Source organism: Longispora fulva (assembly GCF_015751905.1).
GTDB lineage: Bacteria > Actinomycetota > Actinomycetes > Mycobacteriales > Micromonosporaceae > Longispora > Longispora fulva.
On the sequence record NZ_JADOUF010000001.1, the window covers coordinates 4,345,827 to 4,403,497 of the forward strand.

The 57,671-nt window shown below is 72.8% G+C and carries 48 protein-coding genes and 1 riboswitch (2 of these 49 cut by a window edge); of the genes, 28 read left to right on the forward strand and 20 right to left on the reverse strand.

The features are described from left to right. On the forward strand, window positions 1-811 hold the 3' portion of the coding sequence (locus IW245_RS19315) for a glycosyltransferase family 2 protein (protein ID WP_231398860.1). Its footprint begins 44 nt before the window's first position; the window shows 811 of its 855 coding nt (coding positions 45-855); its start codon lies beyond the left edge, outside the window; the stop codon is at window positions 809-811. Window positions 812-822: 11 nt separating this feature from the next. After that, window positions 823-3,408: a non-ribosomal peptide synthetase gene (locus IW245_RS19320; RefSeq protein ID WP_197004571.1), complete on the forward strand. Its 2,586-nt coding sequence runs from the start codon at window positions 823-825 to the stop codon at window positions 3,406-3,408. On the opposite strand, the gene IW245_RS19325 is transcribed toward IW245_RS19320, so the two are convergent. Both IW245_RS19325 and IW245_RS19330 read right to left on the reverse strand, forming a co-directional pair. Beyond that, a complete protein-coding gene (locus tag IW245_RS19325; RefSeq protein ID WP_197008588.1) occupies window positions 3,405-4,718 on the reverse strand; it encodes a sugar transferase in 1,314 nt (437 codons plus the stop codon). The genes IW245_RS19320 and IW245_RS19325 overlap by 4 nt on opposite strands. A 434-nt stretch (window positions 4,719-5,152) precedes the next feature. Next, the gene (locus IW245_RS19330) at window positions 5,153-6,658 is read right to left on the reverse strand and encodes an aminotransferase-like domain-containing protein (protein ID WP_233473133.1); all 1,506 of its coding nucleotides are present in this window, start codon (window positions 6,656-6,658) and stop codon (window positions 5,153-5,155) included. Window positions 6,659-6,711: 53 nt separating this feature from the next. Between IW245_RS19330 and IW245_RS19335 the strand changes: the two genes are divergently transcribed. Both IW245_RS19335 and IW245_RS19340 read left to right on the forward strand, forming a co-directional pair. Further along, a complete protein-coding gene (locus IW245_RS19335) occupies window positions 6,712-8,217 on the forward strand; it encodes a DUF885 family protein (protein ID WP_197004573.1) in 1,506 nt (501 codons plus the stop codon). 75 nt (window positions 8,218-8,292) lie between these two features. Then, window positions 8,293-11,187: an AfsR/SARP family transcriptional regulator gene (locus IW245_RS19340; protein WP_197004574.1), complete on the forward strand. Its 2,895-nt coding sequence runs from the start codon at window positions 8,293-8,295 to the stop codon at window positions 11,185-11,187. Here the strand turns inward: IW245_RS19340 and IW245_RS19345 are convergent. Next, complete coding sequence (locus tag IW245_RS19345; protein ID WP_197004575.1) at window positions 11,168-11,614, reverse strand: hypothetical protein; 447 nt, start codon at window positions 11,612-11,614, stop codon at window positions 11,168-11,170. The two genes, IW245_RS19340 and IW245_RS19345, sit on opposite strands and share 20 nt — an antisense overlap. A gap of 183 nt (window positions 11,615-11,797) precedes the next feature. Between IW245_RS19345 and IW245_RS19350 the strand changes: the two genes are divergently transcribed. The 3 genes from IW245_RS19350 (at window position 11,798) to IW245_RS19360 (ending at window position 14,269) form a co-directional block, all read left to right on the forward strand. Continuing rightward, window positions 11,798-12,397, forward strand: coding sequence for a sporulation delaying protein family toxin (locus tag IW245_RS19350; RefSeq protein ID WP_197004576.1), 600 nt, complete (start codon window positions 11,798-11,800; stop codon window positions 12,395-12,397). A gap of 67 nt (window positions 12,398-12,464) precedes the next feature. After that, the gene (locus IW245_RS19355; protein ID WP_197004577.1) at window positions 12,465-12,974 is read left to right on the forward strand and encodes an SdpA family antimicrobial peptide system protein; all 510 of its coding nucleotides are present in this window, start codon (window positions 12,465-12,467) and stop codon (window positions 12,972-12,974) included. After that, on the forward strand, window positions 12,968-14,269 hold the full coding sequence (locus IW245_RS19360) for a sporulation-delaying protein SdpB family protein (protein WP_197004578.1): 1,302 nt from the start codon (window positions 12,968-12,970) through the stop codon (window positions 14,267-14,269). Before IW245_RS19355 ends, IW245_RS19360 begins: the two co-directional genes overlap by 7 nt. A gap of 95 nt (window positions 14,270-14,364) precedes the next feature. Here the strand turns inward: IW245_RS19360 and IW245_RS19365 are convergent, their stop codons facing one another. Then, the gene (locus IW245_RS19365; protein WP_197004579.1) at window positions 14,365-15,057 is read right to left on the reverse strand and encodes an NUDIX hydrolase; all 693 of its coding nucleotides are present in this window, start codon (window positions 15,055-15,057) and stop codon (window positions 14,365-14,367) included. A 123-nt stretch (window positions 15,058-15,180) separates the two neighbouring features. Between IW245_RS19365 and IW245_RS19370 the strand changes: the two genes are divergently transcribed. The 4 genes from IW245_RS19370 (at window position 15,181) to fxsT (ending at window position 21,383) form a co-directional block, all read left to right on the forward strand. Next, complete coding sequence (locus tag IW245_RS19370; protein WP_197004580.1) at window positions 15,181-16,014, forward strand: hypothetical protein; 834 nt, start codon at window positions 15,181-15,183, stop codon at window positions 16,012-16,014. A gap of 15 nt (window positions 16,015-16,029) precedes the next feature. Then, on the forward strand, window positions 16,030-16,563 hold the full coding sequence (locus tag IW245_RS19375) for a hypothetical protein (protein WP_197004581.1): 534 nt from the start codon (window positions 16,030-16,032) through the stop codon (window positions 16,561-16,563). Next, window positions 16,560-17,813, forward strand: coding sequence for a phosphorylase family protein (locus IW245_RS19380; RefSeq protein WP_197004582.1), 1,254 nt, complete (start codon window positions 16,560-16,562; stop codon window positions 17,811-17,813). Before IW245_RS19375 ends, IW245_RS19380 begins: the two co-directional genes overlap by 4 nt. Before the next feature lie 282 nt (window positions 17,814-18,095). Next, window positions 18,096-21,383, forward strand: a complete 3,288-nt coding sequence (gene fxsT / locus IW245_RS19385; protein WP_197004583.1) for an FxSxx-COOH system tetratricopeptide repeat protein — start codon at window positions 18,096-18,098, stop codon at window positions 21,381-21,383. 5 nt (window positions 21,384-21,388) lie between these two features. On the opposite strand, the gene IW245_RS42265 is transcribed toward fxsT, so the two are convergent. The 3 genes from IW245_RS42265 to fxsA form a co-directional block, all read right to left on the reverse strand. Further along, entirely contained in the window at window positions 21,389-22,708 is a 1,320-nt protein-coding gene (locus tag IW245_RS42265) for an HEXXH motif domain-containing protein (protein WP_197004584.1), read from the reverse strand. Then, entirely contained in the window at window positions 22,705-23,805 is a 1,101-nt protein-coding gene (locus IW245_RS19395) for an FxsB family cyclophane-forming radical SAM/SPASM peptide maturase (RefSeq protein ID WP_233473132.1), read from the reverse strand. Before IW245_RS19395 ends, IW245_RS42265 begins: the two co-directional genes overlap by 4 nt. Before the next feature lie 71 nt (window positions 23,806-23,876). After that, window positions 23,877-24,068, reverse strand: a complete 192-nt coding sequence (gene fxsA / locus IW245_RS19400) for an FxSxx-COOH cyclophane-containing RiPP peptide (RefSeq protein ID WP_197004586.1) — start codon at window positions 24,066-24,068, stop codon at window positions 23,877-23,879. Between the two features lie 353 nt (window positions 24,069-24,421). Here fxsA and IW245_RS41710 point away from each other — a divergent pair, with 353 nt between their 5' ends. Continuing rightward, the gene (locus IW245_RS41710; protein ID WP_197004587.1) at window positions 24,422-27,574 is read left to right on the forward strand and encodes an AfsR/SARP family transcriptional regulator; all 3,153 of its coding nucleotides are present in this window, start codon (window positions 24,422-24,424) and stop codon (window positions 27,572-27,574) included. Between the two features lie 37 nt (window positions 27,575-27,611). Here the strand turns inward: IW245_RS41710 and IW245_RS19410 are convergent, their stop codons facing one another. From IW245_RS19410 to metH, 3 genes are all read right to left on the reverse strand, one after another. Beyond that, the gene (locus IW245_RS19410) at window positions 27,612-28,508 is read right to left on the reverse strand and encodes a hypothetical protein (RefSeq protein ID WP_197004588.1); all 897 of its coding nucleotides are present in this window, start codon (window positions 28,506-28,508) and stop codon (window positions 27,612-27,614) included. Between the two features lie 11 nt (window positions 28,509-28,519). Beyond that, window positions 28,520-29,011 (reverse strand): SigE family RNA polymerase sigma factor, encoded by a 492-nt coding sequence (locus IW245_RS19415; protein ID WP_197004589.1) that lies wholly within the window; start codon window positions 29,009-29,011, stop codon window positions 28,520-28,522. 105 nt (window positions 29,012-29,116) lie between these two features. Continuing rightward, window positions 29,117-32,650, reverse strand: coding sequence for a methionine synthase (gene metH, locus IW245_RS19420; protein WP_197004590.1), 3,534 nt, complete (start codon window positions 32,648-32,650; stop codon window positions 29,117-29,119). Window positions 32,651-32,735: 85 nt separating this feature from the next. Here metH and IW245_RS19425 point away from each other — a divergent pair, with 85 nt between their 5' ends. Further along, window positions 32,736-33,593 carry a PAC2 family protein gene (locus tag IW245_RS19425; RefSeq protein WP_197004591.1) on the forward strand — a complete coding sequence of 286 codons (858 nt, stop codon included), beginning with the start codon at window positions 32,736-32,738 and terminating at the stop codon, window positions 33,591-33,593. A gap of 94 nt (window positions 33,594-33,687) precedes the next feature. Here IW245_RS19425 and IW245_RS19430 read toward each other — a convergent pair whose 3' ends face one another. After that, complete coding sequence (locus tag IW245_RS19430; RefSeq protein ID WP_197004592.1) at window positions 33,688-34,635, reverse strand: glutaminase; 948 nt, start codon at window positions 34,633-34,635, stop codon at window positions 33,688-33,690. A gap of 458 nt (window positions 34,636-35,093) precedes the next feature. Between IW245_RS19430 and IW245_RS19435 the strand changes: the two genes are divergently transcribed. From IW245_RS19435 to IW245_RS19450, 4 genes are all read left to right on the forward strand, one after another. After that, window positions 35,094-35,885, forward strand: coding sequence for a GntR family transcriptional regulator (locus tag IW245_RS19435; RefSeq protein WP_197004593.1), 792 nt, complete (start codon window positions 35,094-35,096; stop codon window positions 35,883-35,885). A gap of 285 nt (window positions 35,886-36,170) precedes the next feature. After that, window positions 36,171-37,397: an MFS transporter gene (locus tag IW245_RS19440; protein ID WP_197004594.1), complete on the forward strand. Its 1,227-nt coding sequence runs from the start codon at window positions 36,171-36,173 to the stop codon at window positions 37,395-37,397. Window positions 37,398-37,514: 117 nt separating this feature from the next. After that, window positions 37,515-37,684, forward strand: a riboswitch (cobalamin riboswitch). A 39-nt stretch (window positions 37,685-37,723) separates the two neighbouring features. Further along, window positions 37,724-37,951: a CbtB domain-containing protein gene (locus IW245_RS19445; protein ID WP_231398862.1), complete on the forward strand. Its 228-nt coding sequence runs from the start codon at window positions 37,724-37,726 to the stop codon at window positions 37,949-37,951. After that, the gene (locus tag IW245_RS19450; RefSeq protein WP_197004596.1) at window positions 37,951-38,700 is read left to right on the forward strand and encodes a CbtA family protein; all 750 of its coding nucleotides are present in this window, start codon (window positions 37,951-37,953) and stop codon (window positions 38,698-38,700) included. The genes IW245_RS19445 and IW245_RS19450 overlap by 1 nt, the downstream gene beginning before the upstream one ends. Before the next feature lie 112 nt (window positions 38,701-38,812). Here IW245_RS19450 and IW245_RS19455 read toward each other — a convergent pair whose 3' ends face one another. Together IW245_RS19455 and IW245_RS19460 are read right to left on the reverse strand one after the other, a co-directional pair. Next, the gene (locus IW245_RS19455; protein WP_231398864.1) at window positions 38,813-40,078 is read right to left on the reverse strand and encodes a TDT family transporter; all 1,266 of its coding nucleotides are present in this window, start codon (window positions 40,076-40,078) and stop codon (window positions 38,813-38,815) included. Between the two features lie 169 nt (window positions 40,079-40,247). Then, complete coding sequence (locus tag IW245_RS19460; RefSeq protein WP_231398866.1) at window positions 40,248-40,859, reverse strand: GbsR/MarR family transcriptional regulator; 612 nt, start codon at window positions 40,857-40,859, stop codon at window positions 40,248-40,250. A gap of 65 nt (window positions 40,860-40,924) precedes the next feature. On the opposite strand from IW245_RS19460, the gene IW245_RS19465 reads away from it, so the two are divergent. From IW245_RS19465 to valS, 3 genes are all read left to right on the forward strand, one after another. Then, window positions 40,925-41,827, forward strand: a complete 903-nt coding sequence (locus IW245_RS19465; RefSeq protein WP_197004598.1) for an ABC transporter ATP-binding protein — start codon at window positions 40,925-40,927, stop codon at window positions 41,825-41,827. After that, window positions 41,817-42,608: an ABC transporter permease subunit gene (locus IW245_RS19470; protein ID WP_197004599.1), complete on the forward strand. Its 792-nt coding sequence runs from the start codon at window positions 41,817-41,819 to the stop codon at window positions 42,606-42,608. The genes IW245_RS19465 and IW245_RS19470 overlap by 11 nt, the downstream gene beginning before the upstream one ends. A gap of 200 nt (window positions 42,609-42,808) precedes the next feature. After that, window positions 42,809-45,301, forward strand: coding sequence for a valine--tRNA ligase (valS, locus tag IW245_RS19475; RefSeq protein ID WP_231398867.1), 2,493 nt, complete (start codon window positions 42,809-42,811; stop codon window positions 45,299-45,301). A 194-nt stretch (window positions 45,302-45,495) separates the two neighbouring features. Here the strand turns inward: valS and IW245_RS19480 are convergent, their stop codons facing one another. Further along, window positions 45,496-45,924, reverse strand: coding sequence for a MarR family winged helix-turn-helix transcriptional regulator (locus IW245_RS19480; protein ID WP_197004601.1), 429 nt, complete (start codon window positions 45,922-45,924; stop codon window positions 45,496-45,498). A 54-nt stretch (window positions 45,925-45,978) separates the two neighbouring features. Here IW245_RS19480 and IW245_RS19485 point away from each other — a divergent pair, with 54 nt between their 5' ends. Then, window positions 45,979-46,977, forward strand: coding sequence for an NADP-dependent oxidoreductase (locus tag IW245_RS19485; protein ID WP_197004602.1), 999 nt, complete (start codon window positions 45,979-45,981; stop codon window positions 46,975-46,977). Window positions 46,978-47,079: 102 nt separating this feature from the next. On the opposite strand, the gene IW245_RS19490 is transcribed toward IW245_RS19485, so the two are convergent. Beyond that, window positions 47,080-47,628 (reverse strand): DUF11 domain-containing protein, encoded by a 549-nt coding sequence (locus IW245_RS19490; protein WP_197004603.1) that lies wholly within the window; start codon window positions 47,626-47,628, stop codon window positions 47,080-47,082. 217 nt (window positions 47,629-47,845) lie between these two features. Between IW245_RS19490 and IW245_RS19495 the strand changes: the two genes are divergently transcribed. From IW245_RS19495 to IW245_RS19515, 5 genes are read left to right on the forward strand one after another with little or no spacing between them, the layout of a single operon-like run. After that, window positions 47,846-48,037 carry a hypothetical protein gene (locus IW245_RS19495; protein WP_197004604.1) on the forward strand — a complete coding sequence of 64 codons (192 nt, stop codon included), beginning with the start codon at window positions 47,846-47,848 and terminating at the stop codon, window positions 48,035-48,037. Continuing rightward, window positions 48,034-48,360, forward strand: coding sequence for a hypothetical protein (locus IW245_RS19500; protein WP_197004605.1), 327 nt, complete (start codon window positions 48,034-48,036; stop codon window positions 48,358-48,360). The genes IW245_RS19495 and IW245_RS19500 overlap by 4 nt, the downstream gene beginning before the upstream one ends. A 27-nt stretch (window positions 48,361-48,387) precedes the next feature. Then, a complete protein-coding gene (locus IW245_RS19505) occupies window positions 48,388-49,296 on the forward strand; it encodes an ATP-binding cassette domain-containing protein (RefSeq protein WP_197008590.1) in 909 nt (302 codons plus the stop codon). Beyond that, the gene (locus IW245_RS19510) at window positions 49,293-50,021 is read left to right on the forward strand and encodes an ABC transporter permease (RefSeq protein WP_197004606.1); all 729 of its coding nucleotides are present in this window, start codon (window positions 49,293-49,295) and stop codon (window positions 50,019-50,021) included. The genes IW245_RS19505 and IW245_RS19510 overlap by 4 nt, the downstream gene beginning before the upstream one ends. 17 nt (window positions 50,022-50,038) lie before the next feature. After that, a complete protein-coding gene (locus IW245_RS19515; protein ID WP_231398869.1) occupies window positions 50,039-51,346 on the forward strand; it encodes a cryptochrome/photolyase family protein in 1,308 nt (435 codons plus the stop codon). A 37-nt stretch (window positions 51,347-51,383) separates the two neighbouring features. On the opposite strand, the gene IW245_RS19520 is transcribed toward IW245_RS19515, so the two are convergent. Genes IW245_RS19520 through IW245_RS19540 form a run of 5 tightly spaced genes read right to left on the reverse strand, consistent with a single transcriptional unit; the run spans window position 51,384 to window position 56,502 of the window. Continuing rightward, window positions 51,384-52,112 carry a DUF1295 domain-containing protein gene (locus tag IW245_RS19520; protein WP_197004607.1) on the reverse strand — a complete coding sequence of 243 codons (729 nt, stop codon included), beginning with the start codon at window positions 52,110-52,112 and terminating at the stop codon, window positions 51,384-51,386. Beyond that, window positions 52,105-53,370 (reverse strand): SAM-dependent methyltransferase, encoded by a 1,266-nt coding sequence (locus IW245_RS19525; RefSeq protein WP_197004608.1) that lies wholly within the window; start codon window positions 53,368-53,370, stop codon window positions 52,105-52,107. Before IW245_RS19525 ends, IW245_RS19520 begins: the two co-directional genes overlap by 8 nt. Next, the gene (locus tag IW245_RS19530; protein ID WP_197004609.1) at window positions 53,367-54,572 is read right to left on the reverse strand and encodes an SAM-dependent methyltransferase; all 1,206 of its coding nucleotides are present in this window, start codon (window positions 54,570-54,572) and stop codon (window positions 53,367-53,369) included. Before IW245_RS19530 ends, IW245_RS19525 begins: the two co-directional genes overlap by 4 nt. Then, window positions 54,569-55,276: a DUF1365 domain-containing protein gene (locus IW245_RS19535; RefSeq protein ID WP_197004610.1), complete on the reverse strand. Its 708-nt coding sequence runs from the start codon at window positions 55,274-55,276 to the stop codon at window positions 54,569-54,571. Before IW245_RS19535 ends, IW245_RS19530 begins: the two co-directional genes overlap by 4 nt. Beyond that, window positions 55,273-56,502: an NAD(P)/FAD-dependent oxidoreductase gene (locus IW245_RS19540; protein ID WP_197004611.1), complete on the reverse strand. Its 1,230-nt coding sequence runs from the start codon at window positions 56,500-56,502 to the stop codon at window positions 55,273-55,275. The genes IW245_RS19535 and IW245_RS19540 overlap by 4 nt, the downstream gene beginning before the upstream one ends. A 181-nt stretch (window positions 56,503-56,683) precedes the next feature. Between IW245_RS19540 and IW245_RS19545 the strand changes: the two genes are divergently transcribed. Then, a complete protein-coding gene (locus IW245_RS19545) occupies window positions 56,684-57,262 on the forward strand; it encodes an alpha/beta hydrolase (protein WP_197004612.1) in 579 nt (192 codons plus the stop codon). Window positions 57,263-57,294: 32 nt separating this feature from the next. Beyond that, window positions 57,295-57,671 carry the 5' end (the start) of a helix-turn-helix transcriptional regulator gene (locus tag IW245_RS19550; protein ID WP_197004613.1) on the forward strand. Its footprint extends 595 nt past the window's final position, so the window shows 377 of its 972 coding nt (coding positions 1-377); its start codon is at window positions 57,295-57,297; the stop codon falls past the right edge of the window.

Sequence of the window (57,671 nt, forward strand, 5' to 3'; positions counted from 1 at the left end):
CGTCAGCTACAACTCGGCGGAGACGCTGCGCCGCTGCTGGGACGGGTCCGCGCCGAAGCCGTACCGGTGGATCGTCGTGGACAACGCCTCCTCCGACGACTCCGTCGCGGTCGCCGAGGAGCTCGGCGCCACGGTGATCCGGCTGCCGGCCAATGTCGGGTTCTCCCGCGCCAACAACGCCGGGTTGCGCCACGTGGCGACGCCGTACGTGATGTTCGCCAATCCGGACCTCGTGGTCGACCCCTCGGGCTTCGGCCGGCTCCGGGCGCACCTGGACACGCACGGCGGCCTGGTCGCGCCCCAGCTGCTCGGCACCGACGGCCAGCTGCAGCCCAACGGCCGGGGCTTCCCGTACGTGACGGCGAAGTTGGGCAACCGGAAGCTGTGGCCCTTCTCGTCCCTGCACGCCGGGTACCGGATCGTCCCCGGGCCGGGCGAGGCGCGCTGGGTCGCCTGGGTGATCGGCGCGGCGGTCGGCGCGCGCACCGCGGACTTCACCCGGATGGGTGGCTGGAACGAGCGGTTCTTCCTCTACTACGAGGACGCCGAGGTATGCCTGCGGGCGTGGGCGAACGACATGCCGGTCGCGGTGCTGGGCGACGTGCGCTGGACCCACCACTGGGGGCGTGCCACGAACACCTTCCGCTGGTCGCGGGCCCACAGTCTGGAGCTGAAGGCCGCGAGGACGTTCTACGGCATGTACCCGGAATTCGTCCTCGGTGTCCCGGGTGCCCGACGCCGGCACCGGCTCGCCGCCGCCCATCAGGGGACCCGGATCTCCCTCTCCCCGAAGGGGCCCGTGTCCCCCTAGGATCTCCGACTGTGTCGACACCAGTGCCCGGTCAGCGGTTCGTCCCCTTCGCGCGCCAGCTGTCCGATCACGGGAACCGGCCGGCTCTCCTCACCGCCGACGAGGTGGTCACGTACGCGGACCTCGCCGGGCGGGTGGCGGAGTTCTCCGAGGTGCTGGGTCGGCAGCGGCGGCTGCTCCTGCTCGGGGCCGCCAACACGGTGGGCACCGTGGTCGCGTACCTGGCGGCGCTGAGTTCCGGTAGTCCCGTCCTGCTCACCGCCGCCGGGGGTGTCGACGCCATGACCTCGGCGTACGACCCGGACGTCGTGATCGACGGGTCGGGTGACCGCCCGCTGGTCGAGGAGCGGCGGGCGGTCGGCCGGCACGAGCTGCACCGCGATCTCGCCCTGTTGCTGAGCACGTCCGGTTCGACGGGTTCGGCCAAGCTGGTCCGCCTCTCGCACGACAATCTGCGGTCCAACGCCGCGTCGATCGCCGAGTACCTCGCCCTCCGCGACGACGACCGGGCCGCGACCACCCTGTCCCTGCACTACTGCTACGGCCTGTCGGTGCTCAACAGCCACCTGTCGCGGGGCGCCGCCGTCGTCCTGACCGGGCTCTCGGTCTCCGACGAGGGCTTCTGGGAGCTGTTCCGGACCCGTCGCGCCACCTCGTTCGCCGGCGTGCCCTACACGTTCGAACTGCTCGACCGGGTGGGGTTCGACGCCATGGCCCTGCCCGACCTGCGATACGTGACCCAGGCCGGCGGCCGGCTCGCCCCCGCGGACGTGCGCCGCTACGCCGAACTGGGCCGGCGCGCCGGCTGGGAGCTGTTCGTCATGTACGGGCAGACCGAGGCGACAGCGCGGATGGCCTACCTGCCCCCGGCCCTGGCCCCACAACACCCGGAGTGCGTCGGCGTGCCGGTGCCGGGTGGCCGGTTCCGGCTGGATCCTGTGCCGGACTGGCCCGGGGACGACACCGGTGAACTCGTCTACCACGGCGCGAACGTGATGCTGGGCTACGCCCACGGGCCGGCGGACCTCGCCCGCGGCCGGACCCAGGAGGAACTCCGCACGGGGGACATCGCCCGACTCGGGCCGCACGGCCTGTACCAGATCGTGGGTCGTCGCAGCCGGTTCCTCAAACTGTTCGGGCTGCGGGTCGACCCGCACGGGATCGAGGAACTGCTCGCCGACCACGGCACCGGGGCGATCTGCGTCGGCGACGACGAGGAACTCGTGGTCGCGATCGCCGGGGCTGGCGGGGCGGCGACGATCGACGCCGACCGGGTCCGGCAGCTGATCGCGCGGGAGGTCGGCCTGCCCGCCCGGGTGATCCGGGTTCTCCCCGTCGCCGAACTGCCCCGGCTCGGCAACGGCAAGCCCGACTATCCGGCGGTGGAGAGACTGGCCGCCGAGTCGCGGCCGGCGACCTGGGAGGACCAGCCCGCGCGGGAGAGCGTCGATCTGAAGGCGCTCTACAGCCGGGCCCTGGGCGTCTCCGACGTCGGGGACGACGACTCCTTCGTCAGCCTCGGCGGCGACTCGCTCTCCTACGTCACGACGTCGGTCAGGCTCGAGCGGGCCCTCGGCCACCTGCCCACCGCGTGGCACACCCTGTCGATCGGGGAGCTCCGACAGGTCAGCCGGGCGCCACGGTCGCGGGTGCGGTGGTTGGAGACCAGTACGGCGCTGCGGGCGGTCTCGATCGTGCTCGTGGTCGGCACGCACATCACCCTGTTCTGGCTGGCCGGAGGCGCGCACATCCTGCTCGGCGTCGCGGGGTACAACTTCGCCCGGTTCCCGTTGACGGCCGGGAACCGGGGCGAGCGGGTCCGCCGCGCGCTGTGGAGCACCGGCCGGATCGTGGGCGTCGTGGGGATCTGGCTGGCGATCGTCGCCTGCGGGTACCGGGCGTGGCCGAGCACGTTCGCGAGTGGCGGCGAGTACTGGTTCGTCGAGGCGCTGGTGCCGATCACGCTGGGCGCGACGGCGCTGATGTCCCTGCCGGTGGTGGACCGCTGGGAGCGCCGGTGGCCCTTCGCCGTGCCCCTCGCGCTGGCCCTGGCCGGTCTCCTGGTGCGGTACGACCTCGTCCCCGCGCCGCCGAGCCCGTTCGCCATCCCCCGGCTCGTCGAGCCCGAGGGGTTCGACCGGTGGGCCAATCCCGCGGTGATCTTCTGGCTGTTCGCGGTCGGGTGGGCCGCGGCGCGGGCCACCCGGCACTGGCAGCGGGCCGTTCTCACCGCGATCGTGGTGCTGGCGGTCCCCGGGTTCTTCACCCACCCCCGCGAGGACGTCCTGGTGGCCGCCGGCGTCCTGCTCCTGGTGTGGGTACCGGCCGTGCCCAGCGTGGGCCTCCTGAACCGGCTGGCGGGTGTGGTCGCGGCCAGCTCGCTGTGCGTCTATCTCACGCACTGGCAGATCTACCCGCGCATCGGCGACGCGCTGGCCGGCGTACCCGGTGGGCCGCTGGTCGTCACGGCGGGCACGATCGCCGTCGGCGCCCTCTACCAGCTGGCGACCGACAGGGCCTCCGTGCTGCTGGCCGCGGCCCGGGAGGCGTTCCAACGGCGGGGAGCGACCGCCCCGCCGACCCTGTCGGACGTCTAGCGCCCGCCGCCCCGGAACACCTCGGCGATGGTGCGCAACACCACCTTCACGTCGAGCCACAGCGACCAGTTCTCGATGTAGAAGTTGTCGAACCGGGCCCGGTCGCTGATCGGGGTGTCGCCCCGCAGGCCACTGACCTGGGCGAGGCCGGTGAGTCCGACGGGTACCCGGTGGCGCATGGCGTAACCCGGGTACTCGGCGGCGAACTTCTCCACGAAGTACGGGCGCTCCGGGCGCGGGCCGACGATGGTCATGTCGCCCCGGAGGATGTTCCACAACTGCGGCAGCTCGTCGATCGAGGTCCGGCGGATGAGCCGGCCGAAGACGCTGACCCGCTTGTCGTGGGCGATCGACCAGTTCGTCTGCGACTCCGCCTCGTTGACCGGTCGCATGGAACGGAACTTGATGACCTGGAACGGCTTGCCGTCCCGGCCGATCCGCTCCTGGTGGAACAGGATGCCCGGGCCGCCGTCGAGCAGGGTGAGCAGCGCGACCACCAGCAGGATCGGGCTGAGGATCAGCAACAGGAGCGAGGAGAGGACGATGTCCGTCAGGCGCTTGAGTATCCAGCGGGGCCCGGACAGGGCCGAGTCGCGGATGTGCACGACCGGGATGGCCCCGATGTGGTCGGGCAGCCTGCTGCCGGAGCGCGAGCCCCACAGCCGCGGCACCACCCAGATGTCGCAGTGCGCCCCGGCGTCCCCGGCCGCCCGGATGGTCTCCATCAGCGCGGCCTCGGGGTACTGGTGGTCGGCGATGATGACCACGTCGCTCTCGGTCAGCTCGATCGCGCGCCTGAGGTTGGCGATGGTGTCCACCACCGGTGGCCGCGCGCCGGTGTCCGTGGCCGGCGGGTCGTCGACGTGGCCGACGAACCGCAGGCCGTAGGCCGGATACCGGCGCAGCACCCGGGCGAGGTCGACGGCGATCGGACCGGTCCCGATGACGAGCGCGTTGTGTTCGACCCATCGGCGCTTGCGGGCGAGGACGACCGCCGAGCGGGTCACCGCGCGACCCAACAGCACCAGCACCGAGGACAGGGCGACCCCGCGCATGAAGGCGGCCACGTGCTCGACCTCCTCGTGCCGCAGCGCCGCGATCATGGCCACGATCGCCGCCGACGCGAGCAGCCGGCCGCACAGGGTCGGCAGCTCGTCGAGGATGCTCATGTGACGCCGGCCGCTGTACAGGCCGCCCAGGCCGAGGATCACGACGGCCAGTCCGGCCTCGAAGATCGTGCCCTTCCAGAACTTGTCCGTCAGGAGCAGCGGCGTCAGCAACGCCGCGACGTCCACCGGAGCCGCCATCATCCAGCCCCGGAGCCCGCGGGTGCTCTTCGAGGCGCGGGAGGCGATGTAGGGCAGCACCACCGTGGTGTCCGACGTCCTGGGCGGGCCGGATCGTCCCGAGTCCCCGGAAGGGGCGCGGGGCGCGGGGGCCACGGCCGCCGGAGGCTGGGGCGCCGGTGCCCTGTGGGCGGGCGGCGCGGCGTTCCGGTCAGACGTCACCTGGACGGGGAACGCACTGGCGATTTCCCCGATAGGTGGTAAATGTGATTTTTTCAAGTAGAGCTCCCCGTTACGGCCGCAGCAGGGATACGGCCAGACGACAGCATAAAGCCAGCTGGAAACCACTGCCATAGCCATTCGGGCTGGTGTGACTGTCTTGAGATCCTTCTTCGCTGAAAATTCACCTCGACCTCCACGGACCACCCTGGCCCGGCCCGGAGATCAAAGGCAATGGCTCAGAGGTCGGCCCAGGCGCGGGCGAGCCGGGCCGCCAGCTCCGTGAGGACGTCCGGGTCGAGGGTGAACGGGATCCTGATCCGCGAACCGTGCCCGCCGTCGGGATCCGTGGCGGCACCGGGCACCACCTCCACCCCGTGCCGGAGCGCGACCTGGGCGAACACCCGGGCGTCGGTGTCGGGGAGCAGCACCCACAGCGCGGAGCCGCCGTCCGGGGGCGTCCACCGCCAGGCCGGCAGCCGGTCGCGGAGCAGGCCCTCCAGGTGCGCCAGCCGCAGCCGGGCCCTGGCGGCGCCGGCGGCGGCCAGGTCGGGCAGCCGGGGCAGGAGCCGCGCGGCGAGGGCCTGGTCGAGGACGGGGCTGCCCAGGTCGGTGCGGGCCTTGAGCCGGGCCAGTCGGCCGGCGGTCTCCGTCGGGGCCCGGACCCAGCCGACCCGCAGGCCGGCCCAGACGGACTTGGTCAGCGAGCCGACGGTGAGCACGGCGGCGTCGGCGGGCGCGTACGCGGCGAGGGGCGCGGGTGGCGGGGCGTCGTCCAGGGGCGCGGAGTAGGCGTTGTCCTCCAGCACCGGCACCCCGTGCCGCGCGGCGAGTTCACCGATCCGCCGGCGCCGGGCCGCCGACATCAGGGTGCCGGTCGGATTGTGGAAGGTCGGCATCAGGTACGCCAGCGCCGGCCGGTCGCCGAACGCCGCCGCGAGCCGGTCGACCCGCGCGCCCTCCCCGTCCAGCGGCACCGGGACCAGCCGGGCCCGCGCGGCACGGAACGTGTCGAGGCAGTCCGGCCAGCTCGGGGACTCCACGACCACCGGGGAACCGCGGCGCAGGTACAGGGCCGTGGCGAGGCTGATCGCCTGGGTGGCGCCGGTGGTGACCACGATCTGGTCCGGGCTGGTCGGCAGGCCGGCCGCGCGGTAGTGCCCGGCGAGCGCCTCGCGGAGCCGGGGCAGGCCGTGCGGGTGGTACCCGGCGTCGGCGAGCAGCCCGGGCAGGTCCTCGCGTGCGACGGCGGCGAGTTCCTCCGCGACGGCCGGCGCACCGGGGTCCACGGCGCTGGCCAGCGAGAGGATGCCGGAGGACCCGGAGACGAGGCGCTGGACGAGCGCGGTGGCGGTGCCGCCCTCGACCCGGCCGGCGTGAGCTTCACCCCAGCCGGTGCCGCCCTCGCCCCAGGCGGTGCCGCCGCCCTCGGCCCGGCCGGAACGCCCGAGGTCGTCAGCCCCGGCCCCGCCGTGCCGTCCGGCGCTGATTCGGCTGCCACTGCCCCGGCGGCTGTCCAGGACGCCCGCGCCCCGCAACGCGTCGTAGGCGGCGGCGACGGTGGCTCGGCTCACCCGCAGCGCCCGGGCCAGCTCGCGCTCGGCGGGCAGCCGGTCCCCGGCGACGAGGTCCCCGACGAGCACCGCCCGGCGGACGGCGCCGGCCAGCGCCCGGTACAGCGGGCCGGGGCCGGCCCAGTCGCCGAGGATCTCGATCAGGTCCGCGGTACCCCGGGACCGGTCCACTTCAGGCTCCATTGGCTCGGGTGCCCGCCACGCTCCGTGACGAGACTGGGGAGATGATCACAGAGTATGCCGGGCGGCTGCGCGCCGTCGCGGACCTGAACCTGCCGGCGGTCCGGACGGACGCCGGACGGCACGAGTACGACGGGCGGGTCCAGGACCTGTCCCCCGCCGGCGTGCGCGGCGCGCTGGCGGCGTTGGGCGGGCCGCCGCTCGCGGATCCGCACGACGAGGCGCACCTGGCGGCGTTCGAGGAGTCGGCCCGGGTCCGGTTCGGGGAGTACGAGCTGCACCGGGTCAACCCGGCCCCGCACCTGGACAACCTGGACCTGTCCTGTTACGACCGCGACTACGCGCCGGCCGGCGAACGCGCCGAGGCCCGCCGGGCGCACCTGAAGGCGTGGCCGGACGCCGTGGACGCCGCGATCGAGGCCCTCGACCGGGTGCCGGCGGCGCTGGCCGGGAACGCGCTCGGGGCGGCCCGGCGACTGGGAGGCCAGGTGGCGGAGGGGGACGAGTACCCGAAAAGGGCCCTGGATCTGCTCGTGGCGCACCTGGAACGGGCGGCGCGGACCGGCGGGCCCGGCGTGGCCGGCGGCGGGGAACGGCTCGCGCGGCTGGCGTCGGCGGCCGAGGCGGTGCCGGTGGACCTGGCCAGGCTCGCGGCCCGCGCCGACGCCGAACGCGACGCGTGGCGGACCCGCCTGACGGAGGCGTGCCGGCGGATCGACCCGCGGTCCCCCGCCCGGCACACGATGGCCACGATCCTCGACGACCACCCGGACGCCGCCGGCGTGCTGGACCTGGCGACCGGACTCGTCGCCGAGGTGACGGCGTGGACCGCCGAACGCGGCCTCGTGCCGCACCTGGACGGCGAGTGCCGGGTCGGTCCGACGGCGCCGGAGCAGTCCTGGCAGGTGGCCACCATGACCGGCGCCGCGCCCTACGAGCCGGACGGGCCGTCGTGGTTCCGGATCACCCCGCCGGATCCGGCCTGGCCGGCCGACCAGCGGGCCCAGTGGCTGCAGATGTACAACCGTTCCGGGCTGGCCAACATCGCCGTGCACGAGGCCGGTCCCGGGCACTTCGCGCACGGCCGGTCCCTGCGCCGCGCCGCCGGGGACGTGCGCAGGACCCTGCACTCCGAGCCGTTCACCGAGGGCTGGGCGCACTACTGCGAACAGCTCGCCGTCGAGGAGGGCTTCCGCGCGCACGACCCCCGGTTCGCCGCCAGCGTCGCCCGGGACGCGCTGCTGCGGATCACCCGGCTGGCGTGCGCGATCGGCGTGCAGACCGCCACCATGACCCTCGACGAGGTGGTCCGCCGGTACGAGGCCGACACGTTCATGGCCGGCCCCGCCGCCCGGGCCGCCGCCGACCGGCTGCTGCGCGATCCGTTCGCGATCTCCTACACGTGGGGCAAGTGGGCGATCCTGGACGCGCGCGAGGAGGCCAGGGCGCGGTGGGGGGCCGGCTTCAGCCTGGCCAGGTTCCACCGGGCCCTCCTCGACCTGGGCGCGCCGCCGATCGGCCTGCTCGGCACGGCGGTCGCCCGGGGGTGACGTCGCGCTGACGGTTGCGACGGTCGTGCCGGGGGCTGCACCATGCTGCATACGCCGCAGAATGGAGGGACGACCGTGGGCTCCGATGCCGAGGTCCGGGTGCTCGGGCCGGTGGAGGTCCTGGGACCCGGGGGCCAGGTACCGCTCGCCGGCACCCGGCAACGCGCACTGGTGGCCATGCTCGCCCTCGACGCCGGCGTACCCGTCGGCCAGGCCCGGCTCGTCGACGCGCTGTGGGGGGAGGATCCACCCAGGACGGCCGTCAAGACCCTGCACAGCCACGTGGCCAGGGTCCGCCAGGCTCTCGCCGACAGCGGCTTGCCGGACCTGCTGGTGACCCGCGGGGCCGGCTACGCCCTCGCCCTGCCCAGGACCGGCGTGGACGCCCACCGGTTCGACGACCGGGTCGCCGCGGCCAGGCACCGCCTCGCCGCCGGGGACCACGCCGCGGCGACGGCCGGGTTCCGGGCGGCCCTGGCGCTGTGGCGGGGCGACCCGCTCGCCGACGCCGCCCCGGCCGGCTGGGCCGCCGATGAGGCCGCCCGGTTGCTGGAGGCGCGCCTGGCCGCCACGGAGGACCTGTGGGAGACGGAGCTGGCCCTCGGCCGGCACGCCGCGGCCGTCGGCGACCTCGACCGGCTGCTGGTCGGCCGGCCCGGGCGGGAACGGCTGGTCGGCCTGTACATGCTCGCCCTGTACCGGTCCGGCCGGCACGCCGACGCACTCGGGGCCTACCAGCGGCTGCGCGCCCACCTCGCCGACGAGCTCGGCGTCGACCCGGGGCCGGACCTGCAGGGTCGGTACACGGCGATCCTGCGCCGCGACCCGGCACTGGACCCGGCGCGACCCGTTCCGACCGGTCCGGCCCAGTTGCCGGCGGCGGTCGGCCACTTCACCGGCCGGGCAGAGGCGCTGGCCGCCCTGGACGGGCTCGTGGCCGGCCCGGAGCGGCGGATCGCGGTGCTGTCGGGGCCGGCCGGGGTCGGCAAGACGGCCCTCGCGGTGGACTGGGCGCACCGGGTCGCGGCCCGGTTCGACGCCGGACAGCTGTTCCTCGACCTGCGCGGACACGACCCGGACACGGCGTTGGCCCCCGGCGAGGCGCTGGGGCACCTGCTGCGCGGGCTCGGGGTGGCCGGGGAGCGGATCCCGACGGACCTGTCGGACCTGACCGGGCTGTACCGCTCCCTCACCCACGCCCGGCCGATCCTGGTGGTGGTGGACAACGCCGCCGACGTGGACCAGGTGCTGCCACTCGTGCCGGCGACCGCGGCCGGGTTCCTGCTGGTCACCAGCCGGCAGCGGTTGGTGGCGCTCGGCACGCACCACGCGGCGGCGTTCGTCGGCCTCGACGTGCTGTCGGCGGCCGAGGGGCTCGCGCTGCTGCGCCGGGTGCTCGGGCCGGACCGGGTGGGGGCGGAACCCGGTGCCGCCGCCGAGCTGGTGCGGCTGTGCGACGGGCTGCCGCTGGCGCTGCGGATCGCCGGGGCGAAGCTCGCCGCTGACCCCGGCCAGTCGATCGGCCGGCTCGCCGCGGACCTCGGCACCGGCGACCGGCTCGACGAGCTGTCGGTGCCCGGGGACTCCCGCAGCGTGCGGACGGTGTTCGCCAGCGCCTACCGGGCACTGTCCCCCGGAGCCGCCCGGCTGTTGCGGCACCTCGGCACGCATCCGGGGCCCACCTTCGACGCGCACCTGGCCTCGGCGCTCACAGGCCCGGACGCGCGCCCCTGTCTCGCCGAGCTGGCCGCGGCGCACCTGATCGTGCCGGTGGGCGACCGGTACCGCTTCCACGACCTGATCCGGCTGTACGCCGCCGAGTGCGCCCGCCGCGACGAGCCGGACATCGACCCGGCCCGCCTCCTGGACTGGTACCTGGCCGTCGCGCACGCCGCGAACCAGGTGATCGGCCGGGCCCGCGACCGGGTCACCCCGACCCTGCGGCACCCGCCGGCGACGCTGCCGTTCGGCGACGGGCACGCGGAGATCCTCGGCTACCTCGACGGCGAACACGCGAACATGACCCCGGTGGTGCGCCACGCCGTCGAGCACGGGCACGACACCGCGGCGTGGCAGCTGACCTACCTGTTGACCGGGTTCTTCGAGTACCGGGGACAGTGGAGCGACCGGGTCGAGCTGTGCCGGCTGGGCCTGGCCGCCGCCGAACGGCTGGGCGACGCGTCCGCCGCCGGCCTGATGTACAGCACCCTCGGCGTCGCCTGTGTCGAACTGCGCCGGTTCGACGACGCGCTGGGCCACCTGCGCGAGACCCTGGTCCGGATGCGCGCGGTCGGCGACCACCGGGGCCAGGGGGTGGCGCTGAACAACATGGCCGTCGCGTACCTGGGCCTGCGCCGGTTCGCCGAGGCCGCCGAGGTCGCCGGCGAGGCCCTCGCCGGCCACCGGGCCCACGGGCACACGGTCGGGGTGGCCCTGGCGCTCAACAACCTCGGCTACGCCCACGCCGAACTGGGCGACACCGACCGGGCGCTGGCGCACCTGGCCGAGGCGCTGGAGATCGGCCGGGAGCTGGGCAACGCCCGGCTGGAGGCCGGGGTGCTCAACAGCATCGGCCAGGCCCACCTCTACGCCGACGACCTGCCGGCGGCCCTCGACCGGTTCGGCGAGGCGCTCGCCGCCCGCCGACGGATCGGGGACCGGCGCAACGAGGCCGAGACCCTCAACCTCCTCGCGTTGACCCACCTGCGGCTCGACCAGCCGGACGCGGCGCTGGTCCACCTGCACGCCGCCGAGGAGATCAGCTGCGATGTCGGGGACGAGCACTTCGAGGCCGTGATCCGCAACAACCTGGGCGCGGCCCGGCTGCGGACCGGCGACCTGGCCGGGGCGGAGCGCGACCTGCACCGGGCCCTGGCGCTGCGGACCCGGATCCCCGACCCGCACGAGGAGGCCGCCATCCGGGCGAACCTGGCGGAGCTCGCCGCCCGGGTCAGCAGTCCGCGTCCGTGATCACCCGGGAGGTCCGCACGACACTGCGCCCGAGGACGCCGCCGGACAGGACGAGCGTGAACGTCTCCGGCTGCTCGCAGACGCCGTCGTTGACGATCTCCACGGCGATGAAGCTCCGGCTGGCGGTCGGCGCGACGGAGACCCGCGCGTAGTTCAGCGGGATGAAGTCCTGCTGCGGGGTGGCGCTGCCCGCCCGGGTGCTCACCTCGAAGTAGGCGCCCTGGATCCGGACCGGGGTGTAGGTGACCACGAAGCCGCACCTGCTGACCGTGGGCAACGGGTCGGTGCCGTCCTCGCAGATCCCGCTGAGCAGCACCTGCGGCGGCCACTGGGCCTGGGCCGGTCCGGCCTGGACGGTGAGCTGTGCCGCGGCCAGCCCCGTCGCCATGACCAGTACCAGTCCGAGCCGGCGCAACAGTTTCGTCATCGTGTCTCCCAGACTTCCGCGGCCTCGTCGCCGTCGCCCATGGATACCAGATCACGGTTGCAGCCCGGTTGTGACGTGCTCCGACCAGGCGCACAACCGGACCGCAACCCGGCTGCCACCGGACCGACCGAGGCTGTGCGCGGCACCCGTCACAGGACGGGTCCGATGTGGAGAAGAGGTCTCATGAGGAAGCTACGCACATGGGTCGCGGTCGGACTGACCGCCGCCGTCGGCCTGACGCTCGCCGCGGCGCAGGCCGGCACCGCGTCCGCAGCACCGTCCACCCGGTGGACCGCCGCCCAGATCGCCGACGGGCTGCTGTTCAACGACGGCCCCGCCGCCAGGGCGCTCGCCGGCCTGCACCGGGCCCCGACGGCGTGGACGGCCGAGCTGCGCGACGCCCGGGTCCGGATCGACCGGGCCGTGTCCGCCGACCCGGCCTGGTCGGCCACGTTCGTCCGGGAGATGCGGTCGGGTGACCCCCGCCAGGTCGCCCAGGGTCTCGCCGACCTCGGTGACGTGGCGCGCCAGGTGCTCGACGCGAGGTCCGGGTCCGCGGGCGTGTCGGCCGCCGTGAGCTACACGAACCAGTCCTGGGCGAACAACCAGATGGCGCGGATGGGCGACTTCAGCCTCACCTCCCACTTCGGCGCCCAGCTCGGCACGATCTACGGCGGCCTCGACCTCGGCGGCGTGTACACGCCGACCGTCCCCGGTCAGGTCGGTCTCCGGCGCGAGATGCTGGTCGCGGACATCGCCCGCGGCCTGCGGGCCGGGCAGTAGCGTGCCGGCCGGCGGCGCGGTGGCGTCCACCGCACCGAGGGATCCCGACACCGCCACGGGGCGGCGGGTGGCGTCCGTGGCCGCGGGCGCGGTCCTGCTCGTGGCCTATGTGCTGCACGCCGCGCTGCCGGCCAGCCCGTTGCACCTGCCCGGGCCGGACACCACGACCGTCCGCGATCTCGTGCCGCAGGGCTGGGCGTTCTTCACCAAGAGCCCCCGCGGCAAGGACGCCCTGGTGTACCGGCACGACGACGACGGCACGTGGCACGACCTCGGCCCGGGCCCCCTGGCCCAGCCGAAGCACCTGATGGGCCTGGACCGGGCGCCCCGCGCCCAGGGCACCGAGGTGGCCCTCCTGCTGGCCCGCGTGTCCCCCGACGCCTGGCGGGACTGCGACCGGGCCCCGTCCGCGTGCCTGTCGGAGGCGACCGCCGCGACGACCGTCGCCAACGGGTCGAATCTGCGCACCGTGTGCGGGGACGTCGGTCTGGTGACGCAGGCGGCCGTGCCCTGGGCCTGGCGCGACCTGGCCACGACCATGCCGTCGCGGGTGGCCCGGGTGAGGGTGACATGCTGAGCCGGCTCGGCCGGTGGGCCCGGCCCCGGCTGGCGGTCCCGGTGTGGTCGTCCGGGGTGGGACTGGCCCGCACCCTGATCGCGCTGGGCACCCTCGGCACCCTGGTCACCACCGACCCGCGGGCGCTGATGTCCCCACTGGCCGACGGCGTGATCCCGCCGGTGTGCGGGGGTCCGGCCCAGTTCGGCCTGTGGTGCGTCGCCCCGGACCTGGCGGTCGGCCGGTGGCTGTCGGTCGCGGTCCTGGTGCTGGCGGCCGGCGGCTGGCGTCCCCGGTGGACGGCGGTCCCGCACTGGTACGTGGCGTGGAGCGTCGTCGTCAACGTGCCCCTGATCGACGGCGGCGACCAGATCAGCGCGGTCCTCACCCTGCTCCTCCTCCCGATCTGCCTGACCGACCCGCGGCGGTGGCACTGGTCGTCCTACGACCGGCCGGCTCCGGCGGCACCCGGAACGGGGCAGGTCCTGGCCCGGGTCAGCCTGTTGCTGATCCAGATCCAGATGGCGGGCCTGTATCTCCAGGCGTCCGTGGCCAAGCTCGGCGTCCGCGAGTGGGCGGACGGCACCGCGATGTACTACTGGTCGCGCCACCCCACCTTCGGTTCCCCGCCCTGGCTGCGCCCCGCGATGGACGTGCTGACCTCCTCACCGGCCGGGGTCGCGGCGCTCACCTGGGGCTCGATGGCGCTCGAGTTCGCCCTGGCGGTCGCGATCCTGCTGGGGCCCGGGCCTCGGCGGGCGTTGTTGTGCTGCGGGTTGGTGTTCCACTGCTTCATCGCGCTGCACATGGGACTCGTGAGTTTCTACGCGGCGATGGCGGGCGGGTTGCTGTTGGCGCTGCTGCCGGTGGGGCACCACCTGCGGTGGCCGGCCGCGGTCGTGGCGGCGCTGCGACGGGTCACGGCGTCACCCGCGGGACCGGCCGTGGTCCTCTACGACGGCGACTGCGGGTTCTGCGCGCGGTCGATCGGGTTCGTCCGGGACCGCCTGCGGCCCGAAGCGGCCGGGGAGATCGACTTCGCGCCGTGGCAGTCGTGCGACCTTCCGGTGTACGGGCTCACCCCCGACCGGGTCCGGCACGCGGTCCACCTGCTCCGGCCGGACGGCGGGGTGCTGTCGGGCGCGGCGGTGTTCGCCCAGCTCGCCGGGCGCTGCCGGTCCGGTTGGCCGGTGGTCGGGCGAGTGATGGCCGGGCCGCCCGGGAGCTGGGCGGCGGGCGCCGGCTACCGGCTGGTCGCGACCCACCGGCACCGGTTGCCGGGCGGCACCGCGGCGTGCGCGGTCAGCGACAGCTGAGCCCGGTCGGCACGCGCCGCGACCGGCGTCCCGGGGCGTGACGTGCGTCCCGGGGCGGCCGGTCGTCACCGGGGCGTCGACGCCGACGCCGGCGGTCAGGGGCGCAGCATCGGCGGGTACAGCCCCCGCACCTCCCCCGCCCGGCGGTACAGGCTCGCCGGGCGGCCGGTCTCCAGCGCCCGCCGCTCACCGGTCGCCTCCACGAAGCCCTCCGCGCCGAGGACCTTGCGGTGGAAGTTGCGCGGGTCGATCCGGTCGGTGTTCCAGACCGTCTCGTAGACCCCGCGGAGTTCGGCGATCGTGAACTCCGCGGGGCAGAACACCGTGGCGAGGGTGGTCTGCTCCAGTTTCGTCCGGGCGAGCTCGACCGCGTCGGCCAGGATGTCGGCGTGGTCGAAGGCGAGCCGGATTCGCCCGTCGAGGGCCTCGGCGGCCGGCGTCCAGGCCGCCCCGCTGGCGTCGCTGCCGGCCAGCGGCTCGGGCAGGTCGGGCATGATCGCCAGGTACGCGACCGTGACGATCCGCTGGCGGGGGTCGCGGTCCGGGGCGCCGTACGCGCCGATCTGCTCCAGGTGCAGCCCCCGCAGCCCGGTCTCCTCCTCGAGTTCGCGCGCGGCGGCGGCGTCGAGGTCCTCTTCGGGCCGCAGGAAGCCGCCGGGCAGCGCCGGCTCGCCCCGGAAGGGCTCGTTTCCCCGTTCGATCAGCAGGACGCGCAGTCCCCCGTCCCGGATGGTCAGTACGACCAGATCCACGGTGACGGCCACAGTGGCCGGCGGTCGTCTACTCATGCCCACATGTTAGCCGACTAATCGTCTCCTTGACGAGAACTCGGCCATCCTTTATCGTCAGGCTGACGCAATCATTCATGTCAATCTGACGAAAGGTGGGAGGCGAGGGCGATGGGATGGTGGGTGCCCGCAACCGTGACCCTGGCGCTGGCGCTGATCCTCGGCGGCGTGCTGCGCCGTCGCCGCCGGGCCCGCAAGGCCCTGCTGGCCAGCGTGCGGACGGTTCTCGCGTCGACGCGGCCGTCGGCGTGCTCCGCGCTGCGGGCCGGCGCGCGCGACGTCGTCGACGCCGTGGTCCGGATCGACCGGGCGGCGTCCGGGGTGCGCCGGTCCATCGTCCGTCTCACCGGCCAGTCCGGGGACGCCGTCGCCGCCCGCGCCATGGTCGCCAACGACATGCGGCGACTGCTCGACGTCGAGGAGCCGCGCACCGCCCTGCTCGCCCACACCCGCGACCGCGCCGATGTGGTCACCGCCGCCACCGTCCTCGCCGCCGCCACACCCCCGGAACACGGCCTCGGAGGTACGAGCCTGCGGTCCCCGCCCATGCTCGCGGAGGCCGGCTGTCACCCGATGAGCACGCTGGCCGCCGAGATGTACCGCGACGCCCGCCGCCGGCTGCGCGCCCTGCACCGCCTCCTGATCGCCGCCCGTTCCCTGCCGACGTCCGGTTCCACCGGCCTGCCGCCCGCCGACCTGCGGGCCCTGGCGGAGGCGCTGCGGGTGGCGGCGTGCCAGGTGTCCGACGCCGGGCTGCGGATCGTCAACGGCCGGCCGCTGGCGGCGGTGCGGCTCCTGGTCGAGGTGGACCTCCTCGTCACCGACGACATCGCCCTGGGCCACTACCGCGCCCTGGCCGACCTCGGCTCCGCGCACCGGGTCGCGGTCGTCGACTGGGCGCTGGCCGCCGTCACCGCACTGCACCGGCGGCAGTTGGACCGCCCGCGCCAGCCCTGAGAGGAGTCCGACCCCATGCCCACGAACGCCCCCCTGCTGATCTGCGAGTACGAGCACCTGAAGCAGGAACAGCGCCTGCGGATCGCCACCCGCGACAACCTGGTGTGCGCGTCGGTCGCCGCGATGGTCGCGGTCGGCGGCGCCGCGCTGGAGGCCCACTCGCCGGCCCTCCTGCTCCTGTGGCCGCCCCTGGCCCTGGTCCTGGGCCTCAACTTCGTCGCCAACGACCAGAAGGTGTCGGCGATCCGCGCCCACATCACCTCGGTGATCGCGCCCCAGCTGACCCGGATCGTCGACGGCGAGGTGCTCACCTGGGAGACCGTGCACCGGACCGGCCGCGGGGCCCGGTCCCGAAAGGTGGGCCAGCTCGCGGCGAACCTGCTCGTGTTCTGCCTGCCGGCCCTCCTGGCCCCGCTCGGCTACACGCTCTCCGACGGCGGCACGGCACTCCTCGACGCCCTGGCCGCCGTCGAACTCGCCGGCGTCGCGGCGCTGGTCGCCCAGATCGTGGGCTACTCGGAGGTCCGCCAGGTCGGGGATCGGACATGAACACACACTCCACAGTGGTGGGAGAATGGCCCATGGCCCCGGTGAGCGTCGGCATCGTCACTGCACTGCCCGTCGAGTACGCCGCGATGCGTCTCGTGGTCGAGGACCTGCGGACCCGCACGGTCGACGACGACCGCAACCACTACCAGTCCGGTTGGCTGTCGAGTTCGGATCCGGGCCGGCCGCACCGGGTGGTCGTCACCGTGCTCCCCGAGGACGGCACCCGCAACGCAGCGGCGATCTGCGCGGACCTGCTGCGCAGCTTCCCCAGCGTGCGGTGCGTGGTCATGGCCGGCATCGCCGGCGGCGTCCCGGCCCCCGCCGCCCCCGACCGGCACGTCCGCCTCGGCGACGTCATCTCCGCCACCGGCGGCGTCGTGGACTTCGACCACGTCCGCACCGTCGACGGCGCCGACCACCTCCGCCGGGCGGTCAGCGGCCTGTCCACCGACCTGCTGCGCGCCGACCGCGAACTGCAGACGGGCGAACTCGGCGGCGACCGACCCTGGGAGTCGTGGCTGTCCGGCGACACCCTCCCGGCCCGCTTCGCCCGCCCACCCGCCGACACCGACGTCCTGCGCCGCGCCGGCCAGGTGGTGCACCACCCCGACGACGGCCGCACCCCCGGCCTGCCCCGAGTGCACCGGGCCGCCATCGGCAGCGCCGACCGACTCCTGCGCGACGCCGTCCGCCGCGACGCGCTCGCCGCCCGGCACGGCATCCGCGCCGTGGAAATGGAATCCTCGGGCATCGCCGTCGGCGCGGCACTCCGCTCCGCCCAGTGGTACGCCGTACGCGGCATCGCCGACTACTGCGACGGGGCCAAAAACGACCTGTGGCACCCGTACGCCGCACTGGCCGCCGCCGCCTACGTCCGGTCCCTGCTGGGCGCGTGCCACCCTTTCCCGGGGCCTGCTGCCCCCGCCCCGGCGATGACCGCCGAACTGTCGCACGAGAGTCTGAGGCTGATCGTCGACGCGCTGCTGGACATCGAACAGTTGCGCGACGAGGGCGACCGGCGGGCGTTCGTGGCGTGCCTGCCCCGGGGGATCGCCCTCGCCGTCGCGCACAGCCCACGGGCACTGATCCACACGACGGCGATCGTCCGCAGTTGCGCGCAGCACCGCGCGGGCAGAGCCGGACTCCTGCAGGCCCTGCGCATGATCGTGCCGGAGGAGTCGGTGGCGTCCGCCCAGGCGGTCCGCCTCATCGAGAGCCTCTGGCCGGACCGGGCGCAACCGGGAGAGTAACCCGATACTCCATTGTGGTATCTATAGCGTCGGGAACACTGTCCGCCCCGCTCCGGGTCGGACAGTTCCCCTTTCGTGCCAACGGATCAGTATCTGGGAAGGGGTCCCGGCCATCGACGGGTTGCGATACCGTGGAGCCTCGCCGCACAACCTTTTCCGGGATGGGTGGTGCCCACAGGTGATCACGCCCCGATTCGCGAAGTGTCGGTTACCAGTCAATCCTGAGCGGTTGCCCCCCGCCCAGCGTTATACCCTGGGTGTGCTCGTGGACCGGTTGCTGGCGTGAAGATCTCCAACGAGTTGAAGAAAAGGCTGGCCGAAACCCTCTTCAAAATCAAGGACCTTCACGATTCAGAGGTACGACAGTTCCACATCGACTATCTCCAGTCGAGTCTCGAACGCCCTCTGACCATCAGGTCGCACGCCTCCCCGCGGTGGGCCATCCGATTCCTGCTCGAGGCGTGTTGCGAGGATCGCGAGACCCTCGACGCCCTGCTCGCGATCGTCAAGGAACTCAACCCGGAACACTCCGCCGTCGCCGAGATCGACGCGTTGATCGAGGAATTGGACCCGCTGGTCCTGACTCCGGACGAACGGCACGCGCTGGCTCCCCTGATCGCCGCGGTCGAGTTGACGCTGCTGCGCGACACGTTCCACGACCGGATCGGAACCCCACCCACGGGAAAGCCCGTCGACTGGCACGACACGGTGACCGTCATCAAACGGGCAGAGGCCTCGGTCGCCTCCCGAGGCGGATTGTCGCCGCTGCTGGCCTGGATCGACCGACTCGCCCACGGCGCGAACAACTCACACCTTGCCGATGATCTTCACCGGTGGATCGTGCAGACCGCGTTGGCCGGCGGCCTGGAGTCCGTGGCCCTCAAACGCCTGTGCGCAACCCTCAGCCTTCATTTTGGGGAACCCCCACCGGGCATGATTTTGAGCGAGTCACAGTATTTTGGGACAATTCTTGATAACACTATCAACGTAGAAGTTGAGAGTGCAGCTCCGCCGCTGGGGGACGAAGTGAACCGCACGACCGTGATCACGTCCACCCAGACCGTCGAGAGCCCGGATCCGATCCGGGGCGGGGTGCCGTCGCGCAATCTCGACTTCACCGGGCGCGACACCATGATCGCCGAGCTGCGCCAACAACTCGTCACCTACTCGAAGGCCGCCGTGGTTCCCCAGGCCCTTTTCGGCATGGGTGGAGTGGGAAAGACGCAGATCGCCACGGAGTACGTGTACCAACATGCCGAGTCCTACGACCTGGTGTGGTGGATCTCCGCTGAACAGTCCTCGATGATTCGAGCCTCATTGGCGATGCTGGGCGAACGGTTGGCCCTGCAGCCCAACGAGGACATGCATCTCACAGCCAAGGCCGTGCTCGACGCCCTGGCCACCTCGCCCCGCCGTTGGCTGCTGGTCTATGACAACGCCGACGAACACGCCGACATCCGCGAACTGCTGCCGTCCGCCGGTGGGCATGTCATCATCACCTCCCGCAACCGGGAGTGGGCCGACGTCTACAAGGGCATCGAGGTCACGGTCTTCGACCGTACCGAAAGCATCGAACTCGTCGGCAAGCGCAGCACCGGCATCACCCAGGACGAGGCCGACCTGCTCGCCGAACGCCTCGGCGACCTTCCCCTGGCTCTGGCCCAGGCCGCCGGCTGGCTGCGCAACACCGGAATGCCTGTCGGTCGGTACGTCGAACTCCTGGAGGCTCGCCTCGACGAGCTGATGCGCGAGAAGTCCTCGGACTACCCCACCACGATGTCGGCGATCCTCAGCGTGGCGCTGGAGAAGTTGCGGGCTGGCAGCGTGCCCGCAGCCGGTCAGTTGCTGGAGCTGTTCGCCTATCTGAGTCCGGATCCGATTTCGGCCGACTCGTTGCGTGCGGGACGTGGCGCGCACGTGACCGAGCCGCTCGCCTCCGCCCTCAACGACGAGATCGAGATGGGTCGGGCCATCCGCGAACTCGGCCACCACAGCCTCGCGCGTGTCGACCCGAACCGCCAGAGACTTCAGGTCCACCGCCTCGTGCAAATGGTCCTTCGCACCGAGCTTCGGGGCGACCGACAAGAAGCGGCCCTGGCCAACGTCCGCCGCATCCTCGCCGCCGCCAACCCCGGATACCCCGAGAAGAACCGGACCTGGGAAGCACACGCGGAGATCGGGCCGAACATCCAACCGGCCGACCTCATCGGTGCGCCCTGGAAGGACGCACGACAGGTCGTCCTCGACCAGATGCGCTACCTCTACATCACCGGCGACTACCGGGCCAGCCGGGAACTCGCCGAACGCGCGACCCAACGCTGGTCGGCCCCGGAATCCGAAGGCGGCCTCGGCAACGACCACATCCAGACCCTCCTGGCCAACCGCCACCTGGCCAACGCGCTACGCGAACTCGGCTTCCACGAACGGGCCGGCCAGATCCTCGAGGACACCTTCGACCGCCTCCGGCGCAGCCCCGAATACGGCGAGGACCATGAGCACACTGTCAGTGTCGGCCTGGGCGTGGGTGCCATCCTCCGCATCGAGGGCGATTTCCACACGGCGCTAGAGCGTGATGAGGAGAACCTCAGACGGGCGCGCCGGGTCTACCGGGACGAGAACAACGAATACGTCCTCAGTGCGAAGACCAATGTCTCGGCCGCCAAGCACGCACTCGGCGACTTCAAGGGCGCACATGAGATGGATGTCGAGGTGGTTCGTCTCAAACAGGAAACCATGGGGCGCAACGACTCCAGTACCTTGTGGTCCGTGAGCAAGTTGGCTCGTGACCTCTACCGCCTGGGTCAGTACGAAGAGGCGCTGAAGCTTCAGAGCGAAGCGCTACCCAAGCACCGCGCCGCGCTGGGGCCGAACCACAATCACGTCCTCATCGCGAACCGCACGGTAGTGATCTGCCTCCGTAAGACGGGGCGGTACGACGAGGCGGCCAGCAAGGCTCGGGAACTCCATCATGCCTATCATGCGCACTTCGGCCCCGACAACCAGAACACACTGGCAGCGACCATGAGCTACGCGAATGTCCTTCGGTCGGTGTCCCAGTTCGGGCGGGCACTCACTATGGCCAGGGAGGCGGTGGACGCCTACGCGAGGACATTCCATCCCCGGCACCCTTTGACCCTGATGGCGGCCGTCAACCTGGGGATCATCCTCCGGGCCACCGGCGACCGCCGGGCGGTACGGCAACGGGACGCCATGACCTACGACGTGATGCTCGAAGCGCTGGGTTCGGATAACCCGTTCACGCTGTGCGCCGCCAACAGTGTCGCGAACAACCTGGCGAACGATCACAAGCTGGACGCCGCGCGGGAACTCAGCACGACCACCTTGGAAGCCTCCATCCGGGTACGCGGACGCGTGCACCCGTACACGTTGGCGTGTCAGGTCAACGCCGCTCTGGACATGCAGGCGACCGGCGACACTGCGGCCGGTGAGCGGCTGCACTCCGACGCCGTGGCGAAACTGGCTGAGCTGCTTGGCCCGGATCACCCGGACACGGTGCAGGCGCGGCAGGAGCAACGGGTCGAGTGCGACATCGAGGCACCCTCGATCTGAGCCACTCACCGGAGCCACGGCGGCACCTCTGGATTCACGCGCCGCCAGCGGTCCCGGTTGGCACGCAACGCCTCCCGCGCCCGCCGGACGACGTCCGCCGGCAGGGGCGGATCGACGAGCCTGCCGAGTGCGGAGCGCATCCGGGCCACGAGCTCAGCACCCACCGCCGTCAGCAGCCCGCAGCCGTCCAGGGTGTCCATCGCGTCGGCGAGTTGTTCTCCGACATCGGCGAACTCCTGGATCACCGCATCGCCCACACCAGGTTTCGACCGGAGCTGGCCCAACACGTCGGCGACGCCGAGGAACGCGAACGCCCCCTGGAACAGCCCCTTGAGGGGTCGCGGGTCGCGGCGCCACGGGGAGAAGTAGAGCTCGGAACCTGCCGTCTCGTACAGCGGAACAATCCGGAGCAGGCTGTAGAGCTTCGAGTGTTGCAACTCATGGACGAGGGCCGAGGCGAGAGCAACCGCGTCGTCGGGGTGGGTGACCCCGAGTCCTCCGAACGCGTCGCGGCTGGTGGCGCTGAGCATCGGTCCGTCCGCGTACCGGGTCAGCGACACGATCGACGACACTCCCGCGGCCACCTCGTCGGCGCGCCACGGCACGTGCCGGACGAGAAGTTGCCAGGCCTCCTGGAACATCGCCTGCCACCGGGCGAACTCCGCCGGCCTGATCCGGCCCGACACCGCATGGCCGTGACAGGACCGGAACGGGTCCAGGTCGTCGAGGACCACGGTCAGCCGCCGGCCGTCGCAGTCCGCGCGCAGCCGGCGCAGCGGATACCACCGCCCGGTCTCCTCGTCCAGGTCCCGGGGCAGGGTCAGCTTGTCGTCGACCGTGGTCACGGTGACCGCCTCGCCGCGCACCGTGATCCGGGCCGGGCTGAACTCCGGCGCGTTGACGGCCGCCGCCCCGAGGTCCGGGAACGCCACGAGTCCGCCGCGCACGCTGGTCTCCACGTCGGCATCGAGACCGGCGCGGGTCGCGGCGACGGCGGCCAGTGCTCCGAGGTGGGCCAGGTCCGCGTGCACTTCGGCGGACATCGGCGTCTTCTCCCGCAGGTGCCGGGCGCACCCGGTCAGCCACGCCCCGGTCCAGGGCTGGGCGAGCAGGTGTCCCACGACGTCCGGCTCGACCCGGTCGGCCTCGACCAGGAGCTCGACCGCCGTCGGCGACACCCCCTGTTCGGAGGTGGCGAGGAAGCGGAACAGGAGCCGGTTGTCGCTGTGGGCGACGTCCCGGAGGGTGCCGATGACGTTGCCGGGGTTGCCGCCCGACGGCAGGGCCGCCAGCGCCTCGGGCGAGATCCGGTGCCGGGCGATCACCCGACGTCCCGACGGGCCAGGTCCGTCCCGAGTCTGTGGTGGACGTGACCGATGAGGCGCAGGAGGTCCGCGCAGTACACCGACGGGTTGTGGAAGCCGGTGCCCGGCCGATAGCGGTGTGCGTAGTGGCCGGCGCCGCAGATCAGGTGGATCGGGCAGGCCAGGCACTCCTGGCACAGCGCGGCCAGCCCGATCTGGCGGGCGATCACCCCGGGGTGGCGGAGTGCCGCGTCCAGCGGGTCGGTCAGGACCGACAGGCCGGTGGCGGCGGCTCCCGGGTAGGCGGACTTGAGGGAGTCGACCTGCTCGATCGCGCCGTCGGTCTCGATCACGACCATGTTCGCGGGGCTGAGGCCGACCTGTTCGGAGCGGCTGTCCATGCCCAGTACCAGATGGATGATCTCTTCGAAGAAACGCACCCCGGCCTCCTTGACCGGCGCGTCATACCACCGGTCGAACACCCGGACCAGCCATTCCCCGTAGGGCGCGCCGGCCGGTGGCGGGGAGGTCCAGTTCGCGTGGGGCAGCAGGAAGTCGACGGCGGGCGGGGCGGACTCCAGCAGCGCCTCGTAGCAGGCGACCGGGTCTGCGTCCAGGTCGATCGTGCACAGCACGCCGGTGAACCACGGCCGGTAGCGGGACGACGCGAGCAGGTCCAGGGCCCGGCGCACCTCCGCGGAGCTGCCCCTGCCGTCGACGTGCCGGCGACGGCGGTCGTTGTCGGGGTCCGGCCCGTCCAGGCTCACCCCGACCCGGATCCCGGCGTCGGTCAGGGCGCACAGAGCCGGCTCCGTGAGCAGGACGCCGTTGGTCTGCACGGAGATCCCGAGCCGGGTGTCGGGCGGCACCGCCCGGCGTAGGGCCGCGGCGAGCCCCGTGAGATGGGCGGTGCCCGCCAGCAGGGGCTCGCCGCCGTGCAGGACGACCGTCGCCGCGGGCAACCGGTGGGTGGTGACGTGTTCGGCCACCCGCCGGACGGCCGCGGTCCACACCGGCGTCGACATCATCGCCGGGCGGTCCCGCCAGGACTGGTCTGCCATCGTGTACACATAGCAGTAGTCACAGGCCAGATTGCAGTGCTGGTGCACCTTCAGCACAAACTCACCGAACGGGGTGGGCCGCCAGCCCGGTGGCGGCGCACGGTCACCGGTGTCAGCCGCCGGCCCGCTCATCGCTGATAGCTCGAGAAGCCAGCGCTGACGTCCATCGGACTGTCCAACTCCCGGAGCACCCGACGCAACGCGCCTGCCAGCACTGTGTCCCCGACGGCCAGCAGCTCGGTCAGGGGCAGCTTCGTCACGTCTATCAGGACCTCGTCCTGGTCAGCCAGGACGACCTCGTCGCCGGTGGTGTCACGCATCCGCTGGCCTCCTACTAGAAGACAGGGCAGCCCAGGACTGTGCGCGGGTCGCACCGCCCACGACGCGCGACCCAAGGGCGTAGGGGTCAGAGAACGGGCCCTCTCCCGATAGGCCCGGCGGACAGATCCTGAGTCATGCCCGTCTATGTACGATACTGCGGCGACGGATACTTTCCCAGAGGGGAACAGTCACCCTCCGCGATCATGGGCCCCGTGACGACCCCGTGACCGGCGGCATGGACTGTCGGAAACGCGCGAAAGTCCGGCCGGCGGGCTGCCGGGTCCGCGTGCCGGCCACGACCCGCTCGACTACGCTGCGTGGCACGTACCGGGGGCGCGAGGGGGCAGTGCGGATGGACGTGCGGTTCGGAATCCTGGGACCTGTCGAGGTGTCCGTCGCGGGGCAGGTCCTGCCCACGATGGCGCCGCGCCACCGGGCCGTGCTGTCCTATCTGGTGCTGCACGCCGGTGAGGTCGTCTCCACCGACCGGCTGATCGACGCGATCTGGGGCAATGATCCGCCGGAGACGTGCCGGGGTCAGATCCAGGTGTCGATCTCCGCGATCCGCAAGCGGCTGTCCGCCGCCGGCGCCACGGACGTCGTGCGGACCCGGTCCGCCGGGTACGTGATCCCCCGCCAGCACCAGATCGACGCCGCGCTGTTCGCCGACCGGGCGTCGGACGCCACCGGACCCGACCAGCTACGGGAGGCCCTGGCCCTGTGGCGGGGGCCGGCGCTGGCCGACGTGCGGGCCGGCTACGTCGACGCCGCCCGGGTCCGGTGGGACGAGCTGCGGCTGGCGGCGTTCGAGCGGCTGGCGGAACTCGAGCTGGAACGGGGCCGGCACGCCGAGATGGTCGACGAGCTGTCCCGGCTGCTCGACGCGCATCCGTTGCGGGAGAGGCTGATCGAGCTGCGGATGCTCGCGTTGTACCGCGCGGGCCAGCGCCAGGCGGCCCTGTCAGCCTTCGCCGGGGCCCGGCGGCGGTTGATCGAGGAGACCGGGCTGGACCCGCGCCCCGAACTCGTCGCCCTCCACGACCGGATGCTGGCCGCGGACCCGACCCTCGACCGCACGGGCCCCGCGCGCCCCGTCCCCGCCCAGCTCCCGGCCACCGGCAGCGACTTCACCGGCCGGGCCGACGAACTCCGCGCCCTGGACCTGCTGCTCCCGGAGCACGGCGCCGGCGACCCGGTGGTGATCTCCGCGATCGACGGCCGGGGCGGCGTGGGCAAGACCGCGCTCGCCGTGCACTGGGCCCACCGGGTCCGTGACCTGTTCCCCGACGGGCAGCTGTACGTCAACCTGCACGGCTACTCGACCGTCCCGGCCGTGCGGCCCGTGGACGTCCTGGCCCGGTTCCTGCGCGCCCTCGGCACGGCCCCCGACCAGATCCCGGCCGGGCTGGAGGAGGCGTCCGCGCTGTACCGGAGCCTGCTCGCCGACGCCCGGGTGCTCGTACTGCTGGACAACGCCCACCACGCCGACCAGGTGCGCCCGCTGCTGCCCGGCGGCGCGGGCAGTCTCGCCCTGGTCACGAGCCGGGACCGGCTCACCAGCCTGACCGCCCTCGACGGCGCCCGGCGGCTCGCGCTGGACGTGCTGTCCCCGGCGGAGGGTCTGGCGCTGCTCGGCCGGATCATCGGCGCACACCGGGTGGCCGCCGAGCCGGGACCCGCCGCCGAACTGGTCGCGCTGTGCGGGCACCTGCCGCTGGCGGTCCGGATCGCCGCGGCGCACCTCGCCGACCAGCCCGACCGGGCGCTCGCCGCCCACAACGCGTCGCTGCGGCACGGCGACCGGCTGACCGGGCTCGAGATCCCCGGCGAGGACCGCGCGTCCATCCGGGCCGTGTTCAGCTGGTCGTACACGGCACTGGAACCGGGGGCGGCGCGGCTGTTCCGGCTGCTCGGGCTCGTCCCGGGGCCTGACTTCACCGTCGCGGCCGTCGCGGCTCTCGCCGGCCTCGCCGCCGCGGACGCCGCCCGGCTCCTCGACCGGCTCGTCGCGGCGCACCTGGTCGACGAGCTGGCGGACGGCCGGTACACGTTGCATGATCTGGTCCGGATCTTCGCCGCCGAACGCGCGCACGCTGAGGAGCCCGCCGCGGCACGCGACACGGCGACCGAACACCTCCACGACTGGTACGTGCGGATCGCCGACCACGCCGGCAACCGCCTCTACCCGCAGGCGCGCCGCCTCCCGGTGCCGCACCCCGCCGGGGAGGCCGACAACCCGTTCCCGGACAACGCCGCCGCCCTGGCCGCGCTGGACGCGGAACTCCCCAACCTGATCGCGGCGACCCGGCGCGGCCCCGACCGGGCGGTCTGGCGGATCACCGACGCGCTGCGCGGCTACATCTGGCTGCGCAAGTCCGCCGCCGACTGGGTCTCCGTGGCCACCACGGCCGTCACCGCCGCCGACCGCTCCGGCGACACCCTGGCCCGGGCCGCAGCCCAGTTCGCCCTCGGCGTGGCCCTCGCCGCGGCCTCCGACCCGACCACCGCCCACGGCCACTTCGCCCGGGCCGCGCGGCTCAGCGCCCGGTGCGGCTGGCGGGACGGGCAGATCGCCGCCCTGTCGAGCTGCGGGGCGACGTCCGTCGAGGCGGGCCAGCTGGGCCGGGGAGCCGACCACTACCGGGAGGTGCTGGCCCTGGAGGACCCTGCCCGGCTCACCGGTGACCTGCTCGCCAACGTCGGTTCGCTGTTCAACCACCTGGGGCGGCTCGACGAGGCCGCCGACCTGCTCCGGGCCGGCGCGGTCCCCGACCGCCCCGGCGACGGGCCCGGCGCCCTGGCGGCCTGCACGATCGTGCTCGGCATCACCACCTACCGCAGGGGCCGCTACGACGAGGCCGGCGACCTGTTCACCGACGGCCTGGCCCTGGCGGAGAAGCTCGGCTACGCCTCACTGGAGGTGACGGCGCTGACGTTCCTCAGCCAGATCAGCGCCGACCGGGGCGAGTGGGCCGCGGCACTCCGCGACGCGGAGAAGGCACTTGCGCTGGTGCGCCGGGGGGCGCTGCGGCACCAGGTGTCCTCGGTGCTCGCCGCCCTGGGCGCCGTCCACCACCACCTGGGCGACCACGACCTGGCGCTCGAGCACTACGCCGCGGCGATGGACAGCGCGACGGACGTGTCGAGCCGGCTCGGCCAGGCCGGCGCGCACCTGGGCCTCGCCGCCGTGCACACCGCCCTCGGGCAGGGCGGGCGCGCGGTCGAGCACGGCCGACGGGCCCTGGAACTCACCGAACCCGAGGGGTACCGGTTCCTGATCGCCGGCGCGCACACGACCCTCGCCTGCGCGCACCTGGCCCTCGGGGACCGCGTCGCCGCCCTCGCCCACGCGACCTCGGCGCTGGAGATCGCCGAGGAGGTCGGGCACCCGCTGGGGGCGGCCCGCGCGCACCTCATCCTGTCCGAACTGGACGGCGGCGACCACCGGGCCGCCGCACACGCCATCCTGCGCCCGCTGCGGATCCCCGACACCGTGGCCGTCTAGTGTCGGGCGCCCCCGGACCGGGGGCGCCCTCCGTGCACTACGGCATCGTCAGGCCCGGGGCCAGCGCGATCGCCTTCAACTGCTCCATCGTCAGCGGCGGCGTCGCCCGGGTCGCGTCGAACTCGGTCTTCGCCCCCTGGTGGTCCTTCAACCGGTCCCAGCTGACGTTGATCGCCCACGCGGTGACCACGCCGCCGCCGGGGCGGACCACGAGCACCTCGTACTCCTTGCCGTTGTTGGCCCAGTGCAGGCCGTCGCCGGCGGGGTCGTCGTACGTCATGGCCAGCACGCTCTCCCCGTTCGGCCCGGTGGACTCGACGCACCCCTTCCGGTACCGGTAGTCGCCGTATCCGCCCACCTCCGAGCACCGGGTCGGGGCGTCATCGCCCCGTTCGAGGACCACCAGCACCCCGCCCGGCCCGGCCGCGTCCGTCAGGTCACCGGACGCCGACGCGTCCTTCGTGCCGCCGGTCATGAACGCGAGCGAGCCGTAGTTCGGGCCCTTCATCGACGTGCCGGTGATCTGCATGCCCGGTGCCGCCTGGGCTACCGCCGCCTTCAGGATGACGGTCAACTGGTCCGCCTGCGCCTGGTTCATCGGCGTGCCGGTCGGCGGCGGCTGGGTCGGATACGTGTCGCCGGGACCCCGGGACATCACGGGCTCCTTGGGGCTCCAGGCCGGCCTCGGTGTCGGGCTCGCCGCGGAGGTTGGCGTCGGCTGGGCCGCGAACACCCCCGGCCGGGCCGGCGCCGGGCGGCCGTCGGCCCACACCCCGACCCCGACCGTCCCCGCGAGGACGGCGACGGCGAGCCCGCCGGCCGCCCCCCACGTGCGCAGCCTCTGGCCGCGCCGGCCCCGGACGATCAGCGCCTCGAGGTCCACCGCTGCCGGCGGCGGGGTGCCGATGGCCTCGTCGAACTGTTCCTGGTACACGACAATGCTCCTCAGTGGTTTTCGAGCCGGCTGACCAGTGGACGCAGTGCGTCGAGCCCCCTCGAGGTCTGGCTCTTCACCGTGCCCTCCGAACAGCCCAGCAGCTCAGCGGTCTGCGAGACCGACATCCCGCAGTAGAACCGGAGCACGAGGACGGCCCTTCTCCTCGGCGGCTGGTCCCCGAGCAGTTCCAGCAGGGTGACGTCGCCACTCGGCTGCGCGTCGGTCACCGGGGTCTCCGGCAACTCCTCGACGGCCTCCTCGCGACGCCACGGCCTGCGCTGCTCGTCGATCCAGGCGTTGAGCATGATCCGCCGGACATACCCGTCCAGCCCTTCCACGCGCTCGGCCCGCCGCCAGTGCCGGTACAGCTTCAGCAGCGTGATCGACACCAGGTCGTCAGCGGTATGCCAGTCACGGCACAGCAGATACGCCACGCGGCGCAGCGTGTCCATCCTGGCCACGACGTACTCTCGGTACGCCGCCTCCTCCGAACGCCTCATCCAGGTCCCTCCGTCGGCTCCTACCAGTGGAACGGAACCCGCCGGTTTTCGGTTGCCTGGGCACGAAGAAGGGGGCGACCTCGGCCGCCCCCTTCGAAATATGTCCTATTTGGCGTTAAAGTAGTTCGCCTCCGGGTGGAACGTGATCAGTGCGTCCGTCGACTGCTCCGGCACCAGCTGGAACTCCTCCGACAACTCCACCCCGATCCGGTCGGCCCCCAGCAGCTCCACGATCTTCGACCGGTCCTCCAGGTCCGGACACGCCGGATACCCGAACGCGTACCGGCAGCCCTGGTAGTCCACGTTGAACAGCCCGTCCAGCGACCCCGGGTCGGCCTCGGCCACCGAACGCCCCCCGGGCAGGGTCACCTCGGACCGGATCCGCCGGTGCCAGTACTCCGCCAGGGACTCCGTGAGCTGCACCGACAGGCCGTGCACCTCCAGGTAGTCGCGGTAGGCGTTGCCTGCGAACAGCTTGTTCGCGTACTCGCTGACCGGGTTGCCCACCGTCACCAGCTGGAACGCCACCACGTCCAGCTCGCCGGAGTCCTTCGGCCGGTAGAAGTCCGCCAGGCACAGCCGCCGGTCCCTGCGCTGCCGGGGGAACGTGAACCGGGCCCGCTCGCTGTGCCCGTTCTCGTCGAGCACCACGAGGGTGTTGTCCTCCGAGTACGCCGGGAAGTAGCCGTACACCACCGCCGACTCGAGGACCTGGTCGGCGGTGAGCCGGTCCAGCCAGTACCGCAGCCGGGGACGGCCCTCGGTCTCCACCAGCTCCTCGTAGGAGGGACCCTCGCCGCCGCGCGCGGCCTTCAGGCCCCACTGGCCGAGGAACGTGGCCCGCTCGTCCAGCAGCGCGGCGTAGTCGGCCAGCGGGATGCCCTTGACGACCCGGGAGCCGAAGAACGGCGGGGTGACCACCGGGGCGTCGGCGGCGACGTCGGAGCGGGTCGTGTCGTCCAGCGACGGCTCGGCCTCGCGGACGACCGCCCGGTGCCGTTCCCGGCGGGCCTTGCGCTCGGCCGTCTTGGCGATCTGCTCGGCCGACAGGACCGGCGCGCCGCCCCGCTTGGCGGTCATCACCCGGTCCATCAGGGACAGGCCCTCGAAGGCGTCGCGGGCGTAGTAGACCTCGCCGCCGTCGTACATGTCGCGCAGGTCGTCCTCGACGAACGACCGGGTCAGCGCCGCCCCGCCGAGCATCACCGGCCACCGCGACGCCATGCCGCGCTGCAGCATCTCCGCCAGGTTGTCCTTCATGATCACGGTGGACTTGACCAACAGGCCCGACATGCCGATGCAGTCCGCGTCGTGCTCGGCGGCGGCGTCGAGGATCGCGTTGATCGGCTGCTTGATGCCGATGTTGACGACCGTGTACCCGTTGTTCGACAGGATGATGTCGACCAGGTTCTTGCCGATGTCGTGCACGTCGCCCTTGACGGTGGCCAGCACGATCGTGCCCTTGTCGGTGGTGTCGGCCTTGTCCATGTGCGGTTCGAGGTAGGCCACGGCGGTCTTCATGACCTCCGCGGACTGGAGCACGAACGGCAGCTGCATCTGGCCGGAGCCGAACAGGTCGCCGACCGTCTTCATGCCCTCCAGCAGCGTGTCGTTGATGATCGCGATGGCGGTGCGGTCGACCAGGGCCGCGTCCAGGTCGACCTCCAGGCCGTTGCGCTCCCCGTCGATGATCCGGCGCTGGAGCCGCTCGTCCAGCGGGAGCGCCGCCAGCTCCTCGGCGCGCGAGGCCCGGGCGGAGGCCGCGTCGACCCCGTCGAACAGGTCCAGCAGCTTGGACAGCGGATCGTAGTCGACGCTGCCGTCGGCGTGGTAGGTCCGCTTGTCGTACACCAGGTCGAGGGCCACCGAGCGCTGCTCGTCCGGGATCTTCGACATCGGCAGGATCTTGCTGGCGTGCACGATGGCGCTGGTCAGGCCGGCCTCGACGCACTCGTGCAGGAACACCGAGTTCAGCACCTGGCGGGCCGCCGGGTTCAGGCCGAAGGACACGTTGGACAGGCCCAGGGTGAAGTTGATCCCCGGGTACATCGCCGTGATCCGCCGGATCGCCTCGATCGTCTCGATCGCGTCGCGCCGGGTCTCCTCCTGACCGGTGGACACCGGGAACACCAGGCAGTCGACCATGATATCCGATATACGCATTCCCCACTTGCCGGTCAGGTCCTCGATCAGGCGGGATGCAACTCGGACCTTCCACTCGGCGGTACGGGCCTGGCCCTCCTCGTCGATGGTCAGCGCCACGACGGCCGCGCCGTGCTCCTTCACCAGGTGCATCATCCGGGTGTACCTCGACTCCGGCCCCTCGCCGTCCTCGTAGTTCACCGAGTTGACGATGCACCGGCCGCCGAGCCGTTCCAGCCCGGCCTCCACGACGTTGGGCTCGGTGGAGTCGAGCATGATCGGCAGGGTGGACGCGGTGGCGAACCGGCCCGCCAGCTCGCCCATGTCCCCGGCCCCGTCCCGGCCGACGTAGTCGACGTTGAGGTCGAGCATGTGCGAACCGGACCGGATCTGCTCCCGGGCCGTCTCCACGCACTTCTGCCAGTCGCCGGCCAGCATCGCCTCGCGGAAGGCCTTCGAGCCGTTCGCGTTGGTCCGCTCGCCGACCATCAGCACGCCGGCGTCCTGCACGAACGGCACGTGGTGGTACAGCGACGACACGCCGGCGTCGGTCACCGGGTTCCGGACGGCCGGGGTGAGCCCGCGCACCGCGTCGGCGGTCTGCCGGATGTGCTCGGGGGTCGTGCCGCAGCACCCGCCGACCAGGCTCACGCCGTACTCGAGGACGAAACGCTTCAGGGCGTCGGCCAGCTCGGCCGGCCCGAGGGGGTAGACCGCGCCGCGCGGGCCCAGCTCCGGCAGGCCGGCGTTCGGCATCACCGACAGGCCGACCGTGGCGTGCTGGGACAGGTAGCGCAGGTGCTCGCTCATCTCGGCCGGGCCGGTCGCGCAGTTCAGCCCGATGTAGTCGATCCCGAGCGGCTCCAGGGCGGTCAGCGCCGCGCCGATCTCCGAGCCGAGCAGCATCGTGCCGGTGGTCTCCACCGTCACGTGACAGATCAACGCGACCCGCTGGCCGGTGGCGGCCATGGCCCGCTTCGCGCCGACGATCGCCGCCTTGGTCTGCAGCAGGTCCTGGCAGGTCTCCACGAGGATGCCGTCGACGCCGCCGCGGACCAGCCCCTCGCAACACTGCTGGTAGTAGTCGCGCAGCAGGGCGTACGGGGCGTGGCCGAGGGTCGGCAGCTTCGTACCGGGACCCACCGAGCCGAGCACGTAGCGCGGCCACTCGGGGGTCGAGAAACGGTCGGCGGACTCGCGCGCGATCCGGGCCCCGGACTCGGCCAGCTCGTAGGACCGGTCGACAATGCCGTATTCGCCGAGATTGCCGTAGTTCGCACCGAAGGTATTTGTCTCGACGCAGTCGGCGCCCGCGGCGAAATACGCGTCGTGGATCTCCCGGACCACCTCCGGACGGGTGACGTTCAGGATCTCGTTACAGCCCTCATGACCCTGGAAGTCTTCCAACGGGAGGTCGTATTCCTGCAGCATGGTGCCCATGGCCCCGTCACAGACGAGCACCCGGGAACCCAGAGCTGAGAGTAGAGATTCAGTCACCCGTTCAGGTTAGTGGAGCGGAATTGTTTCCGCCCTCACGGACCTGCGTGACTTCCAGCCCACCCGGGCGACGTAGTCTGACCGGGTGACCGAATTCGACGGCCTGCCGGTGCTCCGCTCGCCCATCGCCATCGCCGCCTTCGAGGGGTGGAACGACGCGGCGGATTCCGCGACCGCGGCCATCGAACACCTCGATGCCGTGTGGGACGCGCGACCCATCGCGGCCGTGGACCCCGACGACTACTACGACTTCCAGGTCACCCGCCCCGTCATCTCCCTCGTCGAGGGCGAGGCCCGGCGGATCGACTGGCCGACCACCCAGTTCCTGGTCGCCACCCCGCCGGAACTCGACCGCGACATCGTGCTGATCCGGGGCATCGAGCCGAACATGCGGTGGAAGGCCTTCTCCGAGGACGTCCTGGAGATGTGCCACAGCCTCGGCGTCGAACGCATCGTGCTGCTCGGCGCCCTGCTCGCCGACGTGCCGTACACCCGGCCGCTCCCGGTGTCGGGCACCTCCACGGACCCGGCGGAGACCGAGCGCCTCGGCCTGGTCGGCGCCCGCTACGAGGGCCCCACCGGCATCGTCGGCGTCCTGCACGAGGCCGCCACCCGCGCCGAGCTCAACGTCGTGTCCTTCTGGGCGCACGTCCCGCACTACGCGTCGAACCCGCCCTGCCCCAAGGCGACCCTGGCCCTGCTGCACCACATCGAGGAGCTGCTCGACCTGCCCGTGCCCCTGGCCGGGCTGTCGGAGGAGGCCACCGAGTGGGAGCGGCGGATCACCGCGCTCGCCGAGGAGGACAGCGAGCTGGGCGACTACGTCCGCCAGCTGGAGCAGCGCGAGGGCGACGCCGGGCTGCGGCCGCTGTCGGGCGACGAGATCGCCAAGGAGTTCGAGAAGTACCTGCGCCGGCGGGGCGGCCCGACCTCCCAGGCTTAAAGATCAACTTCATCGGACGGTTACGGCGACACCTGCTCCGGCATCCACCGGCCCTCCGCGTGATCCGCACGCGCCCCGGTGGCCGGGGCGGCTTCTAGAAGACCGACCAGCCCGTCAGGGTCGTGAACGCGTCCAGCGCCGCCAGCCCCGCGACCGAGTTCCCGCTCTCGTCCAGCCCCGGCCCCCACACGGCGATCGCGCACCGGTTGGGCACCACCGCCAGGATGGCCCCGCCGACCCCGCTCTTGGCCGGCAGCCCGACCCGGTAGGCGACCTCCCCCGCCGAGTCGTACGTCCCACACGTCAGCATCGTCGCGTTCAGCCGCTTGGCGTCACTGCGCGACAACAGCCGGGACCCGTCGGCCGCCGTACCGTGCCGGGCCAGGAACCGACCGGCCAGCGCCAACTCCTCGCACGTCATGACCAGGGAACACTGCCAGGTGTAGTGCTCCAGCACGTCGGCGACCGGGTTCTCCAGGTTCCCGTAGCTGGCCAGCAGGTGGGCCAGGGCGGCGTTGCGGTGCCCGTGCTCGGCCTCCGACTCCGCGACCTTCAGGTCGAAGTCGATACTCGGCCCCACCCCGGCCAGCCCGCCCGGCTCCCCGCCGGGCCGACCGCCCTCAGCCCGCAGAAAGTCGCGGACCGCACCCCGGGCGTCCCCGGTCAGGGTCAACAACCGGTCTGTCACCACGAGCGCCCCGGCGTTGATGAACGGGTTCCGCGGGATCCCCCGGTCCTGCTCCAGTTGCAACAGCGAGTTGAACGGGTTCCCCGACGGCTCCCGGCTGACCCGCCGCCAGATCGCCTCGCCATCGGCGTGCAACACCAGCGCGAGGCTGAACACCTTCGTCACGCTCTGCACGGACAACGGCACCCGCCAGTCCCCGGTCCCGTACACCGCGCCGTCCACGGTGGCGACGGCCATCCCGAACTGGCCGGGGTCCACGGCGGCGAGCGCCGGAATGTAGTCGGCGACCCGGCCGCCGCCCACGACGTCGGCGACCTGCTCGCGGACCTGGCCCAGGATCTGCGGGTACTCCATGTCGATCATTGTGTCCCCCGCGGGCGGGTGCGAGGGGACGGGCCCTGTCCTGACCCGCCCCCTCCTTCCACCCCCCTCTGGGCGGTTCGAGGCGCGGCCGTCCACCCTCGGCGCGCGTCGACCACGGTGTCCGCGCCGGACATCGGGTAACGGAACGTCACCTGACCTTCCTCCAAAAGCGCGATGAACGCCCGCCCCTGCTCCGGGACGGCACCGGGCAGCCTCGGGGCGCTCCCGTGCGGCCCGCGTATGCCGACCGCCCGGGCGACGGTGACCGGGACGCTCCCCGTCGCGGCCACCGCCGGCCCCGGGTCGGCACCCTGCCCGGCGCGGTGGAGGTCGCGCCGGTACCGCCACGGTATGGGTGGCCGACGGCCGTTCGATACGGAGAAATCCCTTGCACCGTGGCATCCGTCACACTTCTATGGCATCCTAGGAACCTGCGCAGGGAGGCGCCCGTGTCCGTCAATCCCGGGGCCGCCGAGTGGCCCCACCGCCAGATCGCCGACCAGATCCGTGCCAAGATCCAACACGGCGACTGGGGACCCGGCGAGAAGCTGCCCTCGATTCCCGACATCGGCCAGATCTACGGGGTGGCCAAGCAGACCGCGCAGCGCGCGATCGACCAGCTCCGGATCGAGGGGCTGCTGATCACCCGGCCCGGCTCGGGGACCTATGTCCGGGGCGTGCGCCGTCGACTCGCCCGCCTCGCGCGCGGCCGGTACGGGCCCACCCGCGGCTACCACACCGACCCGGGCGGCCACTACCGCCAGCAGGTCACCCTGGTTGGCCGGTCCCCCGCGCCGCACGAGGTGGCCGGGGCGTTCGGGGTGCCCGACGGCGCGGAGCTGCTGGTGCGGCGGGCCCTGATCACGAGCCAGGACCAGGTGGTGGAGGTCAGCGCGAGCTGGTTGCGGCCGTCGGAGGTCGCCGGCAGTCCCCTCGACGGGCTGGCCCCGCTGACCCGGCCGCTCTACCAGGAGGTCGAGGAGGCCACCGGCCGGCGGTACGTGTACGCGACCGACCAGCTCAGCGCCCGGCTGCCCACCCGGGAGGAGGCCGAGACCCTGCAGATCAGGGCGGACACCCCGGTGTTGACCCTGCTGCACACGGCCTTCGACGCCGACCGGCGCACGATCGAGGTCACCCAGTCGACCTGGCCCGGCCCGACGACCCTGCTGACCGACGACTACAAGGTGCCGGGCCCCCGCCCCCACCTGGAGGACGGGCCGGACGTCTTCCTGGCCTGACCACAAGACGGTTACGGAGGTCCCTGCCCCAGCTCCCATCGGCCCCGCCCAGCGTGCCGGGGCCCGGCCGCCCAGCGCCAGCACCGCCGAGCGCGGCCCGGGACCCGTCGACTCAGAGAGCCGGGCTACTCGACGGGGGTCGGGCCAGGCGGCGCGGGCGTTGCGGTGCCGTCCGGCCCAGGGTCGCCGTCGGATGCCGGGTCGGTCCCCTCCGTAATCGTCTGACGGGTTGAGAGGGTTTCTAAACCGGTGGCCCGGGCGGGGCTGGGCGGACACAATCCCGGGATGAGGATTCCCCTGCCGGCCGTGTTGCGCGAGGAGAGGCAGTTCGCGCTGCTGTTCGCCGGGCAGGCGCTGTCTACCCTGGGCGACCGGGTGACGTTCGTGGCGCTGCCGTTCGCGGTGCTGGCCATCGGCGGGACGGCGGCCGACGTGGGCTGGGTGATCGCGGCGGCGACCGTGCCGTTCCTGCTGTTCACACTGGTCGGCGGGGTATGGGCGGACCGGTTGCCCCGGCACCGGGTGATGCTGGTGTCGGATGTGGTGCGCTGCGGCACCCAGGTCGTGGCCGCGACCCTGCTCGCCGGCGGGGACGCCCGGGTCTGGCACCTGGTGGCGCTGATGGCGATCTTCGGCACGGCCGACGCGTTCTTCAGTCCGGCGCTCGCCGGGCTCGTGCCCCTGACCGTGCGGCCCGAGCGGTTGCAGGAGGCCAACGCGTTGCGCGGCCTCGTGATGTCCGCCGGGCTCGTCGCGGGGCCGGCGCTCGCCGGTGGTCTCGTGGTGGCGTTCGGGCCGGGGGGCGCGTTGGCGGCGGACGCCGCGACGTTCGCGGTGAGCGCGGTGTTCCTGGCCAGGTTGCGGCCCCGGGCGGGGGCGCCGGAGCGGGCAGGGGACTTCCTCGCGGAGTTGCGCGACGGGTTCCGGGCGGTGCGGAGCCGCAGCTGGGTGTGGTCGACCCTGACCGCCACCGCCGTGTACCACCTGGTCGTCCTGCCCTCGGTGTTCGTCCTCGGCCCGGTGCTCGCCGAGCGGGAGCTGGGCGGGGCGTCGGGCTGGGCCGTGGTGGTCGCGGCGTTCGGGGTGGGGTCCATCGTGGGCGACGTGGTCGCGCTGCGCTGGCGGCCGGGGCGTCCGCTGCTGGTCGCCGCGGCGGCGTTGGCCGTGGGCTCGTGTCAGGCGCTGATCATCGGTGGCGGCGGGTCACTGGCCGTGATCGCGGTGCTGGAGGGGGTGACCGGGGTCGCGGTGTCGTTGTGCTTCACGTTGTGGGAGACGGCGTTGCAGACCCACATCCCGGAGGGTTCGCTGTCGCGGGTGACGTCGTTCGACCTGCTGGTCACCGTGGGGTCGATGCCGGTGGGGATGGCGCTGGCCGGGCCGGCGGCCGACGCGTTCGGGCTGCATCCGACGCTCGCGGTGATGACGCTGGTGGGGGTGCCGTCGGCGTTGGCGCTGTTCGCGGTACGGGGCGTGCGGCGGCTGTCCGCCGTCGCGGAGCCGGGGACGTGATCCCTGCCCGCCCGTTCGGGTCCGGTTCGATGTGGTCGGGGTACGTTCGGATGTGACGAACGGCACTACCGTCGGGTTGACTGTGGAGCACGCTGCGTCAATGCTGAGTGCGCACAAATTAAAGATGAGGCGACGGTGCGCAGGAACTCCGGTGTAAGTCCGGGACGGTCCCGCCACTGTGACCGGGGAGTTCTCCCTCGTACGCGGCCACTGCCCCGAAGGCGGGAAGGCCGAGGGGCGACGACGATCCGGGAGTCAGGACACTGACCCGTCGTTCTCCCGATACCGGGGCGGGACACCCCGGAGAGGAGTACGAGATGGCTTCCATGACCACTCCGGGCGCCGTTGTCGGCGCCGGGGTCACCCTGCGTCCGATCCGGGACGGGATCATCATCGGCACGGCGGTCGTTCTCGCCCTGCTGACGCTGTACGCGGTGTTCATCGACCAGGGCGCGCTGCTCGCCCCGCTGCTCGGCAAGCTGTCGTTCGACAGCAACTTCGTGCACGAGTTCGCCCACGACGCCCGGCACGTCGCCGGCGCACCCTGCCACTGATGACCCCGGTTCTCTCGCTGCTCGGCCGGGGTCTCCTGGCCGGCGGCGTCTCCGGCGTGCTCGCCGGCGGGTTCGCCCGCCTGATCGCCGAGCCGGTCATGGACAAGGCCGTGGACATCGAGTCCGCCCGGTCGGCCGCGGCCGGCGAGGTCGGAGTCGAGGTGTTCACCCGGGGTGAGCAGCACTTCGGCCTGATGGTCGCGCTGCTGGCCGTGGGCCTTGCCCTCGGCGCCCTGTTCGGCCTGGTGTACTACGTGGTGCACCGCTCCGACCTCGGCTCGGACGCGTGGGGCCGCTCGCTGCGGCTGGCCACGGCCGGGCTGGTGGGCGTGTGGCTGCTGCCGTTCCTGCGCTACCCGGCGAACCCGCCCGGGGTCGGCAGCGGGGACACGGTGGACGGCCGGACGGACGCCTGGCTCGCCGCGACCGTGATGGGCCTGGTGGCCGTCGCCGGTGCGCTGCTGCTGCACTCCTGGCTGGTCAGCAGGGGTGCTTCCGCCCCGTTGCGGCATGTCGTGGTGACGGCCGTGCCGGTGGTGGCGCTGGTGCTGATGTTCGTCATCCTGCCGAACAACACGGACCCGGTCGAGGTGCCGCCGACGCTGCTGTGGGACTTCCGGGTCCTGTCGGCGGGCACCATGGTGATCCTGTGGATCGCGATGGGCGCGGTGCTCGGGCTGCTGGGGCTGCTGGGGCTGCGGACGTCCGCGGCGCGCGGCGCGGTGCCCGAGGCTGTCGCGGCCTCCTAGAACGACCGACGCCAGCGGGCGCGGCTCCCCCTTCCGGGGACCGCGCCCGTTGGTGTTCACGGTCGTGTGCGCCCGGAGCTGACGGACCGGCCTGGCGACGGTAGGTGACCTGTCACCGCCGGGCGAGTGCCAGTCTGGCGTCCGCGTCCGGGTGGGCAGACTCCCCGTCCACGCTGGGCCGACCCGTCGTCGCGCTGGTCGCGGCAGGGTGGGGCGCGGCCACCGGACCGCCGGTCACCAGGGAGTGCACCGTCCGCGTCGCCACCGTGGCCCAGGCCGTCACGAGTACGGCGAACAGCGCGACGGCGAGCACGGCGAACGCCTGCGATCCGGTGCGGTGCGCCAGGCCCGTGGCCGCCGTGACGCACGTGCCGACCGGGAACGTGAAGCTCCACCACGTCATCGTGAACGGCAGTCCGCCCCGGGCCGCGCGGGCCGTGAGCAGCCCGGCGACGGCGATCCAGAGCAGGGCGAAGCCGAGGACGGGCACCCCGTAGACGAGGCCGAACATCTGCAGCGCCCCGGCGGTCGGCCCGTCGACGGCGGTGCGCGCGGCGTCGCCGAGCAGGTTCACGGCGGTCACGGACTGGCCGAGCGGCCCGAGCACGATCCACAGGGTCGGGACGGCCGCGACGGCGAGCGGCTGCCGGACGAGCCGGGCCCACACCTGGGGCAGGATCACCAGCGTGGCCAGCAGGCTGACCCCGAACAGCGCGTAGCAGGCGAGCAGCAGGTCGAGCCGGGGCTGGCCGGCGGGCAGGTGCGGCACGAGCAGCGCGCCGGTCGACGCGGAGACCATCGGCGCGACGACGGGCAGCAGCCAGGTCGGGGACGCCGGCTCCGGGGACTGCCCGGGCCTGCTCATCATCCGGTACGGGACGGCCACGGCGCTGACGAGTCCCAGCAGGGTGCCGAGGGTCCACAGTACGGCGTCGACGGTGAGGGCCAGGTCCGTGCCGAGCAGGTCACGGCCGAGGAGGAGCGCCCCGGCGCCGACGGTGAGCAGCGCCATGGGCGGGGCTCCGTAGAACTGGGCCGTGGCGTGGTCCGCCTCGGCTCCGGGGGTCCGGCGATGTCCGGCCCCACCGGGTGCGCGGTCGGCGCGGCCCCGGCTGGTCCCGCTCCGGCCGGGGATCGGGATCGCCCGGTCGAAGCGCGCCTCATTCCGGCCGGTCGTCGTGGCCCCGTGGTCGGGGCGCGGGCGGCGGGTGGTGAGGAAGGCCGCGGTGACAGCCGCGAGGGTCAGGGCCGCCAGCAGCCAGACGCCGACGGCGAACGGGCGCAGTGCCGGGGCGGCGTACGGCAGGGTGGCCGCGGAGGTGGCGACGATGCCGGTGCCCATCACGGATGCGAACCAGTTGGGGCCGAAGTTCCTCATGACCCCAGTCTCGGCCGGGTTTCCGCAGGTCGGTAGAGGTCCATTGCCTTCCATGCCATAGGGATGCCCTATGGGCCGAGCGGCCACGCCCGGGCAGGCAGGACGCGCCCTGGGCCCTGGGCGGTGGCGGGCCCGGGCAGGGCAGGGGCCGGGCGGGACCAGCCCCGGGCTAGATGCGGGGCCGTTGGCGGTAGGCGTGCCAGCGTTGGAGCATCAGGTCGGTCTCCTCGAGCATGTAGCTGTGGAAGTCGCGCATCTCCGCGAGCCGTTCCCCCGCCGGGCTGTCGACCCCGGCCGCGGCGATCCCCTCGTCCGCGGCGGCCCGCATCACGGTCAGCACCTGGTTCTTGCTGGCCAGCAACGTGGCCCACGCGTCGGACTGGAACCGGAAGTGGTCGCGGCGGCTGCCGGGGGCCGGCACCCGTTCGATCAGCCCGACCGTGATCAGGGTCTTGATCGCCCCGGACACCGCGCCGGCGCTGACGTCGAGCCGCTCGGCGATGTCCCCGGCGGTCACGGTCTCCTGCTCGGCGAACAGGACGGCGCAGAACACCCGGGCGGCCATCCGCTGCATGCCGTTCTCGACGAGGACGAGGGCGAGGCGCTCGGCGGCGTCGTGCAACGCGGGAACGGCCCGACGGTCGCGCGACGCGGCGGTCCCCACCTCGGGCGAGCCGATCGCGGTTCCCACTTCGCGCGAACCGATCGCGGGCCCGACGGCGGGCGGCGCGTTCGCGGGGCGGCTGGGGTCGGCGTGGGCTGGCCGGCGGGTCTCGGTCATGATCCCAGCTTGCCACAGCCTTCGGAAGCTTTACAAGTTTGTGAAACTTCAGTAGTGTCCGAGTTATGGATACGGTGCTGCAGCTCGACGGGCTGACGAAGACCTACGGTCGACGGCGGGGCCTCGCGGGGCTCACGCTCGACGTGAAACAGGGCGAAATATTCGGCTATCTCGGACCCAACGGCGCCGGGAAGTCCACCACCATCCGAATCCTCCTCGACCTGATCCGGCCCACCGGCGGCACCGCCCGGGTGCTGGGCCTCGACCCCCGGACCGACGCCGTCGCCCTGCACCGCCGCCTCGGCTACCTGGCCGGCGACTTCGTGGTCGACGGGCGGCAGACCGTCCGGGAGTGCCTGGCGTTCCTCGGCGCGCTGCGCGGCGACGGGGCCGGCGCGCGGATCCCGGCGCTCGCCGAGCGGCTCGACCTCGACCTCACCGCCCGGATCCACAGCCTGTCCAAGGGCAACCGGCAGAAGGTTGGCCTGGTGCAGGCGTTCATGCACGCCCCTGAGCTGCTCATTCTCGACGAGCCCACGTCCGGGCTGGACCCGCTCGTGCAGCGCACGTTCCTGGAGCTGGTCACCGAGGCCCGGGACAACGGGCAGACAGTGTTCATGTCCTCGCACATCATGAGCGAGGTGCAGGCCGTCGCGGACCGGGTCGGCATCCTGCGCGAGGGCCGGCTCGTCGCCCTCGACCGGGTGGAGAGCCTGCGGGAGCGGGCGGTGCGCACCGTGACGCTGACGTTCGACGGGCCGGTGGACCCGGCGGAGTTCGACCTGCCGGGGGTCACCGACCTGGCCGTCGACGGGAACGTGTTGACCTGCCGGGTCGCCGGCAGCCCGGACGCGCTGGTCAAGGCCGCCGCCCGGCACACCGTCACCGGGCTGCTCAGCGAGGAGCCCGACCTGGAGGAGCTGTTTCTCACCTACTACCAGCCCGAGGGGTCCGGCCATGTCGCATAACGTCTTCACCAAGACCCTGTGGGACGCCCGCCGGTCCCTGATCGGCTGGTCGGTGGGCACCACGCTGGTCGCCCTGATGTACGCGAGCTTCTTCCCCTCCCTGTCCGGCGGGGCGATGGACGACGCGCTCAAGAGCCTGCCCGAGGCGTTGAAGGAGGGCTTCCACCTCGACGACCTGGGCTCGGCGGCCGGGTACCTGGGGGCGAACACGTTCGGGATCGTCGTACCCCTCCTGGTGTTGTTCTTCGGGGCTTCGACCGGGGCCCGGGCGATCGCCGGGGACGAGGAGTCGGGCCAGCTCGACCTGCTGCTGGCGCACCCGGTGAGCCGGACGGGCCTGGTGCTGCAGCGGTTCGGCGCGCTGGCCGCCGGGTCGACCGGGATCGCGGTGCTGGTGTTCGGCGGGCTGGTCGCGATCCGGAGCACGGCCCAGCTGACCGCCGTGTCGGTGACGAACCTGGCCGCGCAGTGCCTCAACCTGGCGCTGCTGGGGATCGTGTTCGGGGCCCTGGCGCTGTGCGCCGGCGGGATCGTCGGGCGGCGCGGGCTGGTGTTCGCGACGACGGCCGCCGTCGGGATCGTGTCGTACGCCGCGAACAGTTTCGGGCCGCAGCTCGGCTTCGCCCTCGCGCAGAAGGCGTCGCCGTTCTACTACTACCTGGGCGGGTCGCCGTTGAAGAACGGGTTCCAGTGGGGTGACGCCGGGATCCTGGCCGCCGCGTCGGTGGTGCTGGTCGGGATCGGCCTGTGGGCGTTCGACCGGCGCGACATCAACACCTGACCGGTTCACGGTGCCCGCCGGGTATGATGGCGGGCACCGACTCACCCTAGGGAGGACCGATGGCCATGTCCCGTCACCGTTCCCTGGGCATGCGGCGAGTAGTGGGCGGGTAGCACCCGCTCCCCCAGCTCGCCCTTTTTCCCTTTTCGCACACCCCACCACAAGTGGGGCGGTGTGGCATGCCCTGTGAGAGGTCAACCATGATCCCCGAGAAGCCCTCCCTCGACGCCCTGGACGCGAAGTGGTCCGCCCGGTGGGAGGCCGCCGGAACCTACCGCTTCGACAGATCAAAGACCCGTTCCGACGTGTACTCGATCGACACGCCGCCGCCCACCGTCAGCGGCACCCTGCACGTGGGGCACGTGTTCAGCTACACCCACACCGACATCATCGCCCGGTACCAGCGGATGCGCGGTCGGGAGGTGTTCTACCCGATCGGCTGGGACGACAACGGGCTGCCGACGGAGCGGCGCGCGCAGAACCACTTCGGGGTGCGCTGCGATCCGTCGCTGCCGTATGACCCGTCGTTCGCGCCGCCGGGGCCCGGGGGCCGGGTGCCGGTGTCCCGGCGGAACTTCATCGAACTGTGCGAGGAGATCACGGCCGCCGACGAGCGGGCGTACGAGGACCTGTGGCGGCGGCTGGGGCTGTCGGTGGACTGGTCGATGACGTACACGACGATCGGGGCGCGGGCCCGGCGGGTGGCGCAACGGGCGTTCCTGCGGGCGCTGGCGGCCGGGGAGGCGTACCAGGCGGAGGCGCCCACGGCGTGGGACACCGACTTCGGTACGGCCGTGGCGCAGGCCGAGCAGGTCGACAAGGAGGTGCCGGGGGCGTTCCACACGCTGCGGTTCGGGTCCGGGGTGTTCGTGGAGACGACCCGGCCGGAGCTGCTGCCCGCGTGCGTGGCCCTGGTGGCGCACCCTTCCGATGCCCGGTATCAGAAGCTGTTCGGCACGGAGGTGGAGATTCCGCTGTTCGGCCGGTCGGTGACCGTGCACCCGCACGAGCTGGCCGACCCGGAGAAGGGCACCGGGATCGCGATGGTGTGCACGTTCGGCGACGCCACGGACGTGATCTGGTGGCGGGAGCTCAAGCTCGACACCCGGGTGCTGATCGGCCGGGACGGCCGGTTCGCCGCGCCGTTCGAGGGGCTGACCGTGAAGCAGGCCCGGGCGCGGGTGGTGGAGCTGCTGCGCGGGTCCGGGGACCTGATCGGCGAGCCCCGGGCGATCACCCACCCGGTGCGGTTCTACGAGAACGGCGACCGGCCACTGGAGATCGTGAGCAGCCGGCAGTGGTTCTACCGGACGTTGGCGCACACCGACTGGCTGGCCGCGCGCGGCCGGGAGCTGGAGTGGCACCCGGAGCATATGCGGGTGCGGTACGACCACTGGGTGGCCGGGCTCAACTCCGACTGGCTGATCAGCCGGCAGCGGCACTTCGGGGTGCCGTTCCCGGTGTGGTACCCGATCGGGGCGGACGGGCGGCCCGACCACTCCCGGCCGCTGGTGCCGACCGAGGCCGAGTTGCCGGTGGACCCGGCGACGGACTGCCCGCCAGGGTTCACCGAGGCCGACCGGGGGGTGCGGTTCGTGGCCGATCCCGACGTGATGGACACCTGGGCGACATCGTCGCTGACCCCGCGGATCGCGTGCGGCTGGGTGGACGACGAGGATCTGTACGCGCGGACGTACCCGATGGACCTGCGGGCCCAGGCGCACGAGATCATCCGGACCTGGCTGTTCACGTCCGTGCTGCGCGACCCGGAGCGGCTGCCGTGGAGGCACGCCGCCATCTCCGGTTGGATCCTCGACCCGGACCGCAAGAAGATGGGCAAGTCGGTGGGCAACGCGCTCGGCCCGGCCGCCCTGTTGGACGAGTTCGGATCGGACGGGGCCCGGTACTGGGCCGCGCAGGGGCGGCTCGGGGTGGACACCCTGTTCGACCCGGCGCAGATGAAGGTGGGGCGGCGGCTGGCGACGAAGCTGCTGAACGTGGGGCGGTTCGTGCTGTCCCTGCCCGCGCCCGCCACCACCGCCGGCCCGTCCGGGACTCCCGCCGGACCCGGGGCCGGGGTGACCGCGACGCTGGACCGGGCGTTGTCGGCCCGGTTGCGGGACACGGTGGCCGAGTGCACCGCCGCGCTGGACTCCTATGAGCACACCCGGGCATTGAACGCTGCGGAGACCTTCCTGTGGACGTTCTGCGACGACTACCTGGAGCTGGTGAAGGAGCGGGCGTACGCCGGGGACCGGTCAGCCGCCGTGACCCTGCGCGCCGGGTTGGACGGGGTGCTGCGGTTGCTGGCGCCGTTCCTGCCGTTCGCGACGGAGGAGGTGTGGTCGTGGACGCACGAGGGGTCGGTGCACCGGGCGCCGTGGCCGACCGCTGACGTGTTCCGGGTGGCCGGGACCGGGGCGGCGGACGCGCCGGGAGCCGGTGGAGCGGCCGGGGGCGGGGGCGGACCGGTGGGCGACGACTCGGCGCTGGTCCTGGCGGCGGAGGTGATCGCCGCCGTGCGGAAGGCGAAGTCGACGGCGCGGGTGTCGATGCGGACGCCGGTGGCGGAGCTGGTGTTGTCCGGGGCGGAGCTGGCGGCGGATCTGCTGGCGGACGTGGTGGCGGCGGGGCGGGTGGAGCGGGTGACCTCGGTGCCGGGTGGGGCTGCTCGGGTCGAGGTGCGGCTGTAGGGCCCGGGGGGCTCCCCCGTCCCGGCCGTTCTGGTGCCGGGGCCGCCTCCTTTGATCAACTACACGTTGTTGCACGCCTGCCGCGCCCAGAAACAGCAACTGCGTGTAGTTGATCAAGATGGGGGCTGGCCGCCCTGGATGGGCGGGGCTCCGGGCGGCCGGCGCGCGCTGGGGGAGGGACGCGGAGTAGCCGTCTAGGGGTTGCGGATCTTTCGCCAGACGCGGATCAGGTCGGCGGTGTCCTGGGCGTCGAGTTTGTCGGTGAAGTAGGGGGCTACGGCGGCGCGGCGGGTGGCGTCGGCGGCGGCGTAGAGGGCGCGGCCGGCGTCGGTGAGGGCGACCGTGACGGCGCGGGCGTCGGTGGGGCTGGGCTGGCGGTCGACGAGGCCCCGCGCGGTGAGCTCGTCGAGGACCCGGGACAGGCGGCTGCGGGAGAGCATCGCGGCCTCCCCCAGCTGGGTGGGGCTGACCGGGCCGGTCTGCTGGTCGAGCCAGAACAGGGCCTCGAACCACGACAGGGGCATGGCGTGCGTCGCGGTGAGCGCCTTGTCGACGAGGCAGGTCAGGGCGTTGCCGGCCCAGATCAGCCCGTAGAAGGCCCGGTCTTCCTCTGTATCGAACATCACCCCAGCCTAGTGGTATGTGCGTGCGCACGCAACTGTGATAGTGTCGGTCGCATGCTGAGTCGTGAGATCCACCTTGTGTCCCGTCCCGTCGGCGAGCCGAAGCCCTCCGACTTCGCCCTGGTCACCGCCGAGGTGCCGGAGCCGGGCCCCGGTCAGGTCGTGGTCCGCAACACGTTCATGTCCGTCGACCCGTACATGCGGGGCCGGATGAACGACGTCAAGTCCTACGTGCCGCCGTTCGCGCTGAACGCGGTCATGGACGGCGGCGCGGTCGGCGAGGTCGTGGCCTCCGACTCCCCCGACGTGCCGGTCGGCGCGACGGTGCTGCACGGCCTGGGCTGGCGGGAGTACGCGCTGCTGGACGCCAACCGGGTCCGGGTGGTCGACGCGACCCTCGCCCCGGCGCAGGCGTACCTCGGCGTGCTGGGGATGCCGGGCCTGACGGCGTACGCCGGGCTGCTCGCCGTCGCCGAACTCAAGGCTGGCGAGACGGTGTTCGTGTCCGGTGCCGCCGGCGCGGTCGGCAGCCTGGTCGGCCAGTTCGCCCGGCTGCTCGGCGCCGGTCGGGTCATCGGCTCCGCCGGCGGACCGGACAAGGCCACCCGGCTGGTCAAGGACTTCGGCTTCGACGCCGCGATCGACTACCGGGCCGGTGACCTGCGTGGACAGCTGCGCGAGGCCGCCCCGGACGGGGTCGACGTCTACTTCGACAACGTCGGCGGCGATCACCTGGAAGCCGCGATCGGCGCCATGAACGTGCACGGCCGGGCGGCGCTGTGCGGGGCGATCAGCCAGTACAACGCGACGGAGCCGGTGCCCGGGCCGCGCAACCTCGCGCTGGCGATCGGCAAGCGGCTGACGCTGCGCGGGATGCTGGTCGGGGACCACAACGACCTGGCGCCGCAGTTCGTCCAGCAGGTCGCCGGGTGGTTGGCCAACGGCGAGGTGCGGGCCGAGGAGACCATTGTGGACGGGATCGGGGGCGCGCCGGACGCGTTCCTCGGGATGATGCGGGGCGCGAACACCGGCAAGATGCTGGTCCGCCTGTAAGAGGAAACGACGAGGCCGGTCCGGGTTCCCGGGCCGGCCTCGCGCTGTCCGTCGACCGTGGCGGAGTCGTCTCGGGGCCGGAGACGCCTCGGGCCGGAGCCGCTATGTCGCCCGGCGGCGGCGCCAGGCCCAGGCCCCGCCCCCGGCGACCAGCAGCACCGCTCCCGCCCCGCCCGCGAGGCTCCACGCCGGGTCGGCCGGCCGGACCGGTGGCCGGGTGGTCACGGCGTTCATGTCCGTCGCGCACGCCGCCGCCGGCCCGCTGCGCACCGGCAGCGCGCACGCGGTCAGCGCGAGCCGGCGCTGGCCGTCGGGCAGGGCCGGGGCGCGGCCGGCGAGCCGGACCCGGGTCGTGCCGCCGGGGGCCACCTCCACCGGCCAGCGGACCCGGGTGCCGTCCGTCTCGGCGCCGTGGCTGCGCGGCGTGAGTTCCACTCCGACGGGTACGCCGACCTCCACGAGCAGTTTCGCGGACTCCGTACCGGCGTTGCGGACGGTGACCGTGTACTCGTGCCGCTCCCCCGCCCGGACACTGGCCCGGCCGTCGTCCACGGCGATGCTGAGGTTCGGCTCAGCGGCGGCCGGGGCGCCCTGGCCGAGGACGATTCCGCCGAGGAGAATGGCGGGGAAGAGGCTTCTGAGTGCGTACATCCGCTATGCGTAACGCGTCGGGGCCGGGCTCCCCGGAAGGCGCGCCGTCACCGTTTATTTCCGGTCGGAATTTGTACGGTTGCCCACCGGCACGTGAATGAAAACTCACGTGGATGACAGGTAGGCGACAGTAACTCGGATTTGTGTGCCCTACCCCGCTTACCTGGAACGTAACGCCCCTATCCAACACATTGGCGTACGGAGAGGAAGCCTCACAATGGATCATCGGCAGCAGGTCTGGCTCGTGGTGACGACCCAACTGCCCCTGACGCTGGTCGATCGGGAGCAGGTGCTGGAAATCGTCGAACACCGCAACCGGCAGAACGCGATCGCCGAATTCGAGTTCAAGCGTGCCGGGCGCAATGTCCGCCGGGGCGTGTGGCGCGTGAAGGTCGTGGAGGCGACGTGACCGAGTATCTGACGACGACACCCATCGGGGCTGTCGACACCGCGTACGACGACCATCTCGGACTGCACCGGATCACCAGTCTGCGGCTGGAGTCCTCCGGCAACCACGTGTACTGGCTGGAGCCGGACACCACCTACCAGCTCAACCACGACGGCTACGGCTGGACGATCCGCGGCGGCCAGTGGACCCGGGCCCGGCTGACGTTCCTCGGCTCGCCGATCTGGGCGCTGCCGACCCCGGACGGTGACGAACAGCTCGACCAGCGGCACACGTACCTGCTGCGGCCCGCCGGCACGGGCTGGGAGTTATGGCTGCAACAGTAAGGAAAAGTCCCTAGGATTCTCCCCATGATCGTGGAGGCCGCCGGGCTCGGGAAGTCCTTCGGGGCCAAACGCGCCGTGGACGACGTCAGTTTCGTGCTCCAGCCGGGCAGGGTGACCGGCTTCCTCGGCCCGAACGGGTCCGGGAAGTCCACGACGATGCGGCTCATGCTCGGTCTCGACCGGGGCGACGGCAGGACACTGTTCGAGGAGCGGCCCCTCCTCGACCACGAGGTGCCCGGCAGGGTGGTCGGCGCGCACCTCGACGCCAAGTCCTTCCACCCGAACCGTTCCGCCCGCAACCACCTGCGGATGCTCGCCGCCGGCACCGGGGTCGGCGACCGCCGGGTCGACGAGGTGATCGAGCAGGTCGGCCTGGACGCGGTGGCCGGGAAGCGGCCCAGGGGCTTCTCGCTCGGCATGGGCCAGCGGCTCGGCCTGGCCAGCGCCATCCTCGCGGAGCCCGACGTGCTGCTGCTCGACGAGCCGGCCAACGGGCTCGACCCGCAGTCGATCCAGTGGATGCGCGAGTTCCTCCGGGCGTACGCCGGCACCGGTCGGGTGGTGTTCGTCTCCAGCCACCTGATGTCGGAGATGCAGCTGATGGCCGACGACCTGGTGGTGATCGGCAAGGGGAAGCTCATCGCGCACGAGCCGCTGGGCGCGTTCGTGGCGCGGAGTACCCGCAACGACGTGCTGGTCCGGGTGCCCGATCCGGGGCTGTTGATCGACCGGCTCGCCGCGCAGGGGCTGTCCGCCGTGCGGGAGGGGGCCGACGCGGTCGCCGTGGCCGGGGCGAGTACCGACACCGTGGGGGAGATCGCCTTCCACGCCGGGCTGCCGGTCCGGGAGCTGCTGGCCAGGACGGCGAGCCTGGAGCAGGCGTTCCTGGAGCTGACCAGCGACCACCAGGAGTACGCGACCCGGGAGGCACAGTGACCTCGGCGCTGCGGTACGAGTGGCGGCGGATCACGTCCGTGCCCGGTACCTGGATCATCGGAGCCCTGGTGGTGCTGGTCGCCGCCGGGTTGCAGACCCTGTTCGTGTCGATCGGCGACGCCGATCCGGTGCCAGCGCGGAACCTGGCGGCGGGGCTGGTGACGCCGCTGAGCATCGGCGGGTTCCTGTTCGCGGCGTTCGGGGCCCAGGCGCTGGGCCAGGAGTACCGGTTCGGCACGATCCGCTCGACGCTGACCCTGTTCCCGCGCCGGCCGACGGTGTTCGCGGCCAAGCTGGCGGTCACCGCCCTGGTCACGGTGGCCGTGCTGGTGCTGGCGGCCGTGGTCTGCGTCGCGGTCGTCGGGGCCGCCGGCTGGCGGCTCGGGTTCGACGGCACCGGGGGCGGCGGGGTGGGCGGGCTCGCCGTGCGGGTGGTGCTCGTCGCGCTCGGCTGGCTGGCGTGGGGCTTCGGGATCGCCGGGATCAGCCGGAACACCGCGTTGGGCATCGTCCTGCCGCTCGTCGTCGCCTTCGTGGTGGAGACGCCCCTCACCGTGGTACTCGGGGAGAAGGCGCCCTGGCTCGTGGACCTGTTCCCGTTCGGCAACGCCGGGCAGGCTCTCACGATGGCCGGGGACGCGTGGGGCGCGCTGGGGATCTTCGGGCTGTGGAGTCTGGTGGTGGCGGGGCTGGCGTACCTGTCGTTCACGTACCGGGACGCGTGATCCAGCATAATTCCCCCATGATGGACACGGCGATCGTGCTGTTCACCCGGGACCTGCGGCTCGCCGACAATCCGGCCCTGACCGCCGCCGTGTCCGCCGCCCGGCACGTGGTGCCGCTGTTCGTGCACGATCCGGCGATCGCCGCCGGGCCGGTGCGGGGCGCGTTCCTGGCGGGGTGTCTCGCGGATCTGCGGGCGGGGCTGCGGGCCCGGGGCGCGGGGCTGGTGGAACGGCGGGGCGACCCGGTGACGGAGGTGCTCCGGCTCGCGGGCGAGCTGCGGGCCGGCCACGGGACGGGCGGCGGGTCCGGGGCCGGCGGCGCGGGTCGCGGGTCCGGGGCCGGCACGATCGGGGTGTCCTGCGCCGCCGACGTCTCCGCCTTCGCGCAGGCTCGCCAACGCCGACTCGCGGCGGCGTGCGCGGCAGCCGGCCTGCACCTGCGGCTGTTCGACCAGCTCACGGTCGTGCCACCTGGGGAACTGGTCCCGGCCGGCGGCGACAGCTACAAGATCTTCACCCCCTATTGGCGGCGTTGGCAGGCCGTCGTGCGCCCGGGGACGACCCAGGCCCCGGACCGGGTCACGCTGCCGCCCGGCGTGCGCCCGACCGACGGTCCGGAAGGCTCCGGCGGGGAACGGGCCGCGCACGCCCGGCTGGCCGCCTGGCGGGACTCCTGGGAGTCCTATGCCGACGGTCACGACGACCTGGCCGGGGACCGCACGTCGCGGCTGTCCGCGCACCTGCACTTCGGCACCCTCTCGCCGAGGGCGTTGCTCGACGGGCCGGAGGCGTTCGTCCGGCAGGTGTGCTGGCGGGACTTCTACCACCAGGTGCTGCACGCGTTCCCCCGGCTCACCGCGCGGCCGTTCAAGAACGTGGTCGAGGACTGGGTCGACGATCCGGAGTCCTACGCGGCGTGGTGCGCCGGGATGACCGGGGTGCCGCTGGTGGACGCCGGGATGCGGCAGCTGGCCGCCGAGGGGTTCATGCACAACCGGGCCCGGATGGTGGTCGCGTCGTTCCTCACCAAGCACCTGCGGATCGACTGGCGGCTGGGGGCGGCGCACTTCATGGCGCACCTGGCCGACGCCGACGTGGCGAACAACTACGGCAACTGGCAGTGGACGGCGGGCACGGGCAACGACACCCGGCCGTACCGGCGGTTCAACCCGGTCCGGCAGGGCTACCAGCACGACCCGCGCGGGGACTACGTGCGCCGCCACGTGCCGGAGCTCGCCGACCTCGCGGGGCCGGTGGTGCACGAGCCGTGGAAGCTGCCGCGCTCGCGGACGAAGGGCTACCCGAGGCCGATCATCGAGCTGTGAGGCGTCCCGGGCCGCACCCTCCGCGGCCCGGGACCCGTCAGGACCGGGGGAACCAGGGCACGAACCCGCTGGTCCGGGCCACATACTCCGCATACCCCGGCCGGGCCGACATCGCCGCCTCCGTCATCGGCTTGCCAGTCTTGCCGACGAGGAACCACGTCATCAGGATCGGCGACAGCACCGTCAACGCACCGGGCCAGGAGGCGCACGCGACCAGCCAGATCCCCCACCAGACGCAGGCGTCGCCGAAGTAGTTCGGGTGCCGGGTGTAGCGCCACAGGCCGGTGTCCAGGACCCGTCCGTGCCCGCCGGCCCGCTGGAACGCGGACAGCTGCCAGTCGCCGACGGCCTCGAAGACCATCCCGACGGCCCACACCAGCACGCCGGGCAGCATCCACCACGACCACCCGTCGTCGTGCCGTTGGGCGACCTGCACGGGCAGGGACACGAACCAGACGATCGCCCCTTGCAGCAGGTACACCATGACCAGCGGATACCAGCGGCCCTTGCCGGCGAGGAGTCTCGCGTAGCGCGGGTCCTCGCCCTTGCCCCGGGACCGCCAGGCGATAAACACCGCCAGGCGCAGCCCCCAGAGCACGGTCAGGGCGGTGATCAGCCAGTGCCCGGGCGTGAGCAGGTAGCCGACGAGCGCGACGGCGGTGAAGGCGAGACCCCACGCGATGTCCACCACCCGGTGCCTGCCGGTCGCCGTGCCGATCCCGAAGAACACCAGCAGCACCGCGAGGGCGGCGAGAGCCTCAAACACCGAAACCCTCTCTGGTGTACGCCATCCCGCTGTCCCCCTCCGCCATCGGCCGGACCGCGAGCACCTGGTCCACGCCCATCCGGTTCTCCGCGAAGCTGAGCGCCCCGCCGACCAGGTACAACCGGAAGATCCGGGCCATCGGCCCGCCGACGAGGTCCACGGCCTCCTCCCAGTGCTTGTCGAGGGTCTCCAGCCAGGCGGCGACGGTGCGGACGTAGTGCTCGCGGAGCGCCTCGACGTCGCGGACCTCGAAGCCGGCGTCCCCGATCAGCGACACGGTCTCCCCGACCGGCCGCATGTGCATGTCGGGGGCGATGTAGTGCTCGATGAACGCGCCGCCGCCGGGCGCGACCCTGCCCCGGGACATCTGTTGGACGAGGAGCCGCCCGGCGGGCCGGAGCAGCCCGAACAGCTTCGCGGTGAACGCCGGGTAGTTGCGGGCCCCGACGTGTTCGCCCATCTCGACGGTGGCGATCGCGTCGTACGGGCCGTCGTGCACGTCCCGGTAGTCCTGGAGCCGCACGTCGACCCGGCCCTGGAGTCCGAGCCGCTCGACCCGGCCCTGGACGTGGGCCAGCTGCTCGGCGGACAGGGTGACGCCGGTGACGTTCACGCCGTAGTGGTAGGCGGCGTGCACGGTCAGGGAGCCCCAGCCGCAGCCGACGTCGAGCAGCCGCATGCCGGGGTGCAGGTCGAGCTTGCGGCAGATCAGGTCGAGCTTGTCGCGCTGGGCGTGGGCGAGGGTGTAGTCGGGTTCCTCGGAGCGCCAGTAGCCGCACGAGTACGCCATCGTCTCGTCGTCGAGGACCAGTTGGTAGAAGGCGTTGGACAGGTCGTAGTGGTGGCCGATGGCCGCCCGGTCGCGTTCCCTGCTGCCCGGGTCGCCGGTGAGTCGGGCCTGGGTCTCCGGCGGGGACGGCCGGGGGCCGAGGACGCCGAGCCGACCCGCCAGCCGCAGGGCGCGGAGCCGGTGGGCGAGGGTGATCCGGGGCCGGCCGGTGGCGCGGACCTGCCGCCAGACGCGGCGCAGGCCGTCGGCGAGGTCGCCGTCGACGTCGAGTTCGCCGGCGGCGTAGGCCTGGGCCAGGCCGAGTTCGTTCGGGCTCCACAGCAGACGGCGTAGGGCGCGCGGGTCGCGGATGACGAGGGCCGGCCCGGCCGTCGGGCCGGCCTCGCTGCCGTCCCACGCGCGGATCCGCACCGTTGGCGGTGCTCCGGTGATGGCCTGATAGAGGGTCGCGAGCTGGGGCGCGATCATGTGTCCGCCCTTCCGAGGACGAGTTGGTGCACGTCGAGGTAGCCGGACGCGAACCCGGCCTCGGAGTAGGCCAGGTAGAGGTTCCAGGTGCGGCGGAACGTCTCGTCGAAGCCGAGCCGGGCGAGTTCGCCGGCCCGGTCGAGGAACCTGGCCCGCCACAGTCTCAGTGTGTCGGCGTAGTGCGGCCCGAAGGCGAAAGTGTCCAGGATCCGCAGCCGGGTGCGGCCGAAGACCGCCGACAGCGCCGGCAGGGACGGGATCAGCCCGCCGGGGAAGATGTACTTGTGCATCCAGGTGTACGTGTACCGCGCCGCCACCATCCGCTCGTGCCGCATCGTGATCGTCTGGAGCCCGATCCTGCCCCCGGGCGCGAGCAGCCGGTCGAGCACGGCGGCGTACGTGGGCCAGTACTCCTCCCCCACCGCCTCGATCATCTCCACGGACAGGATCGCGTCGTACTCGCCGCGCACGTCCCGGTAGTCCATCAGATCCACGGTCACCGCCACACCTGCGCCTGCCGCCCGGCGCAGGGCCAGGTCGCGCTGCTCGGCCGACAGGGTCACCGACCGGACCACTGCTCCGCGCCGGGCGGCCCGGATCGCGAGTTCGCCCCAGCCGGTGCCGATCTCCAGCACCCGGGTGCCGGGACCGACCCCGGTCGCGTCGAGCAGCCGGTCGATCTTGCGGTGCTGGGCCGGGGCCAGGTCGTCCCAGGTGGCGGGCCCGCCGAACAGGGCGGCGGAGTACGTCATCGTGTCGTCGAGGAACAGGCCGAACAGGTCGTTGGACAGGTCGTAGTGCCGGGCGATGTTGCTGCGCGCGCCCGCGCGGTCGTTGGCGTCGGTCCGGGGGTGGCGGGCCACGTAGAACCGGCGCAGCCACTGCAACCGGCGCGGGACCAGCACGTCGGCGTGCGCGGCCAGGACGGTGAGCACCTCGGGCAGTCGGTCGGAGTCCCACTCGCCGGCCTGGTAGGACTCGCCGAAGCCGATCAGGCCGTCGCGGCCGAGCCGGCGGCAGAACGCCTGCGGGTCGCGCAGTCGCAGGGTGGGACCCGGACCGTCGAGCAGGCCCAGCCGGCGGCCGACCCGGTCGAGCAGGGCCGCGGCGATCCGGCCCCGCAGCCGGGCCCGGGGCACCACGGCGACGTCGGGCCAGCGCGCCGGGTCGACGGCGGCGGGACGGGACGCGACCTGGGTCATGGGGCTCTCTCTCCGGACGGGGTGCGGGGGATCACTGGCAGGCCCTTCAGGTACAACGAAACGCCCTGTCTTCGGATCTTCAGGCGCACCAGCAGGGTCGCGAACGCCGCGGCGAGCAGGCCCGGGACCGTCGCGGCGCGCAGCGTGCCCCGCAGGCTGGCCACGAACGGCGCGCCGCCCTCCGGCCGCAGGGTGACGGTGAGGGCGAGCTGGTGGTCGGGGCGCGGCAGGCTCATCCGGTAGGTGCCGGTCAGCGGCAGGAACGGCGAGACGTAGAAGTCCTTGTCGACGTGGGCGGCGTCGCGGGCGTCGGGGTGCAGCAGGTAGCAGTGCCGGCCGCCGTAGGTGTTGTGCACCTCGGCGACGACGCAGGCCTGGGTGCCGTCGGGGCGGTGGCACCAGTACACCGTCAGCGGGTTGAAGACGTGGCCGAGGACCCGGGCGTGGGTGAGCATCAGGATCTGGCCGCCGCCCAGGTCGACGCCCTGGGTCGCGAGGTAGTCGTCGAGGTTGCGGCGCAACGACGGCGACCGTCCGATGTGGTCGGCGGCGAGGAACCGGGCGAGGGGGCGCAGCGGGCGCGGGATCGTCGGCAGGTCGTCGACGTCCACCAGCCACTGGTAGGTGCGGTAGATGAACGCGTGCCGGACCGGGCCGGTGCGGACGTGCCGCAGGGAGCAGCGGTACAGGGTCGCCGTCGTCACGCCAGTCTCCCGGCGGCGTCGAACCCCGAGCGGCAGCCGTCCTCGTGGAAGCCCCAGCCGTGGTACGCGCCGGCGTAGGCCACCGTGGCGTCGGAGATCTCGGGCAGCCGGCGCTGGGCGGCGACCGCCTCGGCCGTGTAGACCGGGTGCCGGTAGACCATCCGGGCCAGCACGGCGTCCCCGTGGACGCGGCCGTCGGGGTTGAGGGTCACCACGTGCTCGCCGGCCGCGTCGAGGCGTTGCAGGCGGTTCATGTCGTAGCTGACCACCGGCCGGCCGGCGCCCGGGTCGCAGGCGGGCAGCAGGTAGTTCCACGACGCGCGGGCCCGGCGGCGCCGGGGCAGGACCGAGGCGTCGGAGTGCAGCAGGGTCTCGTTGCGCGAGTAGCCGAACGCGCCGAGGATCTCCTTCTCCGCCCGGCTGGCGTCCGGGCGCAGGGCGAGTGCCTGGTCGGCGTGGGTGGCGATCACGGCGGCGTCGTACCGCTGGACGAAGTCGGCCTCGTCGCGGACCTCGACCCCGTCGGCGACCCGGGTCACGGACCGCACCGGGACGCCGCGCCGGGCGGCCGGCAGCGCCGCAGCGATCCGGTCCACATAGGTCCGGGAACCGCCGGTCACGGTCCGCCAGGTCGGCGAGCCGGTCACGCTCAACATGCCGTGCCGCTCCAGGAACACGAAGAGGTAGCGCGCCGGGTAGTCGCCGACCCGTTCCGGGCCGCAGGACCAGACCGCGGACACGACGGGTACGAGGAAGTGCCGCACGAAGTAGCTGCTGTAGTCCCGGGCGAACTCGCCGATCGTCGTGTCGTCGTCCCCGGTCGCGACGAGCGCCCGGGCCGCGCGGTGGAACCGGGGCACCTGGGCGAGCATCGCCAGGAACCGGGGGTCGAGGGCGTTGCGCGGCCGGGCGAGCAGGCCGGGCAGCCCACGCGCCCCCGCGTACTCCAGGCCGCAGCCCTCGCAGCGCACCGACATGCTCATCTCCGTCGGCCGGGTCGCCACGCCCAGCTCGGCGAACAGCCACAGCAGGTGGGGATATGTCCGCTCGTTGTGCACGATGAACCCGGAGTCGACGGCCAGGCCGCCCACGTCGTGGGTGTGCGCGTGCCCGCCGAGCCGGTCGTCCGCCTCGAACAGGGTGACCTCGGCCCCCCGCCGGAGCAGGTACGCCGCCGTCAGGCCGGACACCCCCGCGCCGATCACCGCCACCCGCCGTCGCCGCATCGTTCCTCCAGGTCAGCCGTCACCCGTGCATTCGGGGCGGGACCGGGGACGGATGGGTCGGGGCCGTCGGTCGTGCGGGTCCGGCCTGTCCGGCGTGCGGGCCCGACCCGTCCGGCGCGCGGTCGGCGACGAAGGCACTACGGTGGAGACCCCACCGCACCCGAGAGGCGAGGACAGTCGCATGACCCGAAGGATCGTCGGCGGAGTGCCCGCCGGTGCGGGACCGGTCGTCCTCGTGCTGCACGGTGGGGCGGCCGACAGCCACCGGCCGCCCGGCCTCCTGGCGTACCTGCGGATGCTGCCGTTCGCCTGGGCGCTGCGCCGGAGCGGGCTGACCACCCGGCTGCTGCGGTACCGGTACCGGGGGTGGAACGGGGCGGACCGCGACGCGTACGCCGATGTGCTGTGGGCCCTCGAACAGCTCGGGCCGCGCCCGGTGCTCCTCGTCGGGCACTCCCTCGGCGGCCGGGCCGCCCTGCACGCCGGCGGGGAGCCGTCCGTCGCCGGGGTCGCGGCCCTCGCGCCGTGGATCGAGCCCGGCGACCCGTGGCAGCCGCTGGCCGGCAGGCCGGTGCTGCTCGCGCACGGGTCCCGGGACACGACCACGGATCCGGCCCGGTCCCGCGAGTGGGCGGAGCTGCTCGGCGCGCGGTACGTCGAGCTCGACGACGACCACGCGATGCTCCGGCACCCCGGGCGGTGGCACACCCTGGTCCGCGACTTCGCCACCGAGGTGCTGGCCCCGGTGCGACAGCTCTGACCCTGCCGGGGATTCCCTGACATGATGTGTCAGTGCGCGCCAGTCGACTGTTGTCCCTGATCCTGCTGCTGCAGACCCGGGGGCGGATGACCGCCCAAGCCCTGGCCGACGAGCTCGAGGTCTCCGTCCGGACCATCTACCGCGACGTCGACGCCCTGCACTCCGCCGGCATCCCGCTCTACGGCGACGCCGGCCACGCGGGCGGCTACCAGCTCCTCGACGGGTACCGGACCCGGCTCACCGGCCTGACCGCCGACGAGGCCGACTCGCTGTTCCTCGCCGGCATGCCCGGCCCGGCCGCCGAGCTGGGGCTGGGCGCGGTGGTGGCCGCCACCCAGCTCAAGCTGATGGCCTCCCTGCCCGAGGAGTTGCGGGACCGGGCCGGCCGGATCCGCGCACGGTTTCACCT

Bases quoted from the DNA above. Each gene is read 5' to 3' on its own strand.
- IW245_RS19325 (WP_197008588.1), bottom strand. From the start codon at position 4,718: ATGATGGCGGCTCCGGTGGACGTCGCGGCGTTGCTGACGCCGCTGCTC.
- IW245_RS19335 (WP_197004573.1), top strand. From the start codon at position 6,712: ATGATCACAGAGTATGCCGGGCGGCTGCGCGCCGTCGCGGACCTGAAC.
- IW245_RS19345 (WP_197004575.1), bottom strand. From the start codon at position 11,614: ATGACGAAACTGTTGCGCCGGCTCGGACTGGTACTGGTCATGGCGACG.
- IW245_RS19350 (WP_197004576.1), top strand. From the start codon at position 11,798: ATGAGGAAGCTACGCACATGGGTCGCGGTCGGACTGACCGCCGCCGTC.
- IW245_RS19360 (WP_197004578.1), top strand. From the start codon at position 12,968: ATGCTGAGCCGGCTCGGCCGGTGGGCCCGGCCCCGGCTGGCGGTCCCG.
- IW245_RS19365 (WP_197004579.1), bottom strand. From the start codon at position 15,057: ATGAGTAGACGACCGCCGGCCACTGTGGCCGTCACCGTGGATCTGGTC.
- IW245_RS19375 (WP_197004581.1), top strand. From the start codon at position 16,030: ATGCCCACGAACGCCCCCCTGCTGATCTGCGAGTACGAGCACCTGAAG.
- IW245_RS19380 (WP_197004582.1), top strand. From the start codon at position 16,560: ATGAACACACACTCCACAGTGGTGGGAGAATGGCCCATGGCCCCGGTG.
- fxsA (WP_197004586.1), bottom strand. From the start codon at position 24,068: ATGCGTGACACCACCGGCGACGAGGTCGTCCTGGCTGACCAGGACGAG.
- IW245_RS41710 (WP_197004587.1), top strand. From the start codon at position 24,422: ATGGACGTGCGGTTCGGAATCCTGGGACCTGTCGAGGTGTCCGTCGCG.
- IW245_RS19415 (WP_197004589.1), bottom strand. From the start codon at position 29,011: ATGAGGCGTTCGGAGGAGGCGGCGTACCGAGAGTACGTCGTGGCCAGG.
- IW245_RS19430 (WP_197004592.1), bottom strand. From the start codon at position 34,635: ATGGAGTACCCGCAGATCCTGGGCCAGGTCCGCGAGCAGGTCGCCGAC.
- IW245_RS19440 (WP_197004594.1), top strand. From the start codon at position 36,171: ATGAGGATTCCCCTGCCGGCCGTGTTGCGCGAGGAGAGGCAGTTCGCG.
- IW245_RS19445 (WP_231398862.1), top strand. From the start codon at position 37,724: ATGACCACTCCGGGCGCCGTTGTCGGCGCCGGGGTCACCCTGCGTCCG.
- IW245_RS19450 (WP_197004596.1), top strand. From the start codon at position 37,951: ATGACCCCGGTTCTCTCGCTGCTCGGCCGGGGTCTCCTGGCCGGCGGC.
- IW245_RS19455 (WP_231398864.1), bottom strand. From the start codon at position 40,078: ATGAGGAACTTCGGCCCCAACTGGTTCGCATCCGTGATGGGCACCGGC.
- IW245_RS19460 (WP_231398866.1), bottom strand. From the start codon at position 40,859: ATGACCGAGACCCGCCGGCCAGCCCACGCCGACCCCAGCCGCCCCGCG.
- IW245_RS19465 (WP_197004598.1), top strand. From the start codon at position 40,925: ATGGATACGGTGCTGCAGCTCGACGGGCTGACGAAGACCTACGGTCGA.
- IW245_RS19470 (WP_197004599.1), top strand. From the start codon at position 41,817: ATGTCGCATAACGTCTTCACCAAGACCCTGTGGGACGCCCGCCGGTCC.
- valS (WP_231398867.1), top strand. From the start codon at position 42,809: ATGATCCCCGAGAAGCCCTCCCTCGACGCCCTGGACGCGAAGTGGTCC.
- IW245_RS19480 (WP_197004601.1), bottom strand. From the start codon at position 45,924: ATGTTCGATACAGAGGAAGACCGGGCCTTCTACGGGCTGATCTGGGCC.
- IW245_RS19485 (WP_197004602.1), top strand. From the start codon at position 45,979: ATGCTGAGTCGTGAGATCCACCTTGTGTCCCGTCCCGTCGGCGAGCCG.
- IW245_RS19490 (WP_197004603.1), bottom strand. From the start codon at position 47,628: ATGTACGCACTCAGAAGCCTCTTCCCCGCCATTCTCCTCGGCGGAATC.
- IW245_RS19495 (WP_197004604.1), top strand. From the start codon at position 47,846: ATGGATCATCGGCAGCAGGTCTGGCTCGTGGTGACGACCCAACTGCCC.
- IW245_RS19515 (WP_231398869.1), top strand. From the start codon at position 50,039: ATGATGGACACGGCGATCGTGCTGTTCACCCGGGACCTGCGGCTCGCC.
- IW245_RS19525 (WP_197004608.1), bottom strand. From the start codon at position 53,370: ATGATCGCGCCCCAGCTCGCGACCCTCTATCAGGCCATCACCGGAGCA.
- IW245_RS19530 (WP_197004609.1), bottom strand. From the start codon at position 54,572: ATGACCCAGGTCGCGTCCCGTCCCGCCGCCGTCGACCCGGCGCGCTGG.
- IW245_RS19540 (WP_197004611.1), bottom strand. From the start codon at position 56,502: ATGCGGCGACGGCGGGTGGCGGTGATCGGCGCGGGGGTGTCCGGCCTG.
- IW245_RS19545 (WP_197004612.1), top strand. From the start codon at position 56,684: ATGACCCGAAGGATCGTCGGCGGAGTGCCCGCCGGTGCGGGACCGGTC.